We start from the raw sequence: 57,671 nt of genomic DNA on the forward strand, positions 1-57,671 counted from the left end.
TATTTGACAAAACTTGCTATTCCTTAGACTAAAATCAGAAATAAATGTTATTGTACAATAATATGGTGTTATCCGAAAAACCAAAAAAGAGTAGGGAAATAAAAAACGTAATAATATGAAAAAATTAAGTTTAGAAGCTTTAGAAGCTAGAGTAGAATTAGTAGTGTCAAGTGAGTTGTTAAACTCAATATCGGGAGGTACAGAGAATGCTTGCCATGATGATAATTCAAAACCTGATAAACCAAGAACAATAATTGTGACTTAAAAAACGATGAACAAATTAAGTTTAGAAGCTTTAGAATGTAGAGTAGAATTAGTAGTTACAAGTGAGTTGTTAAATTCCATTTCGGGAGGTACAGAAAATGCTTGTCATGATGAGAGTTCAACACTAGAGAAACCAAAACCTAAAAATAAAAAGAAGCCTCTTGTTGTTATTCAAGATTAAACAGGTATAATAATTATAGAAAATAGAAAGAAAATTATAATATTAAATAAAAAAACATGAAAAAATTAAGTTTAGAAGCTTTAGAAGCTAGAGTAGAATTAGTAGTGTCAAGTGAGTTGTTAAACTCAATATCGGGAGGTACAGAAAATGCTTGCCACGATAAAGTTAGGTTAATAATGGATTGATTTTTTTTAAAAGATAAAATTAAATAAAAAACGATGAACAAATTAAGTTTAGAAGCTTTAGAAGCTAGAGCAGAATTAGTAGTGTCAAGTGAGTTGTTAAACTCTATTTCAGGAGGTACAGAGAATGCTTGCCATGATGATAAGAAACCAATACCAGATCCAGCAAAACCTAAAGGGCCTAATGGTAATGGTGGTCCTCTTATTATTATACATAGTTAAATATAATTGGTTAGGAAAAATTAAAAAAACGATGAAAAAATTAAGTTTAGAAGCTTTAGAAGTTAGAGCAGAATTGGTAGTGTCAAGTGAATTGTTAAATTCTATTTCGGGAGGTACAGAAAATGCTTGTCATGATGATGAACAAGAACCGAAAAAGCGTAGAAAACCAGGAGTAGTTGTAGTTAATGGAGGTTAATTAGCTATACGAATTAATAGTTTTTGATAAGAATAAGTATAAAATAAAAAATGATGAAAAAAATAAGTTTAGAAATATTAGAGAAAAGAGCTTCGTCAGTAATAAGTTTAGAGTTGTTAGGTAGTATTTCAGGAGGGACAGAAAACTCTTGCCATGATGATGAGAAACCAAAACCTAAAGGGCCAGATGGAAACGGACGTCCAAATGTTATTATAGATAGTTAAATATAAGGAGGTTAATGAAAATAAAAGTACAGCCAAGTTATATGATAAATTACACTTTAAAACGAGTTGTTGTTTTATTACAATTAGTAGATGTACCTAGTTTAAGGTATCTATTTAAAAAATGTTGATTGTAGTTGTTTGAAATTTAGAGTTATAGTTTTTTTTTGAAGACGCTATGTTTATTTAGACTATATATTCTTTGTGTTGTTGTTTTATTTTTTTAATATTGCTATGCGAAAAAGAGTGAATAATTGTTATGTTAATATAGGCATTGTACTAATGATCTATATCTTCTTATAGTGTATGCTATATAATAATCACATAGTTCGATTTTATTAAATTCTCTCTCAAATAATATTATTATATGAAATTGATTATAAGTTGTTTTTTGTGCTTTTTTATTGCGTTTTACTCTTATTCAGGAGTAAATAATAAAGAACAAGTTAATATTAAGTATCTTTTAAAATGTCCAAAATCTCCTTTAGGGTTAATTGTACTTTTTCCTAAGTTTAACAATACTTTAAAATCAACTGATATACAAACCAATATTGATGAGAAATATTATTCAGAAAATTACGCTACTATAATTATTGATTATAAAAAAGATTTCTTTTTAAAGAAAAAAGATTTTTTACAAATATATAACTTAATAGAAAAGGTATTAAAGTCCAATAAAATTAATGAAGATAAAGTTATTATAGGAGGGTTTTCAACTGGGGGTACTATAGCTTTAAGCTACTCTATTTATGCAAGTAAATTAAAAAAAAGAATAAAACCTAACTCTATAATAGTAGGAGATTCTCCTGTAGATTTTGAAGCTTTTTACAATAATAAAATTGAAATAATAAAAAGAGATTTTAATTATAGGGCTGTAAGTGAAGCTAGATTCATTGTAAATTACTTAAAAAAACAATTAGGGAGTCCAAAAGTAGGTAACAGCAACTATATTTCATATTCTCCCTATCTAAATTCTAATCTTTTAAACTCTAATATTAGATATTTAAAAGACTATAATATTATATTTTATAGTGAACCTGATTTAGCTTGGTATAAAACTAATATAGGGTATGAATTAGAAGATTTGAATTCTTTTCAAATAGATAAGCTTATAAAAGAATTAAAGAGAATAAGCCAAAAAAAAATAACACACATAAAAACATCAAAAGCAGGGTTTATAAACAATAAAAGACATCCACATTCATGGTCAATAATAAATCCAGAAAAATTGTTTAAATGGACAGAAGAAAACTTTACTAACTAACAAATTTTGTAAGAAAGTAGATTGGAGGAACCTGAAAATCCAAAAAAGAGTAAGGATTAAATTTTAATTATATTATAAATGTCAAATTTATTAAAAAACAAATTGTCAATTACAGAATTAAGAAAAAGAGCTGATGAAATTGCATCTAACGATTTATTAGAAATGATTTCTGGAGGTACAGAAAATACATGTCATGATGATGATAAACCAAAACCAATTAAAAAGCCTTATCCAACTCAACCATGTGATAATATTTAATATCTGTTATTTAAAAGGTGCTATTAGCACCTTTTTTAGGTTTGATAAAAAGAATATAAATGCATTATTATTTTAAGAAATATATTACAATTTGTAAAACAAAGTCAGGTATTTGTTTTTACCATACTCAGGAAAGAGAAAAGACAATAGAGTTTGAGTATAATACAAACAATCTAAATATAATAGATAAATTACTTAAAAACGGAGTAAAGGAAAAAGATATTGATAAGAATAAAATTTATAAAAAATTATATGAAAATGGTTTTTTATATACCAATTCTGACTTTCAAAAAACAAAGGATATAAAAAGAACTGAACTTTTTTTAAATTATTTACATGAAAATTTAACTAAAGAAGATTTAAAAGAAGTAAAAAAGACAAACATATTAGTGTATGGTTCAGGAGGTGGAGGAAGCACATTAATTTACTTATTAGCACAGTTTGGTTTTAATAATATATCAATAGTTGATTTTGATAAAGTAGAACACTCTGATATATATAGAACTATGTCATTTTTAAAAGATGATATTGGAAGCTATAAAGTATCTGCTTTAAAAGAAAAAATTAAAGAAAATTTTGAAATTGACGTTAAAACTTATATTGGGTCTTATTCTAAAAAAAATGAAATTGAAGATTTGATAAAACAAGTTGAGCCAGATTTTATAATAAACGTATGTGACCCAAGTCCATCTTTTAAATTAGAACTTAATGAATTATGTTTTGAATACGGAATACCATATATATCTGCAGCTTACTCTTATGAAACAATATATGTTGGTCCCATATATGTTCCAACAATAACGTCTTGTGAAAATAGTTTTGATAAATTTGTTGAAGAAGTATTTGGAGAAGATCACAGTTACCGAACTATAAAAAAGATTTTTAATGAAGATTTAGTTCATCCATCAAATGTCTTTAATATAAATATTTTGGCATCTTTAACATTTAAAGAAGTATTACTTTTTTTGTTAAATAAATTTGAATTTTGTCAGACAATAGGTCGTAGAATGTATTTTAATCCATTAACTTTTGAAAGTTATTCTAGAACAGCAAAGTGTGAAGATGTATGTAAAGTTTGTAGTTAAAGCTTGATAAAAAATACATTTATTTTCATTCGGAAACAAAAAGTAATCGTTTAGAAAGAAATTATCTATACTTTGTTTTAATTAAAATAATTTGCTCTTGCATTTAAAGGCTTTGCAAAGATATTATTAGTACTAAATGCAATAGCGGAAGTCGAAAAGCGTATAGAGTAGACGAAATATTTTAAAAGATTAAGAATTATGAAAAAATTATCATTTAATTCATTTAAAGAAAGAGTTAATGAAGTAACGACACAAGAGTTATTAAACACTATTTCAGGAGGTACAGAAAATGCATGTCATGACAAAAAAACATCAACTCCATTGCCTCCACCACCTATAATTTATTCACCACAAGATGGAGTGTTAACTCCACCAATTATTATTGTAAAATAAATAATATTAGAGAGGGCTATTTTATTTAAAATGGCCCCTTTTAAATATTTAGTAAAAAAATTATGGAAAATTTAATTGCTGAAAATAAAAATAAAATTGTTGAGACAATAAAACTATTAGCATTTAAAGAAGTTAGTACTTTATTTGATAGATTAGATTTCGATAACGATGCTACTTTTTTAGAGCCTTTATTGTTTTCTTATTTTAATAGTAAAAAAGACAGTTCCTTTTCAAAAGAAGTTTTAGAACAGATCTTACAGGGGTATTTTATTTCTAATGAAACAATAAAAATCTCGCAAAATATATTTAATAAAAATGGTATAGCTTATATTCCTGAAAAAGGGTATTTTGAAAAAGGAAGAAAAAATATTGATAGTGCCATTTTAAAACAAGGTGACTTTGAAATTGTTAAAGAGATTCATCCTATTCAAGAAAAATACTTTATCGAATTTTCAAGAGGTCATATTGTAAATGATAATCCTAAGCATACATCTGTTTGGGAAGACCATTATGCAGAGTTATTTGAAGCTATTGAAATTATAAAAGAACATCTACCTGAGTTTTATAAAGAATTAATTTTTGCTAACAAGAAAATATACCTACATGATAATCCTAAAATCTTAAATTTTACCTCTATTGAAACACTTGGTATGTTATATTTTTATGTTTTAGGAAATAAAAATATAATTTACTTTATAGAAGAGTTAATTCATCAAGGTTCACATAATTATTTATATTATATAGTTCATAATCGAAAAGATTTTTTTAAAATTGATGTTGATAATTTGGTTATGAGAAATTTCACATTGCAAAACTGGGATTATAGAACTGTATATGGAGCATTTCATGGTTTGTTTACTGTTTATCAAAGAGTAAAGTACTTTGATAAATTATTAATGAAAAATATTTTTTCAGATAGAGAAAAGCATGAGCTCTTGGGACGATTTACTGATCAATTTTCAAGGTTTAGAACTGGTTTAGAGCTTTTAAACTTGGAGGATATATATACCGATAAGGGGCTTAAGTTTTATAAAAAGCTAGATAATGAGTGCGCTACTATTTTAAAAAAATATAATTTCTTACAAAATGAGTTTAACCTTAGTAACCGAGAAGTTGATTTTAGGTATAGTGATTTTTGTGAGTTGAATTCTTTTGATGATTTTATAGAGAAAGAAAAAATGGGGTTGTTTAGTTTTAATTAAAAAAATAAAGAAGTGAAAGAAAGAATAATAATTATAATATTGTTATTGAAATCAACAATTTATGCTCAAAATAATTTTGATGGTGATTTTTTGTTCAAAAACGTGTCGCTTATAACGATGAAAGAAAATAAATTGGTAAAGAATAGTTCTTTATTAATTAAAGGAGGAAAAATAAAAGAAATTTTTTCAGGAAAACTACCTAGTCTTAAAGTGAAACAAGTCATAGATTTAGAAGGGAAATTCGTTATGCCAACACTTTCAGATGCTCACGTTCATTTACCTAAAGATGAAAAAGAGTTTAAGAAATATCTAATTTTGAACTTAATAAATGGAGTAACTAATTTACGTTCAATGAGAGGGAAATGGGAACATTTAAAATTTAGAAATAAGTACAATGCAAAAGGTTCTATTTATCCTAAATTATTTCTGTCAGCCCCACCAATTTCAAGAAGGTATGAGTTTACTAAAAATGAATTAGTTTCTTTTATTAATGCAGCTAGAAAATTTGATTTTATAAAAATTCTTAGTATTAAAAACGAAAAGATATTTAAGCAACTTGATAGTTTATGTAAGAAAGAGAATATTAGTATTGGAGGTCATTTTCCTTCGAATATTAATGATAAATACATATTTAACTCAAAGTATAAATCTTTTGAACATCTTGGGGGATTAGTTACAGATGATGAAACGTTTAAAGAAAGATTGAGTAAAATTAAAGAAAAAAACATTTTTATTTGCCCAACATTAAGCTGGTATGATATTGGTTCTGGTAGATATAATTATAAAGAGCTTCGAAACATGCCAGGAATGAATTTTATAGCAAAAGAGACTATAGATAACTGGATTGTTAAAACAAAAGCATATAGAAACAAAATAGGAAAAAAAGAATATGAAAAGGAAGTAAAAGTAGAGATAGATAAATTGAAAAAAAAGTACATTGTAATTAAAAAGTTATATGACGTTGGTGTAAAAATGCTTTTGAGCCCTGATAGTTCTTCGAAATATATGGTTCCAGGTTTTGGGATGATAGGAGAAATGAAATTGTTAAAAAAAGCAGGTTTAACGAACTATGCCATTTTAGAAATGGCAACTAAAAACTATGCTAAATTTTTAAAACAAAATAGAGGAACTTTAGAGTTAAACAAAGAAGCAGAATTTTTGGTGTTAAATAAAAATCCATTAATAGATTTTGAAGCATTAGGAAAGATAGAATCTATTTTTTTAAATAATCAAATTTTGACTAAAAAAGACATTGAAGCATTATCTAAGTCAATAAGTTTCAATTAACATATGATAAAGAAGAAGTTCCCTTTTTACAGGCAATTAGATTATAGAGATTGTGGGCCTACTTGTTTAAGAATGGTTGCTAAATTCCACGGTAAGAATTTCTCAAGAGAATTTTTAAGAGAAAAAGCGAGCATAACTAGAGAAGGTGTTACTATGGCAGGAATAGCTGACGCTGCTGAGGTAATTGAATTAAGAACCTTAGGGATGAGGCTTTCACTTGATAGTTTAATTAATGAGGCGCCAACGCCTTTTATTATTCCATGGAGGCAAAAACATTTTGTAGTAGTTTATAAAACATCTAAAACAAAAGTATTTCTTGCAGATCCTGCGCAAGGCTTATTAGAATATACTCATGATGAATTTCATAAAGCATGGACAAATGCACCGGACAATAATGGATTTGTATTATTATTAGAACCTAATGCAAAGTTTTATGCATTAGAAGAGAATGATAGTAAAAGTGAAGGTTTTTCTTTTCTGTTACCATATATTAAGCCATATAAAAAATTAATATATCAACTCTTTATAGGGTTAACTGTTGGTACTGCTATACAGTTTATACTTCCCTTTTTAATTCAGTCTGTAGTTGATATAGGAGTAAATACACAAGATATATCTTTTATATATTTAATTTTATTAGCTCAGTTAGTATTGTTTGTATCTCAAACTTTAGTTAGGATTTTTAGGGAGTGGTTATTACTACATATCACTAGCAGATTTAATATTAAATTGATTTCCGATTTTTTATATAAAATGCTTAAGTTGCCAATTCCATATTTTGAGACAAGAAATACTGGTGAGCATTTACAAAGAGTTCAAGATCATAATAGAATTCAAAATTTTGTTTCTTCTTCTACTTTTAATATGGTGTATTCTCTTGTTCTTTTTTTAGTTTTTAGCGCTGTGTTGTGTTTCTATAATTTAAAAATTTTTATAGTATTTATAACTGGAGCTTTTTTATATATTGGTTGGACATTTTTCTTTTTAAAAAAAAGAGCCGAATTAGATTTTAAGCGATTTGATGAAATGTCTCAAAGCCAAACTTCATTAGTACAAATTATTAATGGAGTTAAAGAAATTAAAATAAATAATTCTCACAGGAAAAATAGATGGAAATGGGAACAAATACAGATAAGTCTATTTAAAACTTCATTGAGTTCTTTGCAATTAGCTCAATATCAATCTATAGGGTCTGGATTTATTAATGAGTTAAAAAACATTTTAATTACATTTCTGTCCGCTACAGCCGTCGTAAATGGTAATATAACTTTAGGTATGATGTTGTCTATCCAATATATAGTAGGTCAATTAAATTTACCATTGAGTAATTTTGTAAGTTTTATTCAGGTTTGGCAAGACGCTAAAATAAGTTTAGAAAGATTATTACAAGTTCATAATAAAAAGGATGAAGATAATTTATCTGAAAATAAAGTAAAAGAATTACCAGAAAATAAAGATGTTGTTATTAAAGATTTATGGTTTAGGTATGGAGGTAAGTCAAAACCTTTTGTTTTAAAAGGTGTAAACTGTGTATTGCCCGAAGGTAAAACTACCGCTATTGTTGGAGCTAGTGGTAGTGGTAAAACTACATTGTTAAAACTATTATTAAAATTTTATGAACCAACTAAAGGAGAAATAGGAATAGATAGTACAAGTTTATCATTAATTAATAATGATTTTTGGCGCATGAATTGTGGTGCGGTTTTACAAGATACTTTTATTTTTAATGATAGTATTGCCGGGAATATTTCAGAATCTGAACAAAATGAAATTATTAATAGAGAAAAATTAGAAAAAGCATCTCATATTTCTAATATAGCTGGTTTCATAGAGAAATTACCAAATAAATATAATACTGAATTAGGCACTTCTGGAATAAGGCTAAGTGGTGGACAAGAGCAAAGAATAATGATTGCTAGAGCTGTGTATAAAAACCCTTTTTTTATTTTTTTTGATGAAGCAACAAGTGCTTTAGATGCTAATAATGAAAAGGTAATCATGGAGAACTTAAATGAGTTTATAAAAAATAGAACTTCAGTAATTGTAGCACATAGATTAAGTACAGTAAAAAATGCAGATAATATTATTGTTTTAGAAGATGGAGAAATTGTTGAAGAAGGTAATCATCAAGAACTAACTACAAAAAAAGGGAAGTATTATGAGTTAGTGAAAAATCAACTTGAACTAGGTAATTAAGATGGAAAAGTTTGATCAAGAATTAAATGTTTATAGTGAGCAGGTAAAAGATGTATTAACTTCTCCTCCAAAAGCAATATTTAGATGGGGAAATACAATCCTATTCTTCTTTTTCGCTTTAGTTGTTTTTTTAGTTTACATTATAAAATATCCAGATGTAATTGAGGGACAGGCAGTTTTAACAACAACCATTCCCCCTCAAAAAGAATATGCTAAAGTTAGTGGTAAATTAGATGAACTATTTGTTAAAAACAACCAAGAAGTAAAGTTTGGTAAGCATATAGCTCTTATTGAAAATACTGCAAATTATAAGGATGTTAAATATTTAAAAGGAATCATTGATACTTTAACTCGTTCTACTGAAGAATTTCAATTTCCAATTGAAAAATTACCAATACTTTTTTTAGGGGAAATAGAAACAGCTTTTTCTAATTTTGAGAATAATTATATACTATATGTCTTAAATAAGGAATCAAATGCATTCACCTACGAGAACAGTAATAATAGTTATACTATTATGCAATTGAAAAAGAGATTAATTGCAGCTAAGAATCAAAGGAGAATAAATGAAGAGGAACTTGTTTTTAAGAAAAAAAATGTAGAAAGGATTAAAAAATTATATAAAAAAGGAGTTGTTTCTGAACAAAATTTTGAATACGAAAAATTAGAATTTTTACAGGCAAAAAGAAATTTTAATGATATAAACATTACAATATCACAAATTGAAGAAAGAATTAGTAATAGAAGTAATGATAAAAAGCAATCAGAAGTAGCAAATGTTAGAAAAGAAATAAATCTTTTAAAATCCGTGCTACAATCTTTTGCTCAACTACAAAGAGCAATAAAAGAATGGGAGTTTAAATACCTAATAAAAGCCAAAATAGAGGGAACGGTTTCTTTTATGAATATTTGGAGTAAGAATCAAACAGTAAAAGTTAATGATTTTTTATTAACCATTATTCCTACTAATTATGAGGAGTATGTATGTAAGATTCAAATACCAGTAATAAATTCAAGAAAATTAAAAATTGGACAATCAGTTAATATAAAATTAAATAGTTATCCCGATTATGAATTTGGTGTTTTAAAGGGAAGACTAAATAAAATATCATTAATTCCAAATGAGAAAAATATGTATTTATTAGATGTTTCATTACCTAAAGGACTATTAACAACATACAATAAAGAAATAGAATTTAATCAAGAAATGCACGGTGTTGCAGAAGTAATAACTGAAGATTTAAGGTTGATTGAAAGAATTTTTTATAGGTTCAAAAAAATATTCAATAAAAATTAAAGAAATGATCTCTTGTTATTTTTGATTTCGCTCAAGAAAACGGACTTAAAATTCTTGGCTTAAATACAGAAAATAAAAACTTAGAAAGTTTATTTCATGAGTTGACTAAAAGTTAATTCATAAAAATAGTTAAATACTTTATAAAACCTCTAAATATCATGTTTAGAAGTTTTTATGTTTTTAAGTCAAAATCTAAACTTTTTAATTGTTAAAAACTAGAGTGTTTTTCCTTTTTTTAATTCATATTATCACCGAAAATAATTAAAGAAAAAGAACTTTTTTTAAGGAGATTTTCATTGTAAATTTTTCATGTAGTTAGGGGTAGTTTTGGAAACCAACTAAACTAGGAACTACTAATGATTTACGAAATACTACAAATCATAGCAGAAGAACTAAATGATTATTTAGATTCTAATGATGTAGCATTAGCAAACATAGCTGATGCAAACTCTGAGGGTAATTCACCTGGTAATTTTCCCAATATATCTCTTACTTTAATAAATACACAAGAAGAATTTGCATTAAAAAATTTACGAAATAATTATGTAAACGGAACTACGGTTTCATATAAAAACCCAAAAATTTACTTAAACCTTTTTGGGTTATTCAGTATTAATAAATCTACCTACACTGAGTCGTTAAAAAGTCTTACTAATGTTATTGCTTTTTTTCAAGGCAAAAAAGTATTTACACAAGCCAATAGTAACTATGAAAATGTTGACGGAGTTGAAAATATTAAAAGTTTCAAGTTTATAACGGAGTTATATACGCCAACTTTTGAAGAATTGAATTTCATATGGGGAACCTTAGGTGGAAAACAAAACCCATCAGTACTTTATAAAATAACATTACTAGAGATAGAAAGAGATGTACTAAAACGCGAAGGATCAGTAGTTACAGAAATGAATAAAAATGCAATAATTAATAATTAATTACAATGGTATATCAAACACTCTTTAATATTAATTTATTACATGCTTATTTTTTAGATAGAGGTGAAAAAAAGTATCATTCAATTAATCCAGATCCTAACAAAAAATTAAAGGCTAAAGAAAAAAAAGAAGCAGATAAAGTATACAATAGTAAAACTTGTATTGAAATAGTACCTAATAGGATTACCCAAGAAACAATAAAGGATTATAGATTAATGATAAGAAATCATTCAAAAGGAATGAGAATTCTTACTACTTCATTGAAAGAAGTAGCTATGGAAGGAAATAATGAAGTAGAAAGGTATAGTCCGCTTATTAATTTACCAAACGATTTAACACTAACTTTTTTTGTAAAAATAACAGATAAGTATTTTGAAAACTACACTGAAATAATAGATAAAAACACAAAGAAATTCTATCAGTTATCCAATATATCATCTTCCGCTATTAACATTTTTGAAGCAAGTACTGATATTGAAAAATGGAGTTCTTTTTTAATTTCTGAAGAAGAATCAAGAAGATTAGTATATGAAATGGAAAAAGAGAATGAGTTTAATACGAATACGCCTAAGAAAGTTACTATTGCTGATTTTGACTCAAATCAAATTAATATAATTGAAAACAAAATACAGAATAATGTTTCATTAAATACTCAAGAACAAGAAGTTTTGGATAGTTTAAATTTAAGTATTCAAAAGTATAAAAGCAAAGGAGTTATTGGTGTTTTGAGGTTGAAAATTTTAGGAGATAATAATTCTAAACTAACTGAAAACGTATTTGTGAAAAATCCTGAAACAAACAAATTTGATGTTAGTAAAAAATGTGTATTAAAAGAGGTTCCAAATTTTCAGATCTATATAGAAAATAGAAAAACATTTTGGAGGTATAGTCAGTTGTCTGAAAATTTAAAAATGATTACAAATACTAAGCACCCTTTAACAAAAAATGGGCGAGTAGAAATTGGTAAAACTGATGTAACTCCCCAGTCTCAAGGAACTGTTTTTTTTCCAAATCCCACAATAGAGAGTATTACACTAGATAAGGATAGCCAAGATTACTATTCAGAAATATTTATATAATAAAAATTAAAATTAATAATTATGTCAGCTTACAAAACACCAGGAGTCTACATTGAAGAAATTGTGAAATTTCCACCATCAGTAGCTCAAGTAGAAACAGCAATTCCAGCCTTTATTGGATATACAGAAAAGGCGACAAAAAAAGCAATAGGAGATTTAAAAGGGAAACCAACTCGTATTACTTCGATGTTAGAGTATGAAAATTATTTTGGGAAGCCTCAAAATGAAACTGGTATAAAAGTATCAGTTGTTAATGGAGAAATTTTTGCAGAAGGCCCTTCTAAAAATAATAGATCTCCATTTCTTATGTATTATAGCCTTCAAATGTTCTTTGCTAATGGTGGAGGGCCGTGTTATATAGTTTCTGTTGGTAGATATGGTACTGTTATAGATGATGAAGACGCAACAGTTTCTATAGTAGAACAACCAAAATTAAAAGTAGGTTTAGATGCTATTGAAAAAGTAGATGAAGCTACATTAATTGTATTTCCTGATGCTACTAATATAGGAGATGCTGATAGTTTTTATGGTTTGTATAATGATGCTTTGAAGCAATGTTTGAAATTAAAAGATCGTTTTGTAATTATCGATTCAGAGCATGATGATGAAACACAATCGCCTACTCCTGTAGAAGATTTAAGAAATAAAATTTCTAGTATTAAAAATGAAGTTAAATATGGAGCCGCATATTATCCATTTTTAAAAACAATTTTAGATTACGCCTATGATGAATCTCAAATTTCAGTAGTTGAAAAATCTACAACTCAGGAAGACTTAGAAGCGCAAGTACAATTGATTTCTGATGATATCGATACCGCTAAATTTAATGATTTAAAAACAGCGTTAAATACTTTAAAGGCAGACACAGATGCTAATGTTACAGATGCAATTTCAGCTGCAGCTTATACGCCAATAGTTAAGGCATCTATAGATAATGTAATAAATTACGTGAATTCAATTAAAACTAGTTTAGAAGCTGCTTTGGCAATTTCAAGAAAAAATGCTAGTGTAGTTGCAGAATCTAATGCTTTAGATACTTGGATTACAAACATTCTTGAAGATGTAGTGCTTGATTTTAATAAAGCAAAAGATAGATTAAATGATGATGATACAGCTACTAAAATTAAAAATGAAATTGATGCAAATGTTTTAGAAATTGACACTTTAAAAACAGCTATAGATACACTTATTACTCCTGGAGAGTTAAGTTTATTAATTGCTGCTTTAAATGCTAATGCTGCTGTTTTTCCTTCAACAACAACTATTCTTAGAAACCTTAAAAATACAAATGATCGTTTGTATAATCAAGTAAAAGCTGAAATAGGGCGTATACCATTGGTATTACCTCCAAGTTCAACAATAGCGGGGATTTATGCGGCGGTTGATTCTAATAGAGGAGTATGGAAAGCACCAGCAAATGTAAGTTTAAATTATGTTGTAGAACCAACGATTCAAGTTTCTCATGAAGAGCAACAAGGGTTAAATGTAGATGAAGTTGCAGGTAAATCTATAAACGCAATTAGAGCTTTTGTAGGAAAAGGAAACTTAGTGTGGGGGGCAAGAACTCTTGCAGGAAATGATAACGAATGGAGATATGTACCAGTAAGACGTTTCTTTAATATGGCAGAAGAGTCAATTAAAAAAGCTACTGAACAGTTTGTTTTTGAACCAAATGACAAAAACACTTGGATTCGTGTAAAAGCAATGATAGATAATTTCTTAACACTTCAATGGAGAGCAGGAGCATTAGCTGGTCCTACGCCAGAAAAAGCTTTTTATGTAAATATAGGCTTAGGAGAAACAATGACAGCGCAAGATATTTTAGAGGGTAATATGATTATTGAAATAGGAATGGCGGTTGTTCGTCCTGCAGAATTTATCATTTTAAAATTCTCTCATAAAATGCAAGAAGTATAAGTAACTCGCTAAATAAAATTAAATAAAAAAATAAAATTATGTCAGTATTATATCCATTTAGTAAATTTTCCTTCGCTGTAGATTTTGGAGGGGCTAAATTTAACTGTACAGAGGTTTCAGGGTTAACCTTTGAAAATAAAATGATTGAGTACCGTGGAGGAGCGGATAGAGAGTATCATAAATCTAAACAACCTGGGTTATTTGAGTATGCTAACATTACTATAAAGAGAGGAATATTTGCAGATAAAAGTAAAGAGTTTTATGAGCAATGGGCTAAAACTGTATACCTACAAGAAGGAGGTGCTCAATTTAGAGGAGACTTAACTATTAGTTTATTAGATGAAAACGGAGATGCATCTGTAAACTGGAAATGTACAAATGCATATTTGGCTAAACTTTCTGATACAGATTTAAAAGCAGATGGTAATGAAATAGCTATACAAAGCGCTGAATTTGTAATAGAGAAATTAACAATGATAGATTAATGTTTAGTTACTATCCACCAGTAGGCTTTAGTTTTAAAGTAGAGTTTGAAACAATTCCAACTTCACAAGGAGACAACTCATTTCAATCAGTTTCAGGGCTCTCAGTAGACCTTGAAACTGAAGAAATTGCTGAAGGTGGAGAAAATAGATTTAAGCATAAAATACCAGTACGCTCAAAATACCCAAATTTAGTTTTAAAAAGAGGAGTTCTAGTAAATTCTGAGGTTATTAAATGGTGCAAGAAAGCATTAGAAAACTTTGAAATTCAACCAGTAAATATAAATGTTATGTTGCTTGGAGAAGATCATCAAGCTATCCAAACTTGGAACATAGTTCATGCATATCCAGTTAAATGGAATGTGGGCGACTTTAATGCTGAAGAAAGTAAACTTGTAATAGAAACTCTTGAATTAACGTATAATTATTTTAAAGTAACCTAACCATGCCAATTACTATTAAAGAATTACATATTAAAATAAATGTAGATGAAAAGCCTGAAATACAAGGACAGACTAGTGGAACAAATATTAGTAATACTGCAGCCATAGTTGCAACTTGTGTAGAGGAAGTAATGGATATTCTTGAAAGACAAAAACAACGATAATGAGTCAAGGAGAATTAAAAAAACTAGTTATAAAAGCTTATAAAGACGATAAATTTAATGATGAGGTTGCTAATGGAGAGTTTACAACATTGGTAAACCCTGAAAAATATATGGTGGCATACAAGCCAGAGTATACTGAAATTCAGGGCCAAGGAACAAGTGGGGGACAACCAAAATTTACTAAAATACCTCCACAAGAACTAGATCTAGATTTGTTATTTGATAGTAGCGGAGTAATTGATGGAAAAGGTGATTTGAAGAATGGAATTATCGATAAAATTGAAGCTTTTAAGAAGATTGTTTTTGAGTACAAAGGAGAAGAACACAAGCCTAATTATTTAATGATTAAATGGGGGGCGCTTTTGTTTAAAGGATCTTTAGTAGATCTTTCAATTGAATATAGATTATTTGCTCCTGATGGTACTCCATTACGTGCGAATGCAAAATTAAAAGTAAAAGGTACTATTGATGATGATTTACGAATAGCTAAAGAAAATAATCAATCGCCAGATTTAACCCATTATCGTAAAGTAAAATCTGGAGATACCTTGCCCCTGATGTGCCACCGTATTTATGGAGACTCTAAGTATTATCTAGAAGTAGCGAGGGTAAACAAGATTATGCAATTCAGAAAATTAAAATCTGGTCAAGAAATTTTTTTTCCACCATTACAAAAATTCGCCTAAATGAATAGTACAGGAACCATACAAACTTCAAAAAGTGCTGATTTAACCACTTTTAAAATACTTGTTGAAGGAGAAGAATTGTCAAAAATATATGAGGTAAAAAGCATCACTGTTTCTAAAGAGGTAAATAAAATACCAACGGCTCAAATTATTTTAATTGATGGAGATGCTTCAAAACGAGATTTTAAATTAAGTAATGAAAACTTACTTATTCCAGGGAAAGAGATTGAACTTACAGCTGGTTATCATTCAGATGAAGAAACTATTTTTAAAGGAATTGTGATTAAACATAATTTAAGAATTAGGGCTCATTCAGCACAGTTAGTTATTGAATGTAAAGATGAAGCTGTAAAAATGACGATGGGTAGAAAAAGTAAATATTTCTACGAAAGCAAAGACAGTGATATTTTTGAAGAAATTATTGGTGAATATGGACTATCTAAAGAAGTTGAATCAACAAATCATTCTCACCCTGAATTAGTTCAGTATAATGCTTCAGATTGGGATTTTTTAGTTTCAAGAGCTCAAGCCAATGGAAAGCTATGCTTTGTAGATGATGGAACTGTGACTATAGCAAAACCAAACATTGGTCAATCTGAAATAGAAACAGTAACCTTTGGAGGTTCACTTTTAGATTTTGATGCAGAAATAGATGCTCGTCATCAAGTTAAAAAAGTGGCTGCTTATAGTTGGAATCATACAGATCAAGAATTAGTTGAGGTTGAAGGTAAAGATCCAGGAGTTACGTTAAACGGAAATTTATCAGTTTCTGATTTAAACAAAATTATAGATTTAGAAAACTTAGAACTTAGGCATGGAGGAGGTATTACAGATACTGAATTACAAGATTGGGCAGATGCAAAATGGTTATTTCAACAATTAGCAAAAGTAAGAGGTAGAGTGAAATTTCAAGGAATTCCATCGGTAAAGCCTAATACAATTTTAAAATTAGAAGGAGTTGGTGATCGCTTTAACGGTAATGTTTACGTAACTGGTGTACAACATGTTATTTCTAATGGAAATTGGGTATCGAATGCTCAATTTGGATTGTCAACAGAGTGGTTTTCTGAAACTTTTGAAATTTCTTCAAAACCAGCATCAGGATTATTACCAGCAATTCAAGGATTGCAAATAGGTGTTGTTTCTCAATTAGAAGAAGACCCTGATGGTGAAGATAGGATTTTAGTGCAAATTCCAATTATTAATAATGAAGAAGAAGGTATTTGGTGTAGAGTTGCTTCACCAGATGCTGGAGAAAATAGAGGTGTTTTTTTTCGACCAGAAATAGGAGATGAAGTTATAGTAGGTTTTATTAATCAAGACCCTAATGATGCTATTGTTTTAGGAATGTTGCATAGTAGTGCTAAACCTTCGCCAATAACAGCTACAGATGATAATCATGAAAAAGGAATTATTACAAGAAGCGAAATGAAAGTATTGTTTGATGATGATAAGAAGATAATTACTATTGAAACACCAGCAGGAAAAATTATATCTCTTGATGAAGATGAAAACGCTATAACTATTGAAGATGATAATTCAAATGTAATTACTATAAATAGTGATGGTATATCAATGGAAAGTGCAGGAGATATTTCTTTAAAAGCTTCTGGAGATGTTTCTATTGAAGGAACTAATGTGAGTTTAACGGCAAATGCTGAATTCAAAGCTGAAGGGAGTGCAGGAGCAGAGTTATCAACTAGTGCGATAGCAGTTTTAAAAGGATCATTAGTACAAATAAATTAATTTTTAAAAGGTAAAACAATAATGTCATTCCGAGGAAATAAGACGAAGGAATTTGTCTTTTAAAGCAAGGTTACCTCCTTTAACTCGTAATGATAGTTCAAATAAGTAAAGTAAATGGGAAATCCAGCAGCAAGAATTACAGATATGCATGTTTGCCCTATGGTTACAGGAGTGGTTCCTCATGTTGGAGGGCCAATTTTACCAGCAGGAGAGCCAACAGTTTTAATTGGAGGTTTACCAGCTGCAAGAGTTGGAGATATGGCAGTTTGTGTTGGACCACCTGATAGTATAGTAGCAGGTTCAGGAACAGTATTAATAGGAGGTATGCCAGCGGCAAGAATGGGAGATAGTACTTCACATGGAGGCACAATAGTATTAGGAGAACCAACAGTATTAATAGGATAGTTAATGATGGAAAATAAAAAAGCATTTTTAGGAATAGGATGGGGGTTTCCTCCTGAGTTTTCTAATGATTTAAGAGAAGTAGTTATGATATCCGATGAAGAGGATATTAAAAGTAGTTTAGAAATACTATTAACCACACGATTAGGTGAACGAGTATTATTACCAAATTATGGTTGTAACCTGCAAGAATTACTTTTTGAACGATTAGACAGAACACTTATAACTTATGCAAAAGAACTGATTCAAACTGCAATATTATACCATGAACCAAGAATTGATGTAATTCATATTGATGTTTCAGAAACAGATCCTTTAGAAGGGATGTTAGTTATAAAAATCGAGTATACAATTAGAGCTACAAATAGTAGAACCAATGTGGTGTTTCCTTTTTATAAAGGAGAAGGAACTGATATAAATTAAAAAAAACATGAGTAAAATCATTCCTAATATATTACAACGAAACGGAACAGGACAAGAACAGCGTACTATAGATGCGTTAGATCCTGAAAATTTCGAACTTCATGATTTTACGATTGAAGATTGGATTTTATTTGCGTATAATTTTGCTGAGAAATTAAATTATTTCTCTACAGAAAATCATGAAGTAGCATCTGGAAATTGGAAAGTTTTTTTTAACAAACTAACAACATCTCAAGTGCCTTTTAGGGGTACTCGTGAATATGGAAAGCTAAAAGAAAATATAACAACAATACTTAATGATTTTACGAAAGAAGCTAGACTTTCTCCACATTTAACTTTATTTGTTTGCTTCTTAAAGTTGTTAGAATTCTCAAAAGAAAGGTTTAATAAGTTAACGAAACGTCATTTAGATTTTTATTACAAAGAAATTCTTCAAGTAAATAATAAAGAAGCAATACCAGATCAAGCGCATGTAATTTTTGAATTAGCTAAAAAAATAACGAATCAACAGGTTAAAAAGGAAACCTTACTAGATGCAAAAAAAGATATTTCAGGAAATTCTTTAATGTATAAAACGGATGAAGATCTAATTGTAAACAAAGCCAAAGTAGGGGCTATAAAAACTATTTATAATAAAAATTCTAATAGTTTAAAAAAGATAAAAGTAAGTCATGTAGCGAATACAAAAGATGGTATAGCTGAGCCGCTTCTTGAAGCTGAACCGTATTGGCACCCTTTTGGGTATCCATCAAGTGGTAAAAATGTAGATGAATTACAAGACGCAGAAATGGGGTTTTGTGTAGCTTCCCCTATGTTATGGCTCCAAGAAGGAAGACGAGTAGTAACGATAACCATTAAATTTGATACTGATTTTGAAAAAGAACCATTTAAAGTAGATACGCTTATTGAAAATTTAAAGTTGTATGGAAGTGGAAAAGAAAAATGGATAGAGCCTACTCTAATAGCAATTAATGATGCAAATGATGGTGATTTAGAAGTTTCTGATGAAATAAGTTTCACATTTTTTTTAGGAGAAGATACAGAAGCGATAGTAAATTATGAAGAAGAGTTTCTATTAAAAAAATATAAAACAACACATCCATTAGTTCGTTTTGTTTTTGATATATCTAATAATACGGGGTATGATTTTTATAGATTTTTAGCAAGTAATACAGTTAATAAAATAACAATAAAAACTGTTGTTGAAGGAGCTAAATCATTAATTGTTGAAAATGATAATGGTTTGGTTAAGAGTAAAAAACCTTTTCATCCTTTTACCACTCGACCTATTGAAGGATCTAACTTTAGTGTTGATTATAAAGAAGCGTTTTCTAAAAAATGGACAAGTTTTTCAGTTAATTTACGTTGGAAAAATACTCCAGAAGATTTCAAAAATTGGTATCAAGCGTATTTAAAAAAATCAAGCTACTCTTCTATTAAAACATATGGGGAAGAGTTAGCAAAAGCTATAGCTAATAGAAGTTTACTAATAGAAAATGAAGGATTTTTCAAGGCAAAAAAAAGAATGTTACATGCAGCTGGTGAAGCGAATGAAACAATAGGAGAGATAAAAAAAATATTTACTAAAGAGGTATTAGAAAAAGCTGATGAAGATGAGGTTTTTTATACTGGAAATTTTACAGCTATAAATTCAAGTAATACTTATGATGTTCATAAAGCAGGACCTTTGAAATTAACATTAGAACAATCTTTTTTTCATGATTTATATCCTCGCTTGTATGCTTTGGCAGTTAGTTCTGAAAATAAAGATGTTAATCTCCCTAATGAGCCTTACACTCCTTTGGTTGAAACAATTACAGTAGATTATGTAGCTGAAGAAACTATTCTAGTGTCAGAAGTTAGAAAAGATGAAAATCGAATTCAACTTTTTCATGAGCATCCTTTCGGAGAACATGAAGAAAATTATGCACATAAAAAATACTTACAAGAAGAAAAAAATATTATAGATATTTTTGATAAAGATACTATTCAAACTTTTTTAGTTCCTAAATACTGTTTGGGAGGACATTTATTTTTAGGAATAGAAAACCTAGAACCTCAGCAAAATATTTCTTTATTGATTCAAGTTCTTGAAGGAAGTGAAAATCCAGAAGTGGAGAGTTTTAAAGAAAATGAAAAAGTAAACTGGTCAATTTTATGTAATAATAAATGGAAAAGCCTTGAAAATGAAATTATTTCTAATAATACCGATAACTTTTTAAAATCTGGAATTGTAAAATTTTCTATACCAAAAGAAGCTAGTTTAAATAATACACTATTACCAGAAGGATATATTTGGATAAAAGCTCAAATGAATAAATCATTTGATGCAGTATGTAAGGTTATTAATATTCATGCTCAGGCAGTTCTTGCTACTTTTAAAAATAATGAAAATGAAGTAAGTCATTTAAAAAACGGATTAGCTGGTGACACTATAAAGAAAATGGTAACTCGTATACCACAAATTAAATCGATATCACAACCGTATAATACTTTTGGAGGAAGCACCCTAGAGTCTGACGATAATTTCTATCGAAGAATTAGTGAACGTCTTCGCCATAAGAATAGAGCTATAACTCTTTGGGATTACGAGCATTTAATTCTTCAACAATTTCCTGAAATCTATAAAGTAAAATGTTTAAATCATACTTCAAAAACAAGTTTTACTGCGGCAGGTCATGTTACACTTGTAGTAATTCCTGATACAGTAAATAAAAATGTGTTTGATATTTATCAACCAAGGGTAAGTAAAGCAACATTAAATAGTATTACTAATTATATAAATTCATTAAATACATTACATGTAAATGCAGTAGTAATGAACCCTATTTATGAAGAGGTAAGTATAGGATTAGAGGTTAGCTTCTATAAAGGTTTTGACGATAATTTTTATACAGAACAATTAAAATTAGATATCACAAAATTTTTATCTCCTTGGGCTTATGATGAAGCAAAAGAAATAACTTTTGGGCTTACATTACATAAAAGTGTATTGATTGATTATATAGAAAAACTATCCTATGTAGATTATTTACAAAATGTAAAAATGAATGGAGATGCTACTATTTATAAGATTACACCTAGTAATCCAAAGTCAATAGTAGTATCAGCAAAAAAACATACGGTAAGCACAATATTAACTACCTGTAAAGGAACTAAAAAAATTATAGAGCAAACATGTCAGTTATAAACGAACCTATAAGTATTCCAAAAAATATTACTACTAAAGATGATTTAGATTTTTCTTTTTTAAGAAAAGAGGGGATTTCTTATCTAGAAAGTTTTGGAGGTAAGTTATGGACTGATTTTAATTCTCACGACCCAGGAGTCACTATTTTAGAAATGTTATGCTATGCAATTACTGATTTAGGAATGCGAATGAATACACCTTTAGAAGATTTGTTGGCTTCTAAAAACCCTGATTTATCATTACAAGCTCAGTTTTATAAAGCTTCTGAAATTCTTCCGTCTAAACCAGTTAATGAGTTAGATTATAGAAAGCTATTTATTGATATAAAAGGAGTGAAAAATTGTTGGCTACGAATTTATGATAAACAAGTACATGTAGATTGTAAAAACAACAAATTAGCCTATAAAAAGTTTACTAATATTTTACCAGAATTTCAAAAGAAATTCAAATTAAAAGGGCTGTACACTTTATTAGTTGATTTAGAAGAAGGGTACTCAGATGAGTTGTTTTCAACTATTAAAACAATATATCATCAAAATAGAAATTTATGTGAAGATTTAATTGAAGTAAAACAAGTAGAAGAACAGCCAATAGCTATTTGTGCTAATGTAGATGTAGTTCCTGAAGCAGATGAAGAAAAGATATATGCCACTATTCTGTTTGAAATTGAAAATTATTTATCGCCTTCATTACAAGTTTATTCTGTTCAGCAAATGTTAGATAAAGAATATACTACTGATGAAATATTTGATGGCCCTATTTTAAAAAATGGATTTATTAATACTGAGGAACTTAAAAATGCAGATTTAAGAAAAGAAGTACGCCTTTCAGATATAATGAAATTGATTATGAATGTAGAAGGGGTTAAGCTTATTAAAGATATTTCAGTTGGTTTTTGTGATGAGAGTTTAACTCAAGAAAACAAGTGGGTAGTTTGTATTGATAAAGATAAAAAACCTGTTTTATGTGATAAGAGTTCTTTTAATTTTAGTAAGGGGTTTCTTCCTTTAAATTTAAATTATGAAAGAGTAAATACATATTTAGAACAACTAAAAGAAGACGATAAAGAAGCGCAAAAAATAGCTGATACTGATAAAGATTTACCACTTCCTAAAGGAAATGTTGTGGCATCAAATGAGTATACTACAATTCAAAATGATTTTCCAGATACGTATGGGATTGGGCAAGAAGGATTGTCTGTTCATGTTACAAATGAAAGAAAATCAAAAGCAAAGCAATTAAAAGGATATTTAACTTTCTTTGATCAAATTTTAGCAACTTATTTTAAACATTTATCAGAGGTAAGAACACTATTGTCTGTTAGTGGGCAAGAGAAAAGAACTTACTTTACGCAAGCGATAAAAGATATTAAAGATTTTGAATCCATAGCTAATGAATACCCAGAATCAAATGATGCTGAGTTAACAAAATTACTATTAGGTCAGTTTGATAATAATATAGAAAGAAGAAATTCTATTTTAGATCATTTATTAGCACGTTTTGCTGAAAGATTTGGTGAATACACATTTATAATGAAAGCTTTGTATGGAACTGCTACTGATGAAATTGTATTATCAAATAAAGAAGCATTTTTAAAAGATTACAAAGTAATAAGTAGTGACAGGGGATTGGCTTTTAATTATTATAAACAATCTGAAGAAGGGTTATGGGGTACAAATAATGTTTCAGGTTTTCAAAAGCGTATAGCTCGTTTAATGGGGATTTCTAATGAAAAAAGAAGGCATTTAACAGAAACTAACGTTGAAGTATATGACTTATTAAATAGCCATAATAAAACTGTTTATAGATGGAGGTTAAAAGATAATGATGGTGCTATTTTATTGTCAGCTACAGAAAGCTATACGAAGGTGGCATTTGCTATAGAGGAATTATATTTTGCAGTATTACAAATAGTTCAAACTAGTGAAAGTGAAATAGAAAAAGCGTTCGAAATTGGGATAAAAGATAATACAGAAATAGGATTTATAAGAATACATAAATCAACACCTTCAAAACCTTCTATTCCAGTAAAATATTCTTTTGATGTTATCAACCCTGAAAAACCAGAAAGTAGTTCTGATTATATTATAGCAAAACAATTCAAGTATCATACGAGTCTTAATGATTTAAAAGAGGCATTACTTACTGTAGTTTCTTTTATGAAAAAAGATTTTACAGAAGAAGGAATGTTTTTAGTAGAGCATATGTTATTACGACCTGATGTAAATAGTAATGATTCAGTAAACTTTTTACCTATTTGTGCAGATGATTGTGCAGATTGTGGAACAATAGACCCATATTCATATAGAGTAAGTATTGTACTTCCAGGTTATACATATCGCTTTTCAAACCCTGATTTTAGACGCTACATGGAAGATGTTATTAGGCAAGAACTGCCAGCTCATGTTCTACCAAGAATATGTTGGGTAGGAGAACGAAAAGGTACAGTTGCAGATGATGATAACGATTTGCTACAATTTGAAGACTCTTATAAAAAATACTTGTTTGCTAAAACGAATTCGGAACAAAAACAACCTATAGAAGGGAATGAACTACAAGATTTAATGAACGCAATGCAAAAGTTAAATACTATTTATCCTGTAGGGAGATTAACAGATTGTAATGCGGAAGATGAAGCTTTAGATGGAAGAATCATATTAGGTCAATCTAGTATAGGAAATATAACAGTAGAAAAAGAAAATAATAAAGAAATAAAGTCATAAAAATAGTACGTGTTTATTAATTAACACTGCCAAAACTTATTAGGTATGGAAACTAAACTAAAGCTAAAAGATATAACAACAGAGTACAGTAAATTTAATGCAAATCAGGTATTAACTGAAAAACAATTAAATACATTCATTGATTATTTTGAAGATCAAAATCGTTTATCTAAATTAGGTTTAAGTGGTGTAGGACTTGTTTGTGGTTTTGAAGTATTACCTCTATTTAATACTGATAAAAATGCAGTTACTAGTATTGAAATTACTCAAGGAACTGCGGTTACAACTGATGGAGATTTAGTACAGTTTTTTGATTTAATAGCAAATAAAATTAAATCAAAAACATTTTCATTTTTTAAAAAATATGAAGATGATAAAGGTCAATATCCACGTTTTTTAAATTCTCAAGAAAAGCAGTTTAATTTATGGGAGTTACATAGTGAAAAGGATGATTCGTATACTGATTTAGCAAGTTTTGAAAACATACAAAAAATGACTGTTTTATTGTATCTAGAACAGTATTCAAAAGAAGATGTATTATGTAATAAACTAACCTGTGATAATCAAGGAATAGAGCAAATAAATAATTTACGTGTACTACTTGTAGATAGTGAAGATTTAGAAGCTATAGCTACTAGAGATGCTATTTTTTTAAAGCATAATTGGTATAAAATTAATAATGAATTACCAATAGTTGAGGCTAAAAGAGTTGTATTACATGAAAAAAACACTGAAACATTTTCTGATTTAAAAGCACAATTTAATGACGTTGTTAAAGACGAAAGTATTAGTACAGATTTAATTTTAGGATATGATGTATTACTATCAAAATTTCAAAAACCTTCAATTTCAGCAAAAATAAAATCATTGTTTAGCTTTAGTTCTTTAGCTGTTCCTTTAGATTTTCAATATAGATATGATGTTTTAAAAGATTTAATAGATACTTATAATGAAATAAAGGAACTATTACTTCATATTAATGTAAACTGTTGTCCGAGTATAGGAGCATTTCCTAAACATATTATGCTTGGTAAACTAAAAAAAGCTACAGTATATCCAGAGTTACGCCACCGTTTTTATAAATCAACTATTATAGGTAATGAAGATGAAAATCTTCAAAAAGTAGCGCTTTTAATAAATAGAGCAATTGCTATAGCTAATAGTTATATAGGAAAAGAAAAATCAGGAGAAATTGTAATTACTCCATCTCAAGCTCATACTTTTTTAAGTGACAAAGCTATTCCTTTTTATTACAATGTCTCTTCAGATTTTTTAAAGAAATGGGATTTCAATAAAACAAAGAATTACAGGGAAAATCAAAATTTAAGCTATCATAAAAGTAAGTTGTCTTCAGCCTTAGCTATTCAAAAACCATTATCATACAATATAGATAAAAATGATTTTTACAGAATTGAAGGGCATCAAGGTAAAATGTATCGAGAGGCATTAGAAAAAATACTAAAACTTAAAAAAGATAATGGATTAAGTTTTGATGTTAAAACACTTTCAATTAATGCTACCGAACAAAATATTAATATTAATAAATACGAGTGTGAGTTTGAAGATTTGAAAATGCTTTTGAATGCATGGAGAACAGAACAGAATTGTATTTTATCAGAAGTAAGCAAAACATTTTCAGCATTCAAATTAACAGACCCTAAAGTTAATTCAGAGGTAGATAAAGTTATTTCTAGAAAAAACAAAGGTGATTTTCTTGACAAAGAATTAATGGTTGATTCTGTTCTAATGGATCGTACAGAAAGGTTCTCAAGAGAGTTAGATTTTAAAGAAGAAGTTAAACACCAATATGTTACTAGTGTAAAAGAATATGAACTTTTTTTAGAAGAAGAAAATATAATTAAAAAGAGTTTGACTAAAGATAAAGACTCTCTTGGTTTTTTGATAGAACAAGTATTTGATAAAAATAAAAAAGGATCTGCAAGTGATATTATTGTAGCGTTAAATAAAGAAACTGTAGCTATTCGAGATAAAGATCTATGGAAAAAAGAACCAGAATTAAGCGATTTTATTTTAAAAGACGTTACTGAAACACTGGTGCATGCGTATGTTTTAGATGCTAAAGTGCCATTAAATATACGAGATATTGATACTAATGTTTTAGTGAATTATAAGTTAACAATTGAAGAGCTATGTAAACAAGTAAAAACATTACAAGCAAAGTATAATAGCACATCCTTAAAACTAACAATTAAACAAATATTGGGTTTATTAATAAATCAATTGTCAATTGTTTGCTGTTCAGGAAAAAAATTAGAGACACTACTTGTAGAAATAGATAAAAGAAAGAAGAAAATTTTAAAGAAAATACAACTTTCTGAATTTGTAAAACAACATCCAGGGTTAGAGCATAAAGCAGGTGTTATGCCTGGAGGAACTTTTGTAATGGTGTATGTTACAGAAAATGCTGCTGATAAAAACACATTTGATGATGTAGTGTTAAATATTGTATTTAGAAGACAACCTATTGATACAGGAAAAGAATTAGAAGAATTTCCAAAAAAAGAAAAAAAAGTATTAGGTAACACTGAAATTTTATATAAAAACGGGGGAGTAATTAATTTATGGAGTAAAAATTCAAGTGTAGAATTTTCGTTTGTAGACCGTAACTTTTTTGACTTTAAAAAAGAACGTTTTTTAGATAGAGATGTCGTTTTGGTGGGGAAAACACTTCCTGAAACGGTTAGCAATTTTTCAACTTTTTTAAATAGAACATGGTCTAGAGCAGGTTTGTCTAAAATCCTTAAGGCTGAAGAAACTTTAATGTTCAAAGACGGTTCAGTAGGAATGCAAATTTCAATTAAAGATCATTTAGTACCTAAAGATGAATACTTTTTTCAAATGTTTAATCCAGCAGTTTTAGGCAGTAATAAAAGGTTGTTTTTTGATGAAAATCAAGTGATTATTGATAACGCAACATTGAAAAATACTGTAGTTGCAGATTTTTCTTTGCCATATATGTGTTGTTCAGATTGTACTCCAGTAAATTTTGTGATACCTAAAGAACCAGCATTTTTAAGTCTTCCTGTAAAAAGTGTTTGTTTGAAAAAAGATACAGAAGTAGTTCCTTTAGAGTTTTTAGTTAGGCCAATTGATGGAGAGGTGAAAGCAATACTACCTAAAGATATTCAATCTGGTGTTTTTAAAGATCCAAATGATAATAAGTATAAAATTGATATTACTAAAATAGCTAAAAGTGCATTAGCTAAACCCATCAAGTTTACGGTAAATGATGAACCTACAGATTGTGAATTAATAGTATACCCAGAATTAGAACTGTTTGTTGGTATAGAAGAACCTATTGAGTATAATAAAGAGAAAACATTAGCAAGAGTTACTTATGTTTTAGAATGGAAAGATACTGAGTTTGTAAATGAAGAGTTTTTTAACTCAATTACCTATAGTTGGGATTTTATGGGGAATGGAACAAAAGTAAAACGCTCTCCTGTAAATAATAGAGTTATTGAAAATTATAAATTACCAATAAGTGAATTGTCTAATGAAGTTAATCCAGTATTAGAAATTTCATTGGGACCATGTCAAAAAAGTATTCCAATAAAAACGATAATTTTTGACACATTTACTCCTTCTGAATTAGCCATTCAGCCTTCTTATTGTTTAGATTCTATGGTTGAAAAAACAGTTAGAATTAAATTTTCTAATGTTAAAGGAGGCATAACACTTCTAGGAGATGATATCAAAGGATTAAAAATTGAGGGTGAAGAGTTAGTGATAGATGTGGCTGTATTTAGAGCGTTTGAACAAACTATAGAGTTTTTAGAAGATGGACAATCAACCAATGCAAGAATTGTAATTCATGAAGTAAAACAAATTTCAATTTTAGAAAGAAAAGAGTCAAGATTTATTTGGAAAAACGGACAATTGTTTTACGAAGCAGCCTTTGAAGGAGTATTACCAGATGGTGTTAAACCAGTAGGTTTAACATATGGATGGAATGTTAATGGTGTAAAATCTAGTAATGAATTGTTTAATCCACAGTTGTTAATTAAAGAGGGAGCAGAAAATGTATTTACAATATCATTAACCATTACAGATAATAATGGTTGCTCATCAACTGCTGAATTTATTAAAAGTATTTCATTTCCAAATTTCACAGTAACATTACCTGATGTAACATATTGTTTAAACGATAATACTCCGTATAAAGTAACTGTTGAGCCTGATTATGAAGGGGTACAGCTGTCAGGAGGAAATGTGAAGTTTAATAATGATAATAAAATTTGGGAGTTCATTCCTGCTAATTCAGGAATAACAAAATCAGGAGTAGTGACTATTAATATTATTGGAGCTTTTGCTTCAGGAACAGCTAATTTAATAGCAGCGCCTAAAGCTAATTTTACTCACAGTTTTGATGAAACTACCAAGAAGTTATCATTAACAAATAGTTCTGAAAAAGCAGATGAATATGTATGGACTATCAATGGAGATAAGAGAGATCCTCAAACTAAAAGAGTAACCATAACTGAAGACTTAAACAATTTTAATGAAGATACGATTGAAGTATCATTGACTGTGTTTAGCAAATGTGATGAGAATACTAAAACAGAGACTATTGAAATTAGAAATCCAAAAGAAAAGACATGTGAGGATAAAATTAAAAGTATTTTAATTCAAGAACAAAATACCTTTAAAGAGGAAGATAAATTAATTGAGTTAGATGATTTAGAAATAAAAAGAATAGTTGATAATGTAATAATACCAACTAAAGGGTTATATGGTTTGGTATTAGAAGAACTATCTGCTTATTTAAACGGTTCAAAGAATTCAATTTTAGAAAAGCAGTTTTTAATTTTATTAGATAATACTTCTGTATTATTAAATAAAGATAAAAGTAGTAGTGTTCTTAAAAAATATTATAGAAGCCAAGTAAAATTATTTATGAGTATTCTTCATTGTCAAGAAGTAAAGACTTTAGAAGATGCTGAGAAAAATATAAGTACTAGGTTAAAAAATATATTGGATACTATTGATACAGATTTAAGTGGCTTTAAAGAATCTGGAATTAAGTTAGATATAAATGACGTGTTACCAGAAATAGTTTCTTTAAAAACATTTTTAGAAAACTGCGCTGAAATCAATAAATCTGAAAGTTTAAAGAATTTTATAACCAAGAATTTAATAACTAAGCTATGATTGCGAAAACTGAACATAGCATAGAAAAAGTTTTTGTTGAGGTAAACACAAAAAGTAAAAAAGTAGCGAATGAATATAAAAATTCAATGGAAGCTTTTTTACAGGAAGAAGTTTTTCCTCTAATCAATGAATATTTTAATTCGTTAGAAGTTGAATCAAATTCAGAAATGATTATTCAACAAATATCGAAACTGGCTATTGAAGTTAACGTGTCAAAAAGAAATAAATCATTATGTTTTAAAAATACAAAACAACAAATAAGACAACAGTTTTTAGAAAAGTTAGAAGCAGTTTTAAATAAACCTGAGATGAATGAATTGGAAATTAATTCAGTAACTGTTTCGAATTCTAAAGTAAATACATTCTTTTATTTTTTAGAGAATGGCACTTTTCCTTGGTGGAATAATAATAATAAAGATTTTTTTTCTAAAAAAATATTATTTCAAATTACCGAAAACGAAAATTTTCAAATTAAGTTTTTAAAAGCTATTCAAAATGAAAAAGTAAAAAAACGATTAGTCAATCAATTTTTTGATAATGAACTTTGTTTGTTATTTCTAGGGATATTAAATAAACCAAAAGGATTAAATGAGGTTTTGTCATTCATTTCTAAAGCAAAAAAAATACCAGAAGAAAAGAGAAAAAGCATATGGTTTTATGTTGTGGAAGCAGTATTGGTAAAAGATTTTTTGAAGGTAGTTAAAGCAATTGAAAAAAATGATATTCAATTAAAAGATAAAAAGCAGCTGAATAAAATAGGTATTGAATTAAATGAAAAGCATACAGAATTACAAGGTGGATTTAATATAACTAGAGATGACTTAGGTAAGAAGAGTAATTTAAATTATGTTTTAGAATTTTTTTATGCAGCCTTGCCAGAATTAAAAGAGAATAAAGAAAGTGAAAAAGAAGATTTTGTTAATTCTAGTAGAGATAAGCTAAATGAAAAAAATATTAAAGAACAAATATTTAAAAAAGGAAAAGAGGCTATAAAAATAGATGATGTAGAGAAAGAAAAAGACTTTTTTTTAAAAAACAAGGAGAAGTCATTATTTCAAGAAAAGGGAAGTTTTTTGCCTGAAAAGCCAGAAGAGTTAGTTTTAAAAACAAAAATAAACAAAGAGAATTTAAAATTAGAAGGGTTTCAAAAAATAAAAGAATCAACTAAAGAAGAGTTCAATAGAATAAATGATAATTCGAAGACAGAAGAAATCAATCGTAGTACTAATAGAAAACCAAGGGAAGAGTCTGAAGTTTTGTCAAAGGGTGGTATAAATAAAGAACTTCTTTTTGAGAAAGAGAATGTGAAAATTAAGAAGGAAAATAAGGTTGATGTGGTTGATCAAAAAACTAATACAGTAACAAATAAATTAAACGTAGATAAATCTTCTGAAAAAAAAATAGCTAAAACACATAAAAAAGAACAAAAGGAGAAATTAAAGAATAAAACAGAAAACAGGAAAGAAAATGAATCCTCTAAAACAGTTAAAGAGGATGAAATTCTAGAAAATAGAAAGAGAATTATTCATGATAGATTGTATTCTAATAATTTTAAGAAAACTGAAAGAAAGTTTGAATTAGATGTAAACAAAAGTTTAAAGAAGAATGAAGAAAGTGAATTAATAGTTCAAGAGAGAATTAACATTCAAGAGTCGTTTGATGAATTAAATATTCAAATAGTAAAAAATGAAACAGGAGTTGCTAATCAAGCAAAATCATATTTTGTAGAAAACGCAGGGTTAATTTTAATACATCCATTTTTAAAGCAGTTTTTTAATTCGTGTAATTTTTTAAATGCTGAGAATAAGATAATAAAACCAATTCAAGCAGTTCACTTGTTACATTATGTAGCTACAAAGAAAGAAAGACAGGTAGAGAGTAATTTAGTCTTTGAAAAATTTTTGTGCAATGTTCCAATAAATCATTCAATACCTAGAAATATTAAGTTGTCTGAAGAATTAAAAGAGAAAGCAGAAGAACTAATGAAAGCTGTAACTCAAAATTGGGAAGTGCTTAAAAAATCGTCTCCAGATCTTATTAGAAATGAATTTATACAAAGGGTAGGTAAATTAGATTTAACTAAAGATAACCCGAATATTACTATTGAAAGAAAAGTGCATGATATATTGTTAGATAAGTTACCATGGAATTATAGTATGTGTAAACTACCATGGATGAAGGGGTTAATTTTTACAAACTGGTAATTTTAAAATTGATGTAATGAAACGAAGAATAAGAAAAATACAACCACAAATAGTAAAAAAAGACTCTCTTTTCTTTAAACCAAATATCCAAACAAAATTAAAAATGGGTAGTTCTGGAGATAAGTATGAGGTAGAAGCTGATAAAATGGCTGATAAAGTGGTTAATAGTAAAAATGAAGGAGGTTTATTACAAAGAAAAAAGGTGGATGATGAGATCCAAAAGAAATCATTAGCATCTGAAGTAACACCATTAATCCAGAAAATGGAAAGTTCAGAAGAAGAAATAGTTCAAAAGCAAGAAGAAGAATCTGTTCAAACAAAGGAAGAGGAAAATATTCAAGAAAAAGAAGAGGAAGAAATACAATCTAAAATAAAAAATTCAAAATCAATAGCTAAACCACAGTCTTCTTTTGAAGGTAAATTAAGAAAAGGAAGTGGAGGCCAAAAAATGGATGCTCAAACGCTAAGTGAAATGGAGTCAGGCTTTGGTGCAGATTTTAATAACGTAAAAATACATAATGATTTGGGCGCATCTCAAATGAGTAAAGAAATAGGCGCGCAGGCATTTACACATGGAAATGATATTTATTTTAATAAAGGAAAATATAACCCTAATTCAAGAGAAGGAAAGCATTTATTAGCTCATGAATTAACGCATACTATTCAACAAAAGGGAATGGTACAAAAGAAGGTTCAAAGAAAACCTGACTCAGCAGTTCCTGCTAATAATCAAAAAGATAAAAATACTTTAGAAAAATATAAAACAGCATTTCCTTTTTTTTATGCTTATATGAATGATCACTTTGGAGAGTATTTAACTGGGAGTGAAAAAATAAAAAAGGCTTTACTTAAAAATTCCGTTGGTATTTTAACTCCTGAAAAAATTAAAGAAACAACTGATTTTGAAAATGGAAATGGTCCTAAAATAGAATTAGTAGAGTTTTCGAACCCAAATCAAAACGGAGAATATTTTTATCAAGGGAATACAATTAAACTAAATTATAAACTAGTAGAGAAGTATGAAGAAGTACTCTCTAACCCTAATGCAACTGCTGAGCAAAAAAATGCGATTAGTATAAGTTTGAATCAAGTTTTGATAAATGAATTTACTCATTATGGAGATGCTTTAGATGGTATAGATGCTATACAAAATAATCAAGGACAGGTGATAAATAATCCATTACCAGGAGAAGGGGCTGAGGGTAATTTTACTTCGACTTATGATGAAGGAAATGAAGCCGTAGCAGAAATTTTTGAATTTTATGGTGCGTCAATGATAGATGGTTTACAAAACTATGCAGCACACGAAAAAGGTATTTACCTTGACCCTAATACCCTTAAAGAAATAGAAAAAGACCCTTCATTGATTGATAAAAGTTTAATACCTCCAATACCTAAAATAAAATAAAAAATGTTTGTAGCTAAACAAAATAATTCAAGTAAACCATCTTCATCATCGACTTCAAAGTCGAATAATTTTATACAGCCTAAACTAAAGGTGGTAAAGTCAGAAGATCAACAAGAAGCTACAAAAAACAAAAAGCAAGAAAAAAATAAGAAAACTAAAGAAACACCAAAATTCTTTGCGGCAAAAGCACAAACAAAAGGATTAGATACGGTAATTAATTCTAAAAATAAACAAAAAGAAGAAGGTAAGGAGAATTCAAAAGAGAAAGAAACTGGAGATGAATTAGTCGTAAAAGAGGTAAGTACAAAACAAGTTACTATAGAGAGCAGCAGTGGTAAAAATACAATAAAAGATGTAGTAAAAGGAAAAGGTGGAAAAGGATTGGTAGAAGCTAAAAATAAAGAAGAAAAACAAAAAGCTGAAGGTGAAAAAGAAAAAGGAGCTTTAGGTAAAAAAGTCGCAGAAAAAACAACACCAAGAAATCCAAAAGAAGATCCGAATTTTAAAAAGCTTGAAGGAAAACTAAAAAAAACATCAAAACAACAACAACAACACGAAGATTCAAAAACGTCAGCATCAGTAGCACAAAGTGCTGCGGTTTCTCCAGAGAATGAACGTGTGAGTATGGCACAATCTGGACAGGTTGAAGTAATGGCTGAAGCAGAACCAGGTACATTTAATGCGGTAGATTTTAAAGCAAAATTAATGAAACGCATTGAAGGAATGCAGTTGCCTAAAAATCAAGATGAAGCTGCTAATTTTGATGAGAATAATAATATTGATGAGGTAAATCAGTCTGCTACGCAAGATGTAGAAAATGAAAAAACTGCAGCAGCAGGGCCAGTAGAACAAACATCACAACAAGAGCCCAATGTTGGAGCAATACCACAACGAGAAGTAACACCATTACCTGCGGCTCCAATAGGGAATAAACCAGCAACGGCAAATCCAAAAAAGGCAATGCCTCCAAAACGAGGAAATGCAGAAGTTAATAAACCACTTGAAGATAATGTTGCTGAGGTAGACCAACAAATGGCAATGAATAAAGTAACTGATGAACAGTTAGAAAAATCTAACGAACCATCTTTTACGCAAGGTTTAGATGCTAAAAATGAAGCTAAAAAAGATGCGGCAACTGCGCCAGCACAATTACGTCAAAAAGAAAAAGGAGTACTTCAAAGCGCAAAAGCTGGAGCAACGGGGAAAGAGCAAGCAGGTTTAGCAGAAATGCATCAAAATAGAAGTAAACTATTAACTCAGGTTACAGGATCACAAACAAAAACTGGTGGGAAAGATACTTCGGAACGTACCCGAATTGCAACTGAAATAAATAAAATTTATGAAAACTCTAAAACAGCTGTTGAAAAAATACTTACTGATTTAGATACTACTGTAAAAGCAACTTTTAAAGCAGGAACGGAACTCGCTAAAATGAAATTTGAAAATCATGTAGCTTCTAAAATGAGAGCTTATAAAGCGAGGCGTTATAGTGGTGTGTCAGGAAAGTTAAAATGGGTTAAAGATAAGTTCGCTGGGATGCCAGATGAAGTAAATGATTTCTTTGTTACTGGTCGTAAAGAGTATATTAATACGATGGATAAGGTAATAACTAAAGTAGCAGAGTATGTAGCAACTAAGTTAACTGAAGCCAAAACAAGAGTTACTACAGGTAAACAAGAAGTTCAGGAATATGTAACATCGTTGCCTCAAAACCTTCAAAAATTAGGAAAAGAAGCCGCAGAAGAAATCAATGATAAATTTGACGAATTAGAAGATTCTGTAAATAGTAAACAAGATGAATTAATTGATAGTTTGGCAGAGCAATACATGGAAGGGTTAAATGCTGTTGATGCACGAATCGAAGAAATGAAAGCTGCAAATCGAGGTCTTATTGATGCAGCGTTAGGTTTTATAAATGGTATTATAGAAACCATTAAAAAATTGAGAGATTTAATAGCAACATTATTAGCAGAAATTCAAAATGCTATGGATGTTATTATGGAAGATCCCATAGGTTTTGTTACTACATTATTTGAAGGTGTAGGAAAAGGAATTGATATGTTTATGGCTAACATTCAAAAACACATGTTAGGTGGTTTTGTAACGTGGTTGACAGGGGCTATGGGGCCAGTAGGAATTACCATTCCAGATAATCTATTTAGTCTCAAAGGAATTTTCAGTTTGGTAATGCAAGTACTTGGATTATCATGGGATTTTGTACGTAAAAAATCAGTACTACTCATGGGTGAACCAATGGTAGTAGCCATGGAAAAAGGCTTTGAAATGTTTCAGATTATTAGAGAAAAAGGAGTTTCTGGAATCTGGGAATATATCAAAGAGCAGTTTACAGATCTTAAAGAAACTATTATAGAATCTATAAAGAGCATGTTAATTACGCAAGTAATAGAAGCCGGTATAAAATGGTTATTAAGTTTATTAATTCCAGGAGCAGGGTTTATAAAAGCTATTATGGCAATTAAAGATCTTATTGTATTTTTTGTACAGTCTGCAATTATGTTAATTCCATCATTAATTCAAGCTATTAAATCGTTAGCCAGTGGTAATGTAGCAGGTGTTGCAAAAGCAATTGAAAAAGGATTAGCAATGCTATTACCACTTGTTATAAGTCTTTTTGCTAAACTAATAGGTTTAGGGGGGCTTGTGAAAAAAGTACAGAAAATAATTAAAAAAGTACGTAAACGTATAGATCGTGCGGTTACAAAAATGATTAAGAAAGCTAAAAAGAAGTTTAAAAAATTAGTCAAAAAAGGAAAAGCTAAGGTTAAAAAAGGAGTAAAAGGATTGTTACAATGGTGGAAAAAGAAGAAAAAATTTAAAGCTAAAGATGGAAAGTCACATACTCTGTATTATAAAGGAAAAGGTAAAAGTGCAAAGATGATGGTTGCTAGTACTCCAACTGCAGTTGAAGTAATGTTGAATCATAAATATAAAGTAGCAGAAGAGAGTAAAAAAGCAGATATTAAAAATGCTATTAGTTTACATAAAGAAACAGAACAGTTAAAAAAAGAGATTGAAAAAGCTCCAGAAGCTAAACAAAAATCATTAACAAATGATTTAACAACTAAAATGACTGCTCTATCTAAGCTGATGGCTGGTATTATGGTTGAAGGAGACGAAGTTGTGAAAGAATTCTTGAAAAAACATTTGAATAAAAATGTTTACATAAAGTCTGGGAAAAAATTAAATAAAACTTTTGAGAAAGAGGCAAAAAAAGTTGGGTACGAGTTCTTTTCTGTTGATGATCCAAACTTACCAAAACAAATTAAAAGAGCAGCAGGAAAAGCTAAGTCTAACCCTGCTTTAACAATTGAAAGTTCATCAAAAATATTAAAAGAAGGGGCTGGTACTAGTAGTAAACCAGAACATGATAATTTTATTCCTAAACAAATTGTAATAGAAAGTGACACCAAAGGGAAATATATAGCTTCCTACGAAACACTTACAGCTGATAAGAAAAAAGGACCAAAATTTACAGTTGAAATTAGTTATGATCAAGTAGAAAAAGGCATTCCAAATAAAGTGCAAACAAGAAAAGTACATGGACAAAATTTATCAAGCAAGCCAAGTGGTATCGGTAGAGGTAAAACAGATAGCGCAAGTGTATTTCATAATGCGCATATTATTGGAGATCAGTTTGGAGGTTCTGGTAGAAATTCATCTTTAAATATTCACCCATCTTCTCCTGATTACAATACAAAAGATATGTTGAATGTAGAAAATCAAATGGCAGCTCACTTTAAAAAAAGTAAGCAGAAGTATGATTTAACAGCAACGGCTAAAATTACAGATGATCAAAATAGCCCAGATAAATTAAAAAATTTATTAGCTCAAGAGTTTGATAAAGATACTTCTAAAATAAAGTATGTAAAAGACGAAGATGATAAAAAAGCGAAAGATAAATTAATAAGTTCACTTCAAAAATCTATAAATAGAGATATGACTGGAGTTCCTGCAAAGTTTTTAAGCATTAATTACAAATCTACTGGTTTAGGAAAAGATTTTGCTTCAGGTTTACAGACAGAAATTACTGATGATAAAAGAGAGAAAAAAGCAGAAACAAAAGTGCAACCTGATAAATCAATTAATGTAGGAGAAGATGCAGGTTTTGAAGATACAAAAGATAAGTTTTTAGCTTCTAAAAAATAAAGAATTATGAATGAAAATAATAAAATGCTGGAAGTAGTTACTGAAACAAGTTTTTATAATTATTTAGCGTTCAGAATAAGAAAAAGATTAAAAGCAGATCTAAGTGAAGATAATATAATTGATACTGAGGTTGAATTTCAATTGGATGATTCAGAATTATCGCAATTTATTTATAAAAATCAATTTTCCCCTGATGAAATAGTGTTGTTAATGTTAGCTTTAGTTCCTCATATTTCAGCAAATTTCATTAACGATATTTTATCAGAATTTATTCCTCATGGAGGTGAGTTTCCAGAGTTTGGAGGGGTGAAAGGAAAAAATTATAGAGGTGTTATTCCAACGGGTGAAACAGCATTGTATATTTTAGGAGGGAAAGAGATAGAATACAGAAATCATTTAATTGACTACTTGTTTTATAAGAGTAGTTTATTTAAAAAAAGAATTCTTGAGCTAGAAAGTGTACCAAAGGGAGAGCCTTTTTTGAGTGGAAAATTAATTCTTGCAGAAGAATATGTTCATTTATTTTTAACAGGAAAAGAATTAAAACCACAATTAAGTCAAGATTTCCCAGCAAGTTTAATAACTACTGATATGGAATGGGGTGATTTAGTATTACAAGAAAAAACGCTTAATGATGTTAAAGAAATTGAGAATTGGTTAGCTTATAAAGAAGTGTTAATGAACGATTGGGGTATGGGAGCTAAAATTAAACCAGGATATCGAGTGTTGTTTTGTGGTGCTCCTGGTACAGGAAAAACATTAACGGCCAGTTTGTTGGGTAAGTATACTGAGCGTGATGTGTATCGAGTAGATTTGTCAATGGTAGTATCAAAATATATTGGAGAAACGGAGAAGAATTTATCTAAGTTATTCGATAAATCTATTGATCAAGATTGGATTTTGTTTTTTGATGAAGCTGACTCTATATTTGGTAAACGTACAAGTGTTAGAGATGCTCATGATAAATACGCAAATCAAGAAGTGTCGTATCTGTTGCAACGTATTGAAGCACATCCAGGGCTTATTATACTAGCATCGAATTTTAAAAATAATATCGACTCAGCTTTTACTCGTCGTTTTCATAATATTATAGAATTCGAAGCTCCAGGTTATGAAGAGAGAATTCAGTTATGGAGAAAGAATTTACCGGTAAATATTGAGTTAGAGTCATCAATAACAGTTGAAGAACTAGCAAAAAAATATAGTATTACAGGGTCAAATATTGTAAATATTATTCAATATGCTTGTTTACAAACCATAGCAAATAACAAAAATAAAATTCAAAGGAAATATTTATTAGAAGGTGTAAAAAGAGAGTATTCAAAAGAAGGTAAAACAATTAATATTAGCATGTGATTTTCTGTTATTTCATTATAAAAAACTAATGAAAACTGAATATTTATTTTAGAATTGTGTAACTATAAAAATAATAAATTATGAAAAAAATAAATCAAGTAAACGGTATTCCTTTGCACTATGCAAGATTAACTAATCACCCTTATGGAACAAGAGGAGAGCAACGTGATTTTTTAATAGAGGAAAGTTTTTTTAAAGTATTGGAACAAGCTTTGCAAGAAGTTTTTGAAAATTGCCCATTAGGAGTCCCTGAAGTAATAACTACGGCAGGAATATTTGTTAATAAACCAGGGCAACACGGTCATGGAAAGGCGTTTGATTTAGACGCAATTTTTTGGAAAGATAAAACCTTGGTTACAATGAATTTTGTACATCAAAAAGAATTGTACTTAGGTATAGAGTCTTTTTTAAGAAAGCATTTTGGAATTGTATTAAATTATCATTACCCAAACCATAAAGATCATTGGCATGTTGATACTAGTGTACCGGTAGATTACAATGAAAATTCAAAATCTGAAACATTATATCTTCAATTAGTTTTAAAACATATTTATAAAGAAGAAATTTTGGTAGATGGTATTTGGGGGCGACAAACTGCAGGAGTTGTGAAGGAAGTTTTTAATAAATTAAGGATTAATACACCTATTACAACCAAAAAAAACTATTTACAGTTTCTTGAAATCACAGGTAAAATAGCTTTCAAACTTTGTGAAGAACAAATATCAGCAACACATCTTTTAGATAACTTAACTGAGGTAATTGAAGATTTACCCGAACAAAACCGTATTACTGTTAGAGAAGCGTTTAATAGCTTTCTAGATCATAATGATACAGCACAGTGGCTTAATACTATTAAAGAAGAACATGATATAGATAGTTTAATTAATAGTTTTATAAATTAAGTAACTATATATTAGTTTAATGCTTAGTTTTGCTAGAAAAAAATTATGATATTGAAAAACTTAAAATTTGTAATAGCGTTTATTTGTAGTATAAATGTTTTTTCTCAAGAATATAATTTGCCAAGCGGACCCGTTGGTGGAGGAATAGGATATTCAAAAGTAATTAATGATACTTCAGATTTTTATAGTGTTTCTAACTATGGAGATTTAGTTGAAGCGCTTAAGAGTAAACAAAAAATATATGTAAATGGTACAATTGAGGTTCCAGAAAATGCCATAATAAACATTCCTAATGGAGTTATTTTAGCAGGTAATAGAGGAACAAAAGACACAGAAATTAGTAAGATAATTAAGTCTATAGGTAATTTATCAAGTGATCCATTTATTATAACCAAAGGGATAGTAAGGATAACTGGTTTAATAATTGAAGGACCTTATAAAGATGTTAAAGCTGTAGATATACTTTCAAGAGGAATAAGTTCACGTGGAGAAGGTTTAGAAGTTGATAATTGTGAATTATTAGGATGGCCAAATTCAGCGATAGAATTAAAAACAGGTAAAACTACTAAAATACACCATAATTTTATACACCATAATTCACGAACTGGTTATGGTTATGGTGTTGAAGTAGATGGGGATTCAACACCACTTATTGCATATAATAAATTTGATTATAATAGACATAGTATTGCTGGATCTGGTAAATCAGGGCAAAAATATACTGCTGCATATAATTTGATTTTACCAAATGGAGAAGATCATAGTTTTGATATGCATTCTAATAAATATAATAATGACCCAAATAATGATTGTTTTTATTTAGATCCAACATGTAATTTTGCAGGGAATTCAGTACTAATTCATAATAATACTTTTCTATATAAAGGAGATAGACCAGATGTTAACTCTTCACCAGAATCTACTTATCCAACAATTAAAATAAGGGCTATTCCACAAAATCAAGCAACTATTTACAATAATTATTTTTCTGATTCTTCAAGAAAGCATGCGGTTAAAATCCAAATGACAGCAATAAACAATCAAGTTATAGAACAAAAATATGCAAAAGGATATTTTAATAACGATGGTTTAATAGATTATTTTCGAGCAGATAGAGGTATATGGTGGGTGAATTATGGAGGTACTCAAAATTGGGTAAAATATTCAACAAGTGGTTATAAACTTGATAATTTAATTATAAAGGATTTTAATAATGATGGTTTTGATGATATAATGCATCATGTATCTGATGATAAATGGACCGTTTCATATGGAAGTTTAAATGGTACTTCATCATGGGAAGATATTAATTCATCTAACAGTCATGAAAATAAATATCCCTTAGAAAAGGATGTCTCGTTGACTTATTCAACCCCAACTACTAAAGGTTGGAATCATTGTTATGGTGATATCGATAATTCTAAATATAAAATGAATGTGAATAACAATAAGTTTAACTCAACTATAACTATGATGTATGTTTCATGGAGTGGACGAAGTAATTGGAATATTATCTCTTCTTCATTATTTTATGGGGCAGATCAACCAATACTATTAGGAGATTTTAATGGTGATGGTAAAACTGATCTTTTTAGAGGAGATGGTGAAAATTGGTTAGTTTCATGGAGCGGAATGTCTGAATGGAAAATATACACGTCCAGTGGTTATAAGAGTAACGATCTTGTTATTAGAGATTATAATAATGATAATTATTCAGATGTATTAAGACAAGTGGATGGGAATTGGTGGCAGGTTTCTGAGGGAAGTGCTAATGGAACTAGTGAATGGAAAAGTATATATAATGGGCCCTATACAAATGAAGAGCATGTTAAAGATTTTGATGGAGATGGAATAGAGGATATGTTTACCGCAAATGGAATAAATTGGACTACAGTTTTAAGTACCTCTAACTCTGAGGTTGTATTAGGAGCAAGTGGTTATTTAATAAATGATTTGAAATTTGGAGATTTTGATGGAGATGGTATAACAGATATTTTGCATATGGGGAATCCACCAAAGTATAACCGTAGTTATTATAAATCTCAAGAGGCTAAAGAAAAAGATGAAGTAATAAATAGTACAAAACAAAAAAGGTTACCCCTAACAAAAAAGGGGGAATATAAAATATACCCTAATCCAACTTCAGAAAGAATAATTATAGATTTACCTATTCATAAGAAGTATAAGTTTAATTTGTTTGATAGTCAGGGTAAATTACTTCTACAGTTTTCTGAACATTGTATTAAAAAGGAGATTGATATTTCAAATTTTAGTAAAGGTCTTTATTTGTTGCATATCATAGATGATGAATTAACAGTTAGTAAAAAAGTATTAATTTCAAATAAGAAATAAATACTTAAATAGAAAAGAGCAATTTATTAATTCAACTTATAGTTAATAAATTGCTCATCTAAAGCTTTTAGAAACTCATTAGAAATTTTAATTTTTGTTGTTCTACTAGGTAAATTTAACTCTATTTTTTCGTCAGCATCCCATATGGTAAAGTTTAACCCTTGTGATCCTTTATTAGTGGCAAATAAATGTTGTAAATCTTTAATAATATCTTCTTTTACCTTATCTAAAGGCATTGTAATGGTGATTTTTTTACACATTTTATCCATAATGTCATGAAGTAAATTAAAATCTGTAAAAGAAACTCTAGGATCCCCTTTTACTCCTTCTTTATTTGTCCAACCAGGTTTAATCATGGTTTTGACAAATAAGAATGAATTTGGAACCAAAAAATGTTTAAATTTCAAGTATTCTTCACCAAAAACTCTAAATTCAAAGCTGTCATTATAGTCTTCAACAATGTAAGAAGCCCATCCTTTACCAGCTTTAGATACTCGATGTTGAACATCGGTAACAATTCCTGCAAAAGTTAAAGCCAAACCTTCATATTTAGCAATATCTTTAAAATGTGAAAGAGAAGCATTACAAAATTTTAACTCATTTTTAAAATCATCTAAAGGGTGAGCAGAAATATACATTCCAATTACTTCTTTTTCTTTGGCTAGTAATTCCATTGTACCCCATGTTTCGCATTCAGGAATAATAGGTTCGGGTAGTTCTACAGCAGAGGCTTCCCCAAATAATGAAACTTGCGAAGAATTTTTGTTTTCTTGATATTTATTACCAAAACGAAGTGCTTTTTCTAAAAAAGTTTGATTTTTTTCGTCTTCAACAAAGTATTGTGCTCTATGTGTATTAGCAAAAGAATCAAAACCGCCTGCTAAAATTAACCCTTCAAAAGCTTTTTTGTTGGCTACACGTAAATCTACACGTTTAGAAGCATCGAAAATAGAATTGAAATTTCCATTTTCTCTACGTTCATCAATAATAGCTCGTACAGCATTAGCACCAACTCCTTTAATTGCAGCCATTCCAAAACGAACAGCCCCTTCTTTATTTACAGAGAACTTAGAAAAAGATTCATTAATATCTGGACCTAAAACCTCTAATCCCATGCGTTTACATTCTTCCATGAAAAATGATACAGATTTTATATCATTCATATTATTAGAAAGTACTGCAGCCATATATTCAGCAGGGTAATGGGCTTTTAAATATGCAGTTTGGTAGGCAATCCAAGCATAACATGTAGAGTGAGATTTGTTAAATGCATACGAGGCAAAGGCTTCCCAGTCTTTCCAAATTTTCTCTAACTTCTCTTCATCATGTCCGTTAGTTTTTGCCTGTTCAACAAATTTTGGTTTCATTTTAGCTAAAACAGCAATTTGTTTTTTACCCATGGCTTTACGAAGTACATCAGCTTCACCTTTTGTAAAATCTGCTAGTTTTTGAGATAAAAGCATTACTTGCTCTTGATAAACAGTAATTCCATATGTCTCAGCTAAGTACTCTTCCATAACAGGAAGGTCATATTCTATTTCTTCATCTCCATGCTTTCTTCTAATAAACGAAGGAATATATTCTAAAGGTCCAGGCCTATATAAGGCATTCATGGCAATTAAATCGGCAAAAACTGTTGGTTTCAGTTCTCGCATATATTTTTGCATTCCTGCAGATTCATACTGAAAAATACCAATAGTCTCTCCACGCTGGAACAATTCGTATGTTTTTATGTCGTCAATAGGGAAATTTTCAGGGTCTAAATCTACATCATGTCTAGCTTTAACAATCTTAACAGTATCTTTAATAAGGGTTAATGTTTTTAACCCTAAGAAATCCATTTTTAGAAGTCCAGCACTCTCAACTACCGAGTTGTCAAATTGAGTAACATACATGTCTGAATCCTTAGCAAGAGCTACAGGTACAAACTTTGTAATATCATCAGGAGTAATAATAACACCACAGGCATGTATACCAGTATTACGAACTGAACCTTCTAAAATTCGTGCTTTATTAATGGTTTCTGCCATTAAATCAGAACCATTAGATAAGCGTTTTAATTCGTTAACTAATTCAATTTCTTCTGAACGAAGTTTTTCTTTTAATCCTTTCTCATCTAAAGAAAAGATTTTTTTTAACTTCATTCCAGGAATTAATTTGGCAATTCGATCAGCTTCAAATAATGGTAAATCTAAAACTCTGGCCGTATCTCTAATAGATGATTTGGCAGCCATGGTACCATAAGTGATAATTTGGGCTACTTGATTTGCTCCGTATTTATCAATTACATAATCCATTACTCGACTTCTTCCTTCGTCATCAAAATCAATATCAATATCGGGCATTGATACACGTTCAGGATTTAAGAAACGCTCAAAAAGTAAATCATACTTAATTGGATCTATATTGGTTATCCATAAACAAAAAGCTACTACACTACCAGCGGCTGAACCACGTCCAGGACCAACAGAAACATCCATGTTTCTTGCCTCTCGAATAAAATCTTCTACAATTAAGAAATATCCAGGATACCCGGTTTTTTCAATAACTTCAAGTTCAAAATCTAAACGCTCACGAATACTTTCAGTAATTTCTCCGTATCGCTTTTTTGCACCTTCATATGTTAAATGGCGTAAAAAATTATTTTCACCACGTTTTCCTCCATCATCATTATCTTTTTCATCTCTAAACTCCTCAGGAATATCAAAGGCAGGTAATAATACATCACGAGCTAAGGTAAATGGTTCAACTTTATCTACAATTTCTTGAATATTTATGATAGCCTCTGGAAGATCAGCAAACAAGGTTTTCATTTCTTCCGAAGATTTAAAGTAATACTCGTCATTAGGTAAACCATAACGATATCCTCTTCCTCTTCCTTTTGGTGTTGCTTGTTTTTCTCCATCTTTAACACATAATAAAATATCATGTGCATTGGCATCTTCTTTTCCTAAATAAAAAGTGTTGTTTGTGGCAACGATTTTTACATCATGCTTCTTGGAAAATTCTAAGAGTGTTTTGTTAACTACTTTTTCATCTTCTTGCCCATGACGCATTAACTCGATGTATAAATTCTCGCCAAATTGTTCTTTCCACCAAAGTAAGGCTTCTTCAGCTTGAGCCTCTCCAACATTTAATATTTTACTAGGAACTTCTCCATAAAGATTTCCTGTTAAAACAATAACATCTTCTTTGTATTTTTTTATAACCTCTCTATCAATTCTAGGAATATAGTAAAAGCCATCAACAAAAGCGATAGAAGACATTTTCGCTAGGTTATGATATCCGTTTTTGTTTTTAGCTAATAGTACAACTTGATGTCCATTATCTTTCTGGCTTTTATTGGTGTGATCGGTACAAACATTAAATTCACAACCTATAATTGGTTTTATAATTTGTCCGTTTGGTTCTTCTCCTTTTTCAATAGCTTCTTTATTCGCAGCTTCTATTGATTTATTATGATTTAATACCGCTTGAACAAAATGAAAGGCAGCCATCATATTACCAGTATCAGTCATTGCAATTGCAGACATGTTGTCTTTTGCAGCTGCTTTTATAATGTTTCCAATTTGTATGGTAGATTGAAGAACCGAGTATTGAGTATGATTGTGTAAATGAGCAAACTGAACATCCTTTAAAGTTGCTAATCCTTCAGAAGTTGAAATAGTATCGCTAGCTTCTTCTTGAGAAGAATTTTGCTTGCGTATTTTTTCACTTTCTCTTTTAAGGTTTAAATGCTTTAACCCTATTACTTTAATTGGCATTGGGTTTACTTCCGAAAAACGTTTAAAGTAATCAGAAGGTACATCAAGCTTTTCTTCAGTATATTGACGTAAACGAATAAGTTCTAAAAAACATCTTGTGGTGGCTTCTACATCGGCAGTAGCATTGTGGGCTTCTCCAAACCCGCTACCAAATAAATGTTTATGTAGTTCGGTAAGTGTTGGTAATTTAAATTTACCTCCACGTCCTCCAGGTATTTGACAAAGTGTTGCGGTGTGTTCTGTACAGGTATCTAAAACAGGTAATTTTGTTAAGTTGTTTTCAACACCCAAACGATGGAACTCACACCCCATGATGTTTACATCAAAACCTACATTTTGACCAACAACAAATTTTGTTTTTCCTAAAGCTTCATTAAATAATTGTAACCCTTCATCTAAAGAGATCCCTTGTTCTATAGCTAAATCAGTTGAAATACCATGAATACGTTCAGCATCATAAGGAATGTTAAATCCATCAGGTTTTATAAGAAAATCATTATGCTCAATTAAATTACCCATTTCATCATGCAATTGCCATGCAATTTGAATACATCTAGGCCAATTATCAGTATCAGTAATTGGAGCATTCCAACTTTTTGGTAATCCAGTAGTTTCAGTATCAAAAATTAAGTACATCGGTATAGTTTTCTTATTGAAGAATTTCAAAAAACAATGTGTAAAAATACAAAGAATTTAGAATGTTTTCTCTAGAAGTTATTAACGATTAATTTTATAGAAAGAATACTGTTTTTTAGATAGCTGAAACCTATGTTAGTTAGTGTGTTATCAAGATGTTAAGTTTTAAATAAATAGAAAAAAATCGATAAATTATCAGTTAATAAAAGTATATTTGTGCTTTAATATAATATTTTTTACAATGAAACAAGGAACAGTAAAGTTCTTCAATGAATCTAAAGGTTTTGGATTTATTACAGAAACAGGATCAAACACAGAGCACTTTGTACACGTATCAGGATTAATCGATGAGATTAGAGAAGGTGATACAGTTGAGTTTGAACTAAAAGAAGGAAAAAAAGGATTAAACGCAGTTAGCGTTAGAGTGATATAATTTTCACACTGATTTTATTTTCTTAAGAGCTTGTTTTTCAGGCTCTTTTTTTTATTTTAAATAGGTGTGTTTTTATAGTTGTATATGAGAAATATTTTATAAATTTGCGCACTTAATTAATAATCAAGGTACGTGTACCTTACAAATTAAAATTATGCCTGTAAAAATTAGATTACAAAGACACGGTAAAAAAGGAAAACCATTTTACTGGGTAGTAGCTGCAGATTCAAGAGCTAAAAGAGATGGACGTTTCTTAGAGAAATTAGGAACTTACAATCCAAACACTAACCCTGCTACCATCGATTTAGATGTTGATGGAACTGTACAATGGTTACAAAATGGAGCACAGCCAACTGATACTGCTAGAACAATTTTATCTTACAAAGGAGCTTTATTGAAAAACCATTTAGCTGGTGGAGTAAAAAAAGGAGCTTTAACTGAAGAGCAAGCTGAAGCAAAATTTACTGCTTGGTTAGATGAAAAAGCTGGTAAAGTAGCTGGTAAAGTTGATGGTTTAGCTAAAGCTCAAGCTGATGCTAAAGCAAAAGCATTAGAAGCTGAAAAAGCTGTTAATGAAGCGCGTATCGCTGCTAACACACCTGCTGTTGATAGTGAGGATGCTGTAGCGGAAAGCGGAGCAGATAGCGAAGAATAAAAACTATAGAGCGATGATGCAAAAAGAAGAATGCTTTTATCTTGGCAAAATCGTTAAAAAACATAGTTTTAAGGGCGAGGTAGTTATTAAGTTAGATACTGATGAGCCTGAGCTTTATAGAAATTTGGAATCAGTTTTTGTCGATTTAGGCAATAACTTGATTCCATTTTTTATTGAAAAATCATCTTTAAGTAAAAGCACCATGTTTCGTGTTAAGTTTGAAGATGTAAATACTGAGCAAGACGCAGATGCTATTATGCGTGCAGGTATTTATTTACCATTAAACTTATTGCCTAAGCTTACCGGAAATAAATTTTATTATCATGAAGTAATTGGTTTTACTGTTATAGATACTAATTTTGGTGAGGTAGGTGAAATACAAAGTATTAATGATACTTCAGCTCAACCTCTATTTGAGATAGATAGAGATGGAAATGAAGTTTTTATCCCTATGATAGATGATTTTATCAAAAAAATAGATAGAGATAATAAAATTGTTGAAGTTACTACACCAGAAGGTTTAATAGATTTATACTTAGATTAAAAAGCAAATAATATCTTATTATTAAATATAAAGAGAAAAGTAAAACAAAAATAAGGGGAAAACTTTTTTTTGTAAGCTTACATATTCTTTATTCTTATAACATCGGTAATTTGGTAAGACATTCCGTTAAAGTTTTTTTTAATAAGAACGTTTTCTAACCAATAAACAGATCCTCTATAAAATAATGGAAAAAGTAAAAACTTCTCACGCTTCTTTTTAGAAGAATATGTAGCTCTTTTTTTAAATAATCTCATTTTAGTTTGGTTTGATTAAAAAAAGGCTTGGTAATTATGGCGCGAAACTAGTTAATTTGATTTAGTTTTTAAAAAAAACAAAAGTTAAATTTTAGGAGTCAAAAGTTAAAAAATGTATTCAAAGAGGCTATCCTTATTACCTTCATGAATTTCTTTTAATCCAATATAGTTAAATCCGAGTTTTGTTAATAATCTTTTTGATGCTTGGTTTTGAGGCATAGTAAAAGCTATTATTTTATCTTGTTTTAAAACTTCTTTAGTGTATTTCATAATACATTCAGTAGCTTCAAAAGCATAGCCTTTTCCTCTTCCTATAGGCAGAAAAGCATAGCCTACATCATAATAATCAGTTTTTTCTCTACTTAGCAAGCTTGATACTCCAATTGGAATATTTCTTTCATTTTCGTAAACAGTAAAAAATCCTAGTCCATCTTTACATAAGTTTGGAATCATTTTTTGTTGTAAAAAAGTATGAGTTTCTTCTACTGATTTTAAGTTTTTATCATTGATGTTTTTAATAAAATCAGGGTCATTAAATAGCTCAAAATAAAAGGGAGCATCGTTTGCTTCAACCATTTTTAATGTTAGTCTTTCTGTACTCAATATCATGATTTAAAAATAGATAAATTCATTTAAAAATGTACATTTGTTTCTTTAATTTATAAGAAATGAGTTTACTACAGGAATTACAAGAAAGAAGTGGAAATCAATGTGAGTTATGTGCTGAAAAAAATGATTTAAAAATATATGAAGTGCCACCAATTTCAACAGGAGGTGTAGATGGTAGTTTACTAGCTTGTGGTACTTGTATAGGGCAAATTGAAGAACCAGAAATTACAGAAGCAAATCATTGGCGTTGTTTAAATGATAGCATGTGGAGTGAGTTCAGGGCTGTAAAAGTGGTAGCATGGAGAATGTTACATCGTTTAAAAAGTCAAGGATGGCCACAAGACTTATTAGATATGATGTATTTAGAAGATGAAGAATTACGTTTTGCTCAATCTACTGGAGAGCATTTAGATGAAAGTGAAAAAATAATACATCGTGATGTTAATGGAGCTATTTTAGAAGCTGGAGATAGTGTTGTACTGATAAAAGATTTAAAGGTGAAAGGATCAAGCATGGTAGCAAAACAAGGTACTGCTGTTCGTAGAATTTCTTTAGATCATGAAAATGCAAAGTATATTGAAGGAAAAGTAGGGCCTACTCAAATTGTAATCATTACAGATTATGTAAAGAAAATGGCTGAGAAAGAATAAAATAATAAAACAAAAAAGAGAAATTAATTAATTTCTCTTTTTTGTTTTATTATTTATAATGGGTTATTTTTCAGCGTTATAGTATACTTTGTAAAACTTCATTTTTTTATCCTCATCATATCCTTGTTCTAAATATTCGGTAGAGGCATCAGGAGCATCAACATCAATTTTAATTTGGATATTTGTATCTAGTTTAATTTCAGTTTTAAATTTACTTTTTTCCTTTTTTAAAACAGGGTCTGATACTTCAAAATTATTTCTAATTAAAACATCGTTCAATTTTTCAAAATGTTTCTTGTAATCTTCGAACATGTCTTTGTGTTTATCATCTTCAAAAACTTCATCTTTAAAGCCATGATAATCTACACTTTCATGTTCCTTAAAATAGTCAACAGTATTTGCTAAAAATGAACTTTGTTCTTGCTTTCCTAATTCAGGTTTTATAATTTCTTCAGAAAAGTCTTTACACATTTCTAGATAATTTTGAGTATGTAGGTTTCTATCATCTGCAAACTTTACACTTAAAAAATTTTTTATCCAATATTGAGCATCGTAATTATTATTGTCAATAGATAAAACAACAGTTCCTTCTGTATCAGAAGAATTTAAAATTAAACAACCTTTATCTAATTTTTTTGTTGAAATACCTTTTTGTACAACTACATCAAAGCTTTCATCATCTAAATATGTTTGAAAAAAGTCAACCTTACTTTCAATTTTAAAAATACCAACAGCTTCTGTTAACACATCTTTATACTCAATTCCTTCAAAGTAAGCAACAATAACGTCTCCGGTTTTTATATTGGCAGAGTTAGATTGTTCATATAGGTGGTTAACAATATTTTTTGAATTTTCAATAAAAACTTCATTACTGTCATCTTCAAAAATATCAGAAGTGTATTTATTAATTTCGTTTAAACGAACGTCAGCATGATGACTAAAGCGATAGCTTTGAGTAACAGTACCAAAATTTTTTAATAAAAAAGGCATTAATAATTCATAACTTTCTTCGTCAAAACGTACTAGACTTTCTGATAAAGCATTCTGGCCACTATTGTATTTATTAGCAACTTTATGAATAATACATTTATTAATTTCTGCACGTGTTCTTTTAATCATTTTCTAAAAAATTGAAAGACAAAAATAAGTATTTTAGTACCGTTAAAAATAATAGAATATGAAATTATTAGGAATAGGATCAAGAATTAATCACTCAGAATATGGTTTTGGTGTAGTTACTAATGTAGATAGTAAGCATTATTGGGTTACTTTTCAAGAAAATGGTTTAGAAACAATAGCTTTAAATGATGATTTTGATATTATTGAAGCTGTAAATCAGGAAGTAGATTCTGTAAGTTTTTATGAAGTTGAAAGTTCTTTAAGAAAAATTTTAAAGCAATGGAGTGATGTTACTGAGATAGTACCTATAGCTGATAAATTTAAAGGAGGTAATTTAATTATACAGCCAGCCGATACTAACTTAAGTTCAAAAGAAATAGCTATTGATACTTTTTTTCATAAAGTGGTAATGGTTCGTGATCGGATTAGAGTAATGGAGCAAAAAATAAATGCTAGTAAAACTTTAGCAGATCAAGATAAAGTAGATTTACAACAATATATTACTCGAATTTACGGTAGTTTAACAACTTTTAATGTGTTATTTAAGTTAAAGTCTGATCATTTTGTAGGAGCAAAATCAAAATAGGCTATAATTTAAGTTTTAATTGCTCAGGTAATAACTTAAATGATTTTCTATGATGTATTGTTGCTCCAAATTCACGAATAGCATTACGGTGCTCTTTTGTTGGATAACCTTTATTTTTTTTCCAATTATATTGTGGAAATTCTTGATGAATTTTTTCCATATAATCATCTCTATATGTTTTAGCTAAAACAGAGGCAGCAGCAATACTCATATATTTAGCATCTCCTTTAATTATGGTTTCATGAGGGATTTCTTTATATTGTTTAAACTTATTTCCGTCAACAATAATAAATTCTGGTTCTACGCTTAATTGCTCTATAGAGCGATGCATTCCAGTAATAGAAGCTTGTAAAACATTAATCTCATCAACTTCATCTTGATAAATAAAAGATACTCCAAAAGCTAGAGCTTCTTTTTCAATATAAGGACGTAGTTCATAGCGCTTTTTTTCTGAAAGTTGTTTAGAATCATTTAATAAATCATGGTTAAAATTAGGGGGTAAAATAACCGCTGCAGCAACTACAGGTCCAGATAAACAACCCCTTCCAGCTTCGTCAGTGCCAACCTCTAAAGAAAATCCGCTATAATTTAGTTTCAACATACTACAAATTAACAGTTTTCAAAGAAAACATTCACATTTTTTCTCATTTTATTATTATACTTTTGTAGGTATGAAAAAAAGTTTCTTAGTATTATTTTGTGTAATAAGTGTGCAACTTGTTTTTTCTCAGGTTAGAGAATTAGATGGAGGTTTTGGAGGATTAGGAGGTGTTAATCAAAATAGAGATTCATTACCTGGAGGTGAAATTGATGTTGAGTTAAGTGGAAGAACAAAGTATACAGATTATAAAATTATTTCACATAAAAGGGATACTACTATTATTGATACAACTTTAACGATACAAAAAAACTATAAATTTAATTTTTTAAGGAAAGATAATTTTGAACTATTAGCATTTCATAACCAAGGACAGACTTTTAATAATTTAGGATATGATTTTAATACTACTTCTCAATTTCCTGATATAGGTTTTAGGGCAAAGCAATTTAATTATATAAATATTGAAGATGTAAAATATTATCATGTGCCTACCCCAACTACTGAAATTTTGTATAGAGGTGGTTTGGAACAAGGGCAGGTTTTAGAAACGTTGTTTACAGCAAACTTTTCCAAACGATTAAATGTGGCATTAACTTATAAAGGAATACGGTCATTAGGTGCTTATAGGCGATCATTGGCTAGTACTGGGAATTTTAGAGTTTCTTTTCACTACGTAACACCAAAAGGGCAATACGCTATAAGAGGACATGCAGTAAATCAAGACTTTACAAATCAAGAGAATGGAGGATTAACAGCAGAATCGTTATTGAATTTTTTAACAGATAATCCTAATTTTAGCGGTAGTAGAGGTAGATTAGATGTTGAATTAAATGATACAGAAAGTGTTCTTGAAGGGAAGAGACTATTCTTCGAGCATACATTTAAATTACTCTCCTCAAAAGATTCACTTAATAATAGAAATTTTTCTAATTTAAAAGTAGGACACCAATTTACTAGAGATTCTAAATATTTTGAATTTAAACAAGTTACACCTTCAGATATATTTGACACTGATAGAGCAGTAGGGGTTTTAAACAACCAAACGGATTATTTACTTTATAATAATGAATTGTTTTTAGATTTTAACTCTAAATATGTCTTAGGACGTTTTAGAGTTAAGACAAGCTATACTAATTATGATTACGGGTATAAATATTTGCAGAATAATTTAGTTGGAATTGCAAACAATAAATTAAAAGGTAGTGCTATTTCATTTGGAGCAGATTGGAACGGAAAAATAAATAATTTTTATGTAAATGCTACAGGTTCTTTAACCCCTGGAAGTGGAAGATTAGCTGGAAATAATTTATATGCCGAAGCATATTATAAAAAAGATAGTTTATTTACTATTAAAGCAAAACTTAGGATTAATAATAAATTACCTAATTTTAATTTCTTACTGCATCAAAGTATTTATAATAAGTTTAATTGGGAAAATAATTTTGCTTCTACTGGAACTAGAATTTTAGGAGGAGAGATTAAAAGTAAATGGGGAAATGCTTCTGTTGATTTAACCAATATAGATAATTATACTTATTTTGATGAACAAGGGCTTCCAAAGCAACATTCAGGAACTGTTAATTATTTAAAATTAAAGGTATCAAAAGAATTTTCATTAGGTAAATTTTCGCTAGATAATACCCTAATGTATCAAAAAGTAGCAAGTGGAAGTGAAGTGTTAAGAGTACCAGAATTGGTAAGTAGAAATACATTGTATTTTTCGGATAACTGGTTTAGAGGAAACCCTCTTTTTGTTCAAATAGGAGCTACTTTTAAATACTTTTCAAAATATAAAGCTAATGCATATAATCCATTACTTGGAGAATTTACGTTGCAAAACACCACTGATATTGGGTATCCAACTATTGATTTATTTTTTAACGGTAGGGTTAGAAGAACTCGAATATATTTTAAAGCAGAAAACATAAGCTCATTTTTTCTTGACAAGAACTACTTATCTGCTCCTTCGCATCCTTATCGTGATTTTACAATTCGTTTTGGAGTAGTTTGGAACTGGTTTATTTAATATATGGAAAAAGAACTTAGACAACATTGGAAATTATTTTTAATTACTAGCTTAACATTGGGTTTAGCGCCTTTTAATCCACCTCATATAGTTGGGAAAATAAATTGGATTATGGGTGGAGGTGCTTTTTCAGGAGATAACCCAATGAAACTTATGGATTGGTTTGATGTTTTACTTCATGGTTTACCATGGATTTTACTACTTATTTCTATTTTACTAAATAGTAAAAGAAAAAGAAGTTAGTTTTAATAGGAGTAATACATGTTTATTATTATCATTAAAAAGAGTTTTTTAAAATATCTTTTGTTTTTTATTTACTAGTTAAATTTATGCTTAAAAAGTATAATTCTGTTTTATAATAAACAAACAGCTAAGTTGTTGGTTTATAAGGAGTATGAAAATACGTTAAATCTACTAATTATTAACTTATCCATATTTAATAGTACTTACAAGGCAATTGTCAAATTAGTTGTTTTATGTTTTTTAGTAGGATGTTAACCCTGTTTTTACAGTTTTTTAATATTTGAAGATAATTTTTAATTTAAAAATTAGTATAATTGTACCTGTAAAAAAACGATAGTTATTTAAATTTATCTACTACACATAAATAACTTTTTTATCAAATATTTTTTTAAAAATAGTATGCCTCATGTAATTGAGAGAGGCGAAGCCATGCTTAAAAATTAAACTGTAAAAAAATAAAGAAAAACTATAAGAAAAACGTGTTTTAATTTTTCAAAAAAGAATAAGAACTTTATGAAGTAGACTTGTTTAATTTTTAAAGAGAGTTTGACTATATTAAAAACAACTTTTTTTAAATTTCCTTCTAAATGGTTTCTTTTAGGAACTATAAATAACTCTAAAACATATCGATAAAAACTAGGTGAATAAGAAAAACAAAACGTGTTTTTTTTGTTAAACTACTGTTTTGTATTAGAGTAATGAGTTGTTGTTTTCATGATTTCTTAACAATTAAGAATATTTTTTGAAGAAATAAATACTAAAATTGTACCTATAATAAATTAATAGTTATTTAAATTTTACCTACTACAAATAAATAACTATTTACAAAAAACTATTGCATTTATAAAACAAACAAAAAGTACCTCATGTAAGTGAGAAAGGCGAAGCCTTGCATAAAAACAAACAAACAACTATAATCAATTTAAATAATGAACTACACTAGCGGTTGGCATGTAATATATGTCAAATCTCGTTGGGAAAAAAAGGTATATGAGTCTCTAAAAGAGATTTGTTTAGATACTTTTTTTCCACAAATTAAAACACTTAAACAATGGAGCGATAGGAAAAAAGTAATTTTAAAGCCATTACTTCCGTCTTACTTATTTGTTAATTTAAATTCTCCTACTGAATTCCATAAAGCATTGTCAGTTAATGGTGTATGCTCTTATATCCGTTTTGGTAAAGAGTACGCAAGAGTTACAGAAAATGAAATAGAAAAAATGAAATTATTAGTAAGTGATCAAAACATTACAGGAATTGAAGTTAATACAGAATTGCCAAAAATAGGAGAGGTTAGAAAAATAACTAATGGTCCTTTAAATGGTTTAGAGTGTGAAATTTTAAAAATAAATAGTACTAATAAAATTATTGTACGGATAGATTCATTACGACAAAATTTTATAGCAACATTACCTATAAGTTATATGAATCAACTTGAAAACGTATAACTATTAATGTAATAACTAACTTTTAGTATACATTATTTTACTTCTTATGAATAATAAAGCACATGTACTCTGTGTACATAATGGTGATCAAATGAAAGATAAAATTTGGTTAGAATGCTTACAATTAATACCAAATAAATATCACGCTGAAATTAATAAATTTCGATTTTGGGAAAGACGTCAGTCAAGCTTAATAGGAAAGTTATTATTAAAAAAGGCATTAAATTTTTTTTCAGTTGATAAAACACTTCTAGATATAAAGTATACTACTTATAAAAAGCCTTATTTAGAAGATGATTTTTCGTTCAGTATATCACATTCAGGTGAGTTTGTTGTTTGTGCATTTACTCCAAATAAAGAACCAATAGGTGTAGATATAGAAAAAATTGAAAGAAAAATTGATTTAAACAATTTTTCATCAGTATTAACTAAAAGAGAAAAGAATTCAATTACTCAGTCGAGAGAACCAATAACAACTTTTTATAACATTTGGACAATCAAAGAGGCGGTTTCTAAAGCCGATGGAAGAGGTTTGAATTTACCATTAAATACAATTGATACCTGTCAGAATTATATATCACTTGGAACTAAAAAATGGTACTACAAACCAATATCTGTTGAAGATAATTATAAATGTAATATAACAACTACCTGCAAAGATATTGAAGTTAAACTGAAACTAACAACAATTAGTGAGTTGTTAGAATAAATATAGGGACTAGGCATGAAAATTAATCTACTATAAATCTAAAATTTCATTATTCAACAAAAGAAAACTTATGTAAAACTCATGCTTTACTTTTTTAGTAAAGATGTAAATAACTAAAACAATATAAACAAACTTATTATTATGGAAATATTAAAGAAATATCACTTATCTGAAAGATCTAAAATTATCTCATCTTCTTTACCAGGAGAAAAATCAAAAAAAATATTAGAGTTACAAAAACAGATAGAAGGAAGTATCGTATCATACCCTAAAAATATGCCGATAGCTATAAAAAGAGCAAAAGGAAGTATCGTTGAAGATTTAGATGGAAATCAATTCATCGATTTCTTTGCTGGCTGTGGTGTTTTAAATGTAGGACATTGTAATGATTTTGTTTTAGAATATGTGAAAAAACAGCAAGAAGAATTAATTCACGCTCTTGATTTTCCAACAGAGAATAAGATAAGTTTGATTCAGAAAATAATAAAAAACCTTCCGAAAGAAATTAGAGATGACTATAAAGTGTGTTTTGGAGGACCAACAGGATCAGATGCAGTAGAAGCTGCTATAAAATTAGCTAAAATAAAAACAGGAAGAGATGGTATAATTTCTTTTAAAGGAGGGTATCATGGTATGACATGTGGGGCGTTAGCTGTTACTTCTGATATTGGTTTTAGAAACCATATTTCTTCACTGATGCCAAATGTTCATTTTGCTCCTTATAATTATTCTTATAGAAATGAAGATGGAAATAAAAATAATGAACTAGTTGCTTTTGAAGAGATGTTAACAAATAGTCATTCTGGAATATCTAAACCAGCAGCTATTATTGTAGAACCTATTCAAGGAGAGGGTGGGAATATTGTCCCTGAAGACGGTTATTTAGAAGAGTTAGTAAGAATAGCACATGAAAATGATGTGTTAGTTATTTTCGATGAAATTCAGTGTGGTTTTTTTAGAACAGGATCTTTTTTAGAATTTATGAATACCAAAGCGGTGCCCGATATTATAACTTTTTCTAAAGGCTTTGGAGGAATAGGCTTTCCTATAGCTGGTTTAATTTATAAGAGAGAAGTTGAAGCATGGAATCCAGGAGCTCATATTGGTACTTTTAGAGGAAATCAAGTTAGTATTTCAGCAGCAATTGGAGCTTTAGATTTTATAGAAAAGTATGACATCGCTGAGCATACTAAAACTATTGGGAGCTATTTAATGGGGAAGTTAGAATTATTAAAAATAGATAACCCTTTTATAGGAGAAGTAAGAGGTAGAGGAATGATGATAGGTGTTGAGTTTGTTAAAAATAAAGAAAGTAAAGTGCCTTTTCCTGAGTTTGTAAAGAAATATAGGAAAGAATGTTTTGAAAGAGGACTATTATTTGAAGTAGGAGGACATTAT

At 29.0% G+C, this 57,671-nt stretch carries 48 protein-coding genes and 1 pseudogene (1 of these 49 running past the window's edge); 44 read left to right on the forward strand and 5 right to left on the reverse strand.

Annotated features, from left to right (window positions below):
* Positions 1-115 precede the first annotated feature (115 nt).
* The 34 genes and pseudogenes from DS884_RS18520 to DS884_RS17340 all read left to right on the forward strand — a co-directional run bounded on the left by DS884_RS18520 (position 116) and on the right by DS884_RS17340 (position 41,996).
* On the forward strand, positions 116-265 hold the full coding sequence (locus DS884_RS18520) for a hypothetical protein (protein ID WP_158530869.1): 150 nt from the start codon (positions 116-118) through the stop codon (positions 263-265).
* A gap of 6 nt (positions 266-271) precedes the next feature.
* Positions 272-445, forward strand: coding sequence for a hypothetical protein (locus tag DS884_RS18525; RefSeq protein WP_158530870.1), 174 nt, complete (start codon positions 272-274; stop codon positions 443-445).
* Between the two features lie 56 nt (positions 446-501).
* On the forward strand, positions 502-630 hold the full coding sequence (locus DS884_RS18755; RefSeq protein ID WP_255414829.1) for a hypothetical protein: 129 nt from the start codon (positions 502-504) through the stop codon (positions 628-630).
* Positions 631-663: 33 nt separating this feature from the next.
* Complete coding sequence (locus DS884_RS17205) at positions 664-849, forward strand: hypothetical protein (RefSeq protein WP_113787632.1); 186 nt, start codon at positions 664-666, stop codon at positions 847-849.
* A gap of 31 nt (positions 850-880) precedes the next feature.
* Entirely contained in the window at positions 881-1,045 is a 165-nt protein-coding gene (locus DS884_RS18530; RefSeq protein WP_158530871.1) for a hypothetical protein, read from the forward strand.
* Between the two features lie 50 nt (positions 1,046-1,095).
* Positions 1,096-1,269, forward strand: a complete 174-nt coding sequence (locus tag DS884_RS18535) for a hypothetical protein (protein ID WP_158530872.1) — start codon at positions 1,096-1,098, stop codon at positions 1,267-1,269.
* Positions 1,270-1,633: 364 nt separating this feature from the next.
* The gene (locus DS884_RS17210) at positions 1,634-2,530 is read left to right on the forward strand and encodes a hypothetical protein (RefSeq protein ID WP_113787633.1); all 897 of its coding nucleotides are present in this window, start codon (positions 1,634-1,636) and stop codon (positions 2,528-2,530) included.
* Positions 2,531-2,608: 78 nt separating this feature from the next.
* Complete coding sequence (locus DS884_RS17215; RefSeq protein WP_113787634.1) at positions 2,609-2,788, forward strand: hypothetical protein; 180 nt, start codon at positions 2,609-2,611, stop codon at positions 2,786-2,788.
* Between the two features lie 59 nt (positions 2,789-2,847).
* Positions 2,848-3,873 (forward strand): ThiF family adenylyltransferase, encoded by a 1,026-nt coding sequence (locus tag DS884_RS17220; protein WP_113787635.1) that lies wholly within the window; start codon positions 2,848-2,850, stop codon positions 3,871-3,873.
* Positions 3,874-4,071: 198 nt separating this feature from the next.
* Entirely contained in the window at positions 4,072-4,266 is a 195-nt protein-coding gene (locus tag DS884_RS17225; protein ID WP_113787636.1) for a hypothetical protein, read from the forward strand.
* 62 nt (positions 4,267-4,328) lie between these two features.
* Positions 4,329-5,468, forward strand: a complete 1,140-nt coding sequence (locus tag DS884_RS17230) for a hypothetical protein (protein ID WP_113787637.1) — start codon at positions 4,329-4,331, stop codon at positions 5,466-5,468.
* Positions 5,469-5,480: 12 nt separating this feature from the next.
* Positions 5,481-6,755 (forward strand): amidohydrolase family protein, encoded by a 1,275-nt coding sequence (locus DS884_RS17235; RefSeq protein ID WP_147239424.1) that lies wholly within the window; start codon positions 5,481-5,483, stop codon positions 6,753-6,755.
* Positions 6,756-6,758: 3 nt separating this feature from the next.
* Positions 6,759-8,951 carry a peptidase domain-containing ABC transporter gene (locus DS884_RS17240; RefSeq protein ID WP_113787639.1) on the forward strand — a complete coding sequence of 731 codons (2,193 nt, stop codon included), beginning with the start codon at positions 6,759-6,761 and terminating at the stop codon, positions 8,949-8,951.
* Between the two features lies 1 nt (position 8,952).
* A complete protein-coding gene (locus tag DS884_RS17245) occupies positions 8,953-10,248 on the forward strand; it encodes an HlyD family secretion protein (RefSeq protein WP_113787640.1) in 1,296 nt (431 codons plus the stop codon).
* A gap of 17 nt (positions 10,249-10,265) precedes the next feature.
* Positions 10,266-10,364, forward strand: a pseudogene (locus DS884_RS18680) (gliding motility-associated ABC transporter ATP-binding subunit GldA); the annotation flags it as partial.
* Between the two features lie 240 nt (positions 10,365-10,604).
* Complete coding sequence (locus DS884_RS17255) at positions 10,605-11,180, forward strand: DUF4255 domain-containing protein (RefSeq protein ID WP_113787641.1); 576 nt, start codon at positions 10,605-10,607, stop codon at positions 11,178-11,180.
* A 5-nt stretch (positions 11,181-11,185) separates the two neighbouring features.
* Positions 11,186-12,259, forward strand: coding sequence for a hypothetical protein (locus DS884_RS17260; RefSeq protein WP_113787642.1), 1,074 nt, complete (start codon positions 11,186-11,188; stop codon positions 12,257-12,259).
* Between the two features lie 21 nt (positions 12,260-12,280).
* Entirely contained in the window at positions 12,281-14,176 is a 1,896-nt protein-coding gene (locus DS884_RS17265; protein ID WP_199488229.1) for a phage tail sheath family protein, read from the forward strand.
* A gap of 38 nt (positions 14,177-14,214) precedes the next feature.
* Positions 14,215-14,661, forward strand: coding sequence for a phage tail protein (locus tag DS884_RS17270; RefSeq protein WP_093869953.1), 447 nt, complete (start codon positions 14,215-14,217; stop codon positions 14,659-14,661).
* Positions 14,661-15,101: a phage tail protein gene (locus DS884_RS17275; RefSeq protein WP_093869954.1), complete on the forward strand. Its 441-nt coding sequence runs from the start codon at positions 14,661-14,663 to the stop codon at positions 15,099-15,101. The genes DS884_RS17270 and DS884_RS17275 overlap by 1 nt, the downstream gene beginning before the upstream one ends.
* A 2-nt stretch (positions 15,102-15,103) precedes the next feature.
* Positions 15,104-15,265, forward strand: coding sequence for a DUF5908 family protein (locus DS884_RS18605; RefSeq protein ID WP_199488230.1), 162 nt, complete (start codon positions 15,104-15,106; stop codon positions 15,263-15,265).
* Positions 15,265-15,951, forward strand: a complete 687-nt coding sequence (locus DS884_RS17280) for a CIS tube protein (RefSeq protein WP_113787644.1) — start codon at positions 15,265-15,267, stop codon at positions 15,949-15,951. The genes DS884_RS18605 and DS884_RS17280 overlap by 1 nt, the downstream gene beginning before the upstream one ends.
* Positions 15,952-17,697, forward strand: a complete 1,746-nt coding sequence (gene vgrG / locus DS884_RS17285) for a type VI secretion system tip protein VgrG (protein ID WP_113787645.1) — start codon at positions 15,952-15,954, stop codon at positions 17,695-17,697.
* Between the two features lie 114 nt (positions 17,698-17,811).
* Positions 17,812-18,102, forward strand: a complete 291-nt coding sequence (locus DS884_RS17290; protein WP_093869957.1) for a PAAR domain-containing protein — start codon at positions 17,812-17,814, stop codon at positions 18,100-18,102.
* A 3-nt stretch (positions 18,103-18,105) separates the two neighbouring features.
* Positions 18,106-18,522, forward strand: a complete 417-nt coding sequence (locus DS884_RS17295) for a GPW/gp25 family protein (RefSeq protein ID WP_317047344.1) — start codon at positions 18,106-18,108, stop codon at positions 18,520-18,522.
* 7 nt (positions 18,523-18,529) lie between these two features.
* Positions 18,530-21,712, forward strand: coding sequence for a baseplate J/gp47 family protein (locus tag DS884_RS17300; RefSeq protein WP_113787647.1), 3,183 nt, complete (start codon positions 18,530-18,532; stop codon positions 21,710-21,712).
* Positions 21,700-24,435 carry a hypothetical protein gene (locus tag DS884_RS17305; RefSeq protein ID WP_113787648.1) on the forward strand — a complete coding sequence of 912 codons (2,736 nt, stop codon included), beginning with the start codon at positions 21,700-21,702 and terminating at the stop codon, positions 24,433-24,435. The genes DS884_RS17300 and DS884_RS17305 overlap by 13 nt, the downstream gene beginning before the upstream one ends.
* 45 nt (positions 24,436-24,480) lie before the next feature.
* On the forward strand, positions 24,481-29,607 hold the full coding sequence (locus DS884_RS17310; protein ID WP_113787649.1) for a PKD domain-containing protein: 5,127 nt from the start codon (positions 24,481-24,483) through the stop codon (positions 29,605-29,607).
* The gene (locus DS884_RS17315) at positions 29,604-31,811 is read left to right on the forward strand and encodes a contractile injection system tape measure protein (RefSeq protein ID WP_113787650.1); all 2,208 of its coding nucleotides are present in this window, start codon (positions 29,604-29,606) and stop codon (positions 31,809-31,811) included. Before DS884_RS17310 ends, DS884_RS17315 begins: the two co-directional genes overlap by 4 nt.
* Before the next feature lie 16 nt (positions 31,812-31,827).
* Positions 31,828-33,219, forward strand: a complete 1,392-nt coding sequence (locus DS884_RS17320) for a DUF4157 domain-containing protein (RefSeq protein WP_113787651.1) — start codon at positions 31,828-31,830, stop codon at positions 33,217-33,219.
* Between the two features lie 3 nt (positions 33,220-33,222).
* Positions 33,223-37,386, forward strand: coding sequence for a DNA/RNA non-specific endonuclease (locus DS884_RS17325; protein WP_113787652.1), 4,164 nt, complete (start codon positions 33,223-33,225; stop codon positions 37,384-37,386).
* Between the two features lie 6 nt (positions 37,387-37,392).
* Positions 37,393-38,742, forward strand: coding sequence for an ATP-binding protein (locus tag DS884_RS17330; protein ID WP_233487181.1), 1,350 nt, complete (start codon positions 37,393-37,395; stop codon positions 38,740-38,742).
* A gap of 80 nt (positions 38,743-38,822) precedes the next feature.
* The gene (locus DS884_RS17335) at positions 38,823-39,644 is read left to right on the forward strand and encodes a hypothetical protein (RefSeq protein ID WP_093869966.1); all 822 of its coding nucleotides are present in this window, start codon (positions 38,823-38,825) and stop codon (positions 39,642-39,644) included.
* 51 nt (positions 39,645-39,695) lie between these two features.
* Entirely contained in the window at positions 39,696-41,996 is a 2,301-nt protein-coding gene (locus tag DS884_RS17340) for a T9SS type A sorting domain-containing protein (protein WP_158530873.1), read from the forward strand.
* A gap of 26 nt (positions 41,997-42,022) precedes the next feature.
* Here the strand turns inward: DS884_RS17340 and dnaE are convergent, their stop codons facing one another.
* Positions 42,023-46,396: a DNA polymerase III subunit alpha gene (dnaE, locus tag DS884_RS17345; RefSeq protein WP_113787654.1), complete on the reverse strand. Its 4,374-nt coding sequence runs from the start codon at positions 46,394-46,396 to the stop codon at positions 42,023-42,025.
* A 241-nt stretch (positions 46,397-46,637) separates the two neighbouring features.
* Between dnaE and DS884_RS17350 the strand changes: the two genes are divergently transcribed.
* The 3 genes from DS884_RS17350 (at position 46,638) to rimM (ending at position 48,028) form a co-directional block, all read left to right on the forward strand.
* On the forward strand, positions 46,638-46,829 hold the full coding sequence (locus tag DS884_RS17350) for a cold-shock protein (RefSeq protein WP_093869969.1): 192 nt from the start codon (positions 46,638-46,640) through the stop codon (positions 46,827-46,829).
* A 154-nt stretch (positions 46,830-46,983) separates the two neighbouring features.
* Complete coding sequence (locus DS884_RS17355) at positions 46,984-47,484, forward strand: 30S ribosomal protein S16 (protein WP_093869970.1); 501 nt, start codon at positions 46,984-46,986, stop codon at positions 47,482-47,484.
* Between the two features lie 16 nt (positions 47,485-47,500).
* On the forward strand, positions 47,501-48,028 hold the full coding sequence (gene rimM / locus DS884_RS17360) for a ribosome maturation factor RimM (RefSeq protein WP_113787655.1): 528 nt from the start codon (positions 47,501-47,503) through the stop codon (positions 48,026-48,028).
* A gap of 77 nt (positions 48,029-48,105) precedes the next feature.
* Here rimM and DS884_RS18540 read toward each other — a convergent pair whose 3' ends face one another.
* Positions 48,106-48,282: a hypothetical protein gene (locus DS884_RS18540; protein WP_158530874.1), complete on the reverse strand. Its 177-nt coding sequence runs from the start codon at positions 48,280-48,282 to the stop codon at positions 48,106-48,108.
* Between the two features lie 105 nt (positions 48,283-48,387).
* The gene (locus tag DS884_RS17365; RefSeq protein WP_158530875.1) at positions 48,388-48,885 is read right to left on the reverse strand and encodes a GNAT family N-acetyltransferase; all 498 of its coding nucleotides are present in this window, start codon (positions 48,883-48,885) and stop codon (positions 48,388-48,390) included.
* A 65-nt stretch (positions 48,886-48,950) separates the two neighbouring features.
* Between DS884_RS17365 and DS884_RS17370 the strand changes: the two genes are divergently transcribed.
* A complete protein-coding gene (locus tag DS884_RS17370) occupies positions 48,951-49,541 on the forward strand; it encodes a PhnA domain-containing protein (RefSeq protein WP_113787657.1) in 591 nt (196 codons plus the stop codon).
* A gap of 63 nt (positions 49,542-49,604) precedes the next feature.
* On the opposite strand, the gene DS884_RS17375 is transcribed toward DS884_RS17370, so the two are convergent.
* Positions 49,605-50,660, reverse strand: coding sequence for a nucleoid-associated protein (locus DS884_RS17375; protein ID WP_113787658.1), 1,056 nt, complete (start codon positions 50,658-50,660; stop codon positions 49,605-49,607).
* A gap of 58 nt (positions 50,661-50,718) precedes the next feature.
* Between DS884_RS17375 and DS884_RS17380 the strand changes: the two genes are divergently transcribed.
* Positions 50,719-51,246 carry a hypothetical protein gene (locus tag DS884_RS17380; RefSeq protein WP_113787659.1) on the forward strand — a complete coding sequence of 176 codons (528 nt, stop codon included), beginning with the start codon at positions 50,719-50,721 and terminating at the stop codon, positions 51,244-51,246.
* Between the two features lies 1 nt (position 51,247).
* On the opposite strand, the gene DS884_RS17385 is transcribed toward DS884_RS17380, so the two are convergent.
* Entirely contained in the window at positions 51,248-51,847 is a 600-nt protein-coding gene (locus tag DS884_RS17385; protein WP_113787660.1) for a ribonuclease HII, read from the reverse strand.
* 70 nt (positions 51,848-51,917) lie between these two features.
* On the opposite strand from DS884_RS17385, the gene DS884_RS17390 reads away from it, so the two are divergent.
* The 5 genes from DS884_RS17390 to DS884_RS17410 all read left to right on the forward strand — a co-directional run.
* Positions 51,918-53,873, forward strand: coding sequence for a putative porin (locus tag DS884_RS17390; RefSeq protein ID WP_113787661.1), 1,956 nt, complete (start codon positions 51,918-51,920; stop codon positions 53,871-53,873).
* Between the two features lie 3 nt (positions 53,874-53,876).
* The gene (locus DS884_RS17395) at positions 53,877-54,116 is read left to right on the forward strand and encodes a hypothetical protein (RefSeq protein WP_113787662.1); all 240 of its coding nucleotides are present in this window, start codon (positions 53,877-53,879) and stop codon (positions 54,114-54,116) included.
* Between the two features lie 929 nt (positions 54,117-55,045).
* Positions 55,046-55,564 (forward strand): UpxY family transcription antiterminator, encoded by a 519-nt coding sequence (locus tag DS884_RS17400; RefSeq protein ID WP_093869981.1) that lies wholly within the window; start codon positions 55,046-55,048, stop codon positions 55,562-55,564.
* Positions 55,565-55,655: 91 nt separating this feature from the next.
* On the forward strand, positions 55,656-56,273 hold the full coding sequence (locus DS884_RS17405) for a 4'-phosphopantetheinyl transferase family protein (RefSeq protein ID WP_158530876.1): 618 nt from the start codon (positions 55,656-55,658) through the stop codon (positions 56,271-56,273).
* 141 nt (positions 56,274-56,414) lie between these two features.
* Positions 56,415-57,671, forward strand: the 5' portion of a protein-coding gene (locus DS884_RS17410; RefSeq protein WP_113787664.1) for an aspartate aminotransferase family protein. The gene runs 126 nt beyond the window's last position; only the first 1,257 of its 1,383 coding nucleotides appear in the window; it begins with the start codon at positions 56,415-56,417; the stop codon falls past the right edge of the window.

This window comes from Tenacibaculum sp. E3R01, assembly GCF_003318185.1.
In the GTDB taxonomy this organism is placed as follows: Bacteria; Bacteroidota; Bacteroidia; order Flavobacteriales; family Flavobacteriaceae; genus Polaribacter; species Polaribacter halocynthiae.

Excerpts from the sequence above, each read along its gene's own strand:
- DS884_RS18520 (WP_158530869.1), top strand. The coding sequence starts at position 116 with ATGAAAAAATTAAGTTTAGAAGCTTTAGAAGCTAGAGTAGAATTAGTA.
- DS884_RS18525 (WP_158530870.1), top strand. The coding sequence starts at position 272 with ATGAACAAATTAAGTTTAGAAGCTTTAGAATGTAGAGTAGAATTAGTA.
- DS884_RS18755 (WP_255414829.1), top strand. The coding sequence starts at position 502 with ATGAAAAAATTAAGTTTAGAAGCTTTAGAAGCTAGAGTAGAATTAGTA.
- DS884_RS17205 (WP_113787632.1), top strand. The coding sequence starts at position 664 with ATGAACAAATTAAGTTTAGAAGCTTTAGAAGCTAGAGCAGAATTAGTA.
- DS884_RS18530 (WP_158530871.1), top strand. The coding sequence starts at position 881 with ATGAAAAAATTAAGTTTAGAAGCTTTAGAAGTTAGAGCAGAATTGGTA.
- DS884_RS18535 (WP_158530872.1), top strand. The coding sequence starts at position 1,096 with ATGATGAAAAAAATAAGTTTAGAAATATTAGAGAAAAGAGCTTCGTCA.
- DS884_RS17210 (WP_113787633.1), top strand. The coding sequence starts at position 1,634 with ATGAAATTGATTATAAGTTGTTTTTTGTGCTTTTTTATTGCGTTTTAC.
- DS884_RS17215 (WP_113787634.1), top strand. The coding sequence starts at position 2,609 with ATGTCAAATTTATTAAAAAACAAATTGTCAATTACAGAATTAAGAAAA.
- DS884_RS17220 (WP_113787635.1), top strand. The coding sequence starts at position 2,848 with ATGCATTATTATTTTAAGAAATATATTACAATTTGTAAAACAAAGTCA.
- DS884_RS17225 (WP_113787636.1), top strand. The coding sequence starts at position 4,072 with ATGAAAAAATTATCATTTAATTCATTTAAAGAAAGAGTTAATGAAGTA.
- DS884_RS17230 (WP_113787637.1), top strand. The coding sequence starts at position 4,329 with ATGGAAAATTTAATTGCTGAAAATAAAAATAAAATTGTTGAGACAATA.
- DS884_RS17240 (WP_113787639.1), top strand. The coding sequence starts at position 6,759 with ATGATAAAGAAGAAGTTCCCTTTTTACAGGCAATTAGATTATAGAGAT.
- DS884_RS17245 (WP_113787640.1), top strand. The coding sequence starts at position 8,953 with ATGGAAAAGTTTGATCAAGAATTAAATGTTTATAGTGAGCAGGTAAAA.
- DS884_RS17255 (WP_113787641.1), top strand. The coding sequence starts at position 10,605 with ATGATTTACGAAATACTACAAATCATAGCAGAAGAACTAAATGATTAT.
- DS884_RS17260 (WP_113787642.1), top strand. The coding sequence starts at position 11,186 with ATGGTATATCAAACACTCTTTAATATTAATTTATTACATGCTTATTTT.
- DS884_RS17265 (WP_199488229.1), top strand. The coding sequence starts at position 12,281 with ATGTCAGCTTACAAAACACCAGGAGTCTACATTGAAGAAATTGTGAAA.
- DS884_RS17270 (WP_093869953.1), top strand. The coding sequence starts at position 14,215 with ATGTCAGTATTATATCCATTTAGTAAATTTTCCTTCGCTGTAGATTTT.
- DS884_RS17275 (WP_093869954.1), top strand. The coding sequence starts at position 14,661 with ATGTTTAGTTACTATCCACCAGTAGGCTTTAGTTTTAAAGTAGAGTTT.
- DS884_RS18605 (WP_199488230.1), top strand. The coding sequence starts at position 15,104 with ATGCCAATTACTATTAAAGAATTACATATTAAAATAAATGTAGATGAA.
- DS884_RS17280 (WP_113787644.1), top strand. The coding sequence starts at position 15,265 with ATGAGTCAAGGAGAATTAAAAAAACTAGTTATAAAAGCTTATAAAGAC.
- vgrG (WP_113787645.1), top strand. The coding sequence starts at position 15,952 with ATGAATAGTACAGGAACCATACAAACTTCAAAAAGTGCTGATTTAACC.
- DS884_RS17290 (WP_093869957.1), top strand. The coding sequence starts at position 17,812 with ATGGGAAATCCAGCAGCAAGAATTACAGATATGCATGTTTGCCCTATG.
- DS884_RS17295 (WP_317047344.1), top strand. The coding sequence starts at position 18,106 with ATGATGGAAAATAAAAAAGCATTTTTAGGAATAGGATGGGGGTTTCCT.
- DS884_RS17300 (WP_113787647.1), top strand. The coding sequence starts at position 18,530 with ATGAGTAAAATCATTCCTAATATATTACAACGAAACGGAACAGGACAA.
- DS884_RS17305 (WP_113787648.1), top strand. The coding sequence starts at position 21,700 with ATGTCAGTTATAAACGAACCTATAAGTATTCCAAAAAATATTACTACT.
- DS884_RS17310 (WP_113787649.1), top strand. The coding sequence starts at position 24,481 with ATGGAAACTAAACTAAAGCTAAAAGATATAACAACAGAGTACAGTAAA.
- DS884_RS17315 (WP_113787650.1), top strand. The coding sequence starts at position 29,604 with ATGATTGCGAAAACTGAACATAGCATAGAAAAAGTTTTTGTTGAGGTA.
- DS884_RS17320 (WP_113787651.1), top strand. The coding sequence starts at position 31,828 with ATGAAACGAAGAATAAGAAAAATACAACCACAAATAGTAAAAAAAGAC.
- DS884_RS17325 (WP_113787652.1), top strand. The coding sequence starts at position 33,223 with ATGTTTGTAGCTAAACAAAATAATTCAAGTAAACCATCTTCATCATCG.
- DS884_RS17330 (WP_233487181.1), top strand. The coding sequence starts at position 37,393 with ATGAATGAAAATAATAAAATGCTGGAAGTAGTTACTGAAACAAGTTTT.
- DS884_RS17335 (WP_093869966.1), top strand. The coding sequence starts at position 38,823 with ATGAAAAAAATAAATCAAGTAAACGGTATTCCTTTGCACTATGCAAGA.
- dnaE (WP_113787654.1), bottom strand. The coding sequence starts at position 46,396 with ATGTACTTAATTTTTGATACTGAAACTACTGGATTACCAAAAAGTTGG.
- DS884_RS17350 (WP_093869969.1), top strand. The coding sequence starts at position 46,638 with ATGAAACAAGGAACAGTAAAGTTCTTCAATGAATCTAAAGGTTTTGGA.
- DS884_RS17355 (WP_093869970.1), top strand. The coding sequence starts at position 46,984 with ATGCCTGTAAAAATTAGATTACAAAGACACGGTAAAAAAGGAAAACCA.
- rimM (WP_113787655.1), top strand. The coding sequence starts at position 47,501 with ATGCAAAAAGAAGAATGCTTTTATCTTGGCAAAATCGTTAAAAAACAT.
- DS884_RS18540 (WP_158530874.1), bottom strand. The coding sequence starts at position 48,282 with ATGAGATTATTTAAAAAAAGAGCTACATATTCTTCTAAAAAGAAGCGT.
- DS884_RS17370 (WP_113787657.1), top strand. The coding sequence starts at position 48,951 with ATGAGTTTACTACAGGAATTACAAGAAAGAAGTGGAAATCAATGTGAG.
- DS884_RS17375 (WP_113787658.1), bottom strand. The coding sequence starts at position 50,660 with ATGATTAAAAGAACACGTGCAGAAATTAATAAATGTATTATTCATAAA.
- DS884_RS17380 (WP_113787659.1), top strand. The coding sequence starts at position 50,719 with ATGAAATTATTAGGAATAGGATCAAGAATTAATCACTCAGAATATGGT.
- DS884_RS17385 (WP_113787660.1), bottom strand. The coding sequence starts at position 51,847 with ATGTTGAAACTAAATTATAGCGGATTTTCTTTAGAGGTTGGCACTGAC.
- DS884_RS17390 (WP_113787661.1), top strand. The coding sequence starts at position 51,918 with ATGAAAAAAAGTTTCTTAGTATTATTTTGTGTAATAAGTGTGCAACTT.
- DS884_RS17395 (WP_113787662.1), top strand. The coding sequence starts at position 53,877 with ATGGAAAAAGAACTTAGACAACATTGGAAATTATTTTTAATTACTAGC.
- DS884_RS17400 (WP_093869981.1), top strand. The coding sequence starts at position 55,046 with ATGAACTACACTAGCGGTTGGCATGTAATATATGTCAAATCTCGTTGG.
- DS884_RS17405 (WP_158530876.1), top strand. The coding sequence starts at position 55,656 with ATGAAAGATAAAATTTGGTTAGAATGCTTACAATTAATACCAAATAAA.